Raw genomic sequence first — 57,671 nt, forward strand, 5'->3', positions numbered from 1 at the left:
ACGCGGCCCAGCCTGTCGCAGTAGATTTCATCGGCGCCGGCTGCACCGGTGCTGCCATCGGCGCCGACCACGATCGCGCTCTGGCTGCCGTGGGCGGTCGGTTTTGGATGGTGGCGCAAGCCGCGGTCGTCGTTGGCCGGGCGCCATGGCGTGGCTGCTGCAATCGCCTCGAAATGGTTGGCGTGGCCGCTGTCGCTGGCCTTGGCGATCACCGCGTCAAACTGCTCCGGTCGATCGGGCATGGTTTCGTCGAGCAGTTCCGGAATCGGGCCGAACAGCTCGGCCAGGCCTTGCTGCGCGGGCCTGGGCAGGTTGTTGACGCCGACGCTGACCACGCGCAGCACCACGTAGTGCGGGTCTTCGCCGGTCGCCAGCGGTCCCTGGGTCAAGGTGAGCCGGGTGCCGGCGCGCAGCGTGCGCACGGTCGAGCGGCCGGACCAGAGGGCGCGGCGCGCTTCCTGCGCTTCCATCTGCAGCAGTGCGTAGCGCTGGGCTTGCGCGCTGTCGGCAAAAAAATACTGGCCGGGCGTGTCGTAGCTTTCAATCCGTGGCGCGCGTTCGCCGCCGACTGCGCCCCGGGTCGGCACGCTGGCAGCGACCGCCTTCTTGGCCTTGTAGTCGTAACTGAGCACGGTGCTCAGGCCCGCGCGCAGGCTGCGGTGGGCGCGCAGCGCGGTGATGGTGTCGGACGCCTCGGCGGCGCGGGCGCCGTGGAAGCGGATGCCGGCGCCGGCGGCGCTGCTGGCGTCCTCGATCGTGGCGCTGTTGTCGGTGCTGTCGGCAAACAGCACCAGGCACTGGCCGCCTTCCGCTTCTTCAAAGCGCCAGGCCAGACCCTCTTCGGTCAGCAGGCGGGTGACGAAGTCGAGGTCCGATTCGCGGTACTGGCAGCAGTAGCTGCGGGTGCCGGCGTCGGCCATGAAGGACGCGGTCTCATCGCTCCAGCGCCACTGCGCCAGCGGTGCGTGGCCCTGAAATACCGACTCGACAATCTCGATCACGGTCTTGTCTTGCCACACGCGGCTATTGCGGACCTGGCCCAGCCGCCACAACCATGGTTGCAGGCGCAGCCGGTAGCGCGCCAGGCCACCGAAGCTGCCCAGCATGGCCGCCTGCGTGACCAGGCCGCTGAAGCGGGTGCGGCTGCCATCGGCCAGGGTCGCTTCGAGCGCAGCCTGTTTGCCGAGCAATTGCGCGAGATTGAGGGAGGCGTCGGTCGAGAGCAGAATCAGGTCGCGCTGGCCGAGTGCCTGCACGCCGTCGTCGGCCGCGAACGCCTCGACCAGCAATGCTGCGTCGGCGTCGTCGAGCCGGAGTGCATAGAGTCTGGTGTCGCTGGCAAATGGCGCCAGTGCGGCCCTCACCTGTTCGACTAACCGTGCTGCCATGTCGTTGCCCCAATCTTGTCTATTCCCAAGAGTTTATTATAAAGCAACTTTACGTCAAGTACGAATTGTCAGGTGCATCGGTTGCTGCTCATGCCCTGACCCAGCCCTCCATCAGAATGCGCGCGCTGCGGCTCATCACTGCCTTGACCACGCGCCACTGTCCATCGTGCTGCGCCGCCTCGGCGCCGACACGCAGCGTGCCCGACGGGTGGCCGAAGCGCACTGCCTCCCGTGCACCACCGCCTGCCGCCTGATTGACCAGGGTCCCCGGAATTGCAGCGGCTGCGCCGATGGCCACGGCGGCGGTACCCATCATGGCGTGGTGCAGCTTGCCCATCGACAGGGCACGCACCAGCAGGTCGATGTCGTTCGTTGCGACCTGTTTGCCGCTCGATGCCGTGTACGACGCCGGCGGCGCCACGAACGCCACCTTGGGCGTGTGCTGGCGCTGCGCCGCCTGGCCGATGTCGGACACCAGTCCCATCCGCACGGCACCGTGGACGCGGATGGTCTCGAACATGGCCAGCGCGCGCGCATCGTTGTTGATCGCGTCCTGCAATTCGGCACCGGTGTAGCCGACCGCCTGCGCTTCGATGAAGATGGTGGGGATGCCGGCATTGATCATGGTGGCGCGCAGTGTGCCCACGCCAGGCACGTCGAGCTCGTCGACCACGCGGCCGGTGGGAAACATGGCGCTGCCAGCCTGGCCGGCGCCGCTGCCCTCTTCTTCCGCTGCCGGGTCCATGAACTCGAGCACCACTTCGGCCGCCGGGAAGGTCACGCCATCGAGCTCGAAGTCGCCCAGTTCCTGCACCTGGCCGGCTGCGACCGGAATGTGGGCGACGATGGTCCTGCCGATATTGGCTTGCCAGATCCGCACCACGGCCACGCCGTCGCGCGGGATGCGCGCCTGGTCCACCAGCCCGGCGTGGATGGCGAACGCGCCCACTGCCGCCGACAGGTTGCCGCAGTTGCCGCTCCAGTCGACGAAGGGACGGTCGATGGCGACCTGGCCGAACAGGTAGTCGACATCGTGGTCCGGCTGCGTGGCCGCCGCCACGATCACGGCCTTGCTGGTGCTCGACGTACCGTTGCCCATGCCGTCGATCTGCTTGCCGTAGGGGTCGGGGCTGCCGATCACGCGCAACAGCAGCGCGTCACGGGCGGCGCCCGGACTTTGCGCGGCAGGCGGCAGGTCCTGCAGGCGGAAAAACACCCCCTTGCTGGTGCCGCCGCGCATATAGGTGGCAGGGATTCTGGTTTGCGTGTTCATCATGCGGCCTTGTACTGTTGCAGGAAATCCTGGGCAAAGCGTTGCAGCACCCCGCCCGCTTCGTAGATCGACACTTCTTCCTGGGTGTCGAGCCGGCAGATCACTGGCACTTCCACCCGCTCGCCGCTGCGGCGATGGATCACCAGCGTCAGCGTGGCGCGCGGCGTGCGTGCGCCGACCACGTCGTACGTCTCGGTGCCGTCGAGCGCCAGCGTCAGGCGGTTGACGCCAGGCGGGAATTCCAGCGGCAGCACGCCCATGCCCACCAGGTTGGTACGGTGGATGCGCTCGAAGCCTTCGGCCGCAATCGCTTCCACGCCTGCCAGGCGCACGCCCTTGGCCGCCCAGTCGCGCGACGAGCCTTGCCCGTAGTCGGCACCCGCGATCACGATCAGCGGCTGCTTGCGCGTCATATAGGTTTCAATTGCTTCCCACATGCGCGTGACCGTGCCCTCCGGTTCCACGCGCGCCAGCGAGCCGGCCACCACCTTGCCGGCAGCGTCGCGCACCATCTCGTTTTTCAGCGTGGGATTGGCAAACGTGGCGCGCTGCGCGGTCAGGTGGTCGCCGCGGTGGGTGGCGTAGGAGTTGAAGTCCTCTTCCGGCAAGCCCATTTTGGCCAGGTACTCGCCGGCCGCGCTGTCGGCCAGGATGGCGTTCGATGGCGACAGGTGGTCGGTGGTGATGTTATCGCCAAGCAGCGCCAGCGGCCGCATGCCGGTCAGCGCGCGGGCGCCGGCCAGCGCGCCTTCCCAGTATGGCGGGCGGCGAATATAGGTGGTCTGCGGGCGCCAGTCGTACAGCGGGCTGACGGTGGCGCCATCGTCGGCCGCGCGCGCAAACATCGGGATGTAGACCTGGCGGAACTGCTCGGGCTTGACGCTGGCGGCAACCACGGCGTCGATCTCGGCGTCGGATGGCCAGATGTCGGCCAGCCGGACCGGCTGGCCGCCGGCATCCACACCTAGCACGTCTTTTTCGATATCGAAGCGGATGGTGCCGGCAATCGCATACGCCACCACCAGCGGCGGCGAGGCCAGGAAGGCCTGCTTCGCATACGGGTGGATGCGGCCGTCGAAATTGCGGTTGCCCGACAGGACGGCCGTGGCATACAGGTCGCGTTCGACCACCTCCTGCTGGATCGCCGGATCGAGCGCACCGGACATGCCGTTGCACGAGGTGCACGCATACGCCACCACGCCGAAGCCGAGTTTCTCCAGCTCAGGCATCAGCCCTGCCGCCTCCAGGTACAGGGTAACGGTCTTGGAGCCGGGCGCCAGCGACGACTTGACCCAGGGCTTGCGCGCCAGGCCGCGTGCGTTGGCGTTACGGGACAGCAGGCCGGCTGCGATCATGTTGCGCGGGTTGTTGGTGTTGGTGCAGCTGGTAATGGCGGCGATGATGCAGGCGCCATCGGGCATCAGGCCCGGCTGGTTTTCCACGACGCCGCTGATGCCGCGCGCAGCCAGCTCCGACGTCGGCACCCGGCTGTGCGGATTCGACGGTCCGGCGATGTTGCGCACCACCGACGCCAGGTCGAAGGTCAGCACCCGCTCGTACTGCGCGCCGGTCAGCGCCTCGGCCCACAGGCCGGCCTGTCTGGCATAGGTTTCCACCAGCCTGACCGTGTCTTCGTCGCGCCCCGTCAGGCGCAGGTAGCGGATGGTCTGCTCGTCGATGTAGAACATGGCGGCCGTGGAGCCGTATTCGGGCGCCATGTTGGAAATCGTCGCGCGGTCGCCCAGCGTCAGGTGGGCCGCACCCTCGCCGTAAAATTCCAGGTACGACGACACCACCTTCTGCTGGCGCAAAAATTCGGTCAGCGCCAGCACGGTATCGGTGGCGGTGATGCCGGGCCCCGGCCTGCCGGTCAGCTCCACGCCGATGATGTCGGGCAGGCGCATCCACGAGGCGCGGCCCAGCATCACGCTTTCCGCTTCCAGGCCGCCGACGCCGATCGCGATCACTCCGAGCGCATCGACCATCGGCGTGTGCGAATCGGTGCCGACCAGGGTGTCGGGAAACGCCACGCCGTCCTGTACCTGGATCACCGGCGACATGCGCTCGAGATTGATCTGGTGCAGGATGCCGTTACCGGGCGGGATCACATCGACATTCTTGAACGCCTTCTTGGTCCAGTCGATGAAGTCGAAGCGGTCTTCGTTGCGGCGGTCTTCGATGGCGCGGTTCCTGGCAAATGCGTCGGGGTCGAAACCGCCGCATTCCACCGCCAGCGAATGGTCCACCACCAGTTGCGTGGGCACCACCGGATTGACCAGCGCCGGATCGCCCCCCTGCTGGGCGATGGCGTCGCGCAGGCCGGCCAGGTCCACCAGCGCGGTCTGGCCCAGGATATCGTGGCAGACCACGCGCGCCGGGAACCACGGAAAGTCGAGGTCGCGCCGGCGCTCGATCAGCTGCGACAGCGAGGCGTTCAGCGTGGCCGGCGCGCAGCGGCGCACCAGGTTCTCGGCCAGCACGCGCGAGGTGTAGGGCAGTTTTGCCCAGGCGCCCGCCTCGATCGCATCGACGGCAGCGCGCGCATCGAAGTAATCGAGCGCGGTGCCGGGCAGCGGCTTGCGGAACTGCGTGTTCATCGGACCGGTCATGATGCACGGTCCTTGAGCGGCACGAACTGCAGGTCTTCCGGTCCCACGTAGTTGGCGCTGGGGCGGATGATCTTGTTGTCGATGCGCTGCTCGATCACGTGCGCGGCCCAGCCGGACGTGCGCGAAATGACGAACAGCGGCGTGAACATCGCGGTCGGCACGCCCATCATGTGGTACGACACGGCCGAGAACCAGTCGAGATTGGGGAACATCTTCTTCACATCCCACATCACAGTTTCGAGCCGCTCGGCGATGTCGAACATCTTCATCGAGCCGCCTTCCCGCGACAGCTGGCGCGCCACTTCCTTGATCACCACGTTGCGCGGATCGGAAATCGTGTACACGGGGTGACCGAAGCCGATCACCACTTCCTTGTTGGCCACGCGGTTGCGGATATCGGCTTCCGCCTCGTCGGCATTGTCATAGCGCTTCTGGATCTCGAACGCGAACTCGTTGGCGCCGCCGTGCTTGGGACCGCGCAGCGCACCGATGGCGCCGGTGATGGCCGAGTGCATGTCGGAGCCTGTACCGGCGATCACGCGGCCGGTGAAGGTGGAGGCATTGAACTCGTGTTCGGCGTACAGGATCAGCGAGGTATGCATGGCGCGCACCCAGTGCTCGGGCGGTGTGAAGCCGTGCAGCAGGTGCAGGAAGTGGCCGCCGATCGACTCGTCGTCGGTTTCCACCTCGATGCGTTTGCCGTTATGGCTGTAGTGGTACCAGTACAGCAGCATCGAACCGAACGACGCCATCAGGCGGTCGGCGATGTCGCGCGCACCAGGCACGTTGTGGTCGTCCTTTTCCGGCAGCACGCAGCCGAGCACCGAGGCGCCGGTGCGCATCACGTCCATCGGATGGGCGGCCGCCGGCAGCGCTTCGAGCGCGGACTTGACCGCGTGCGGCAGGCCGCGCAGCGACCGCAGCTTGGCCTTGTAGCCGCGCAGTTCCCCGTCGTTGGGCAGCTTGCCATGCACGAGCAGGTAGGCGACTTCTTCGAACTCGCTGGTGGTGGCCAGGTCCAGGATGTCGTAGCCGCGGTAGTGCAGATCGTTGCCGGTCTTGCCGACCGAGCACAGCGCAGTATTGCCGGCAGCGACGCCGGACAGGGCCACCGATTTTTTCGGTTTGAAGGTGGCGCCGGCGGCGGCGCTGCTGGTGCTGGTGGTGTTGGTGGTGTCGGTCATGCTGGTCTCCTTATTTTTTCTGCGCCGCGTTTTGGGCAGCGTTTTGGGCAGCGTTTTGGGCAGCAAAGAGGGCGTCGAGCTTTTGCTCGAAGCTGTGGTAATCGATGCGCTCGTACAGTTCGGCGCGCGTCTGCATGGTGTCGAGCACGTGCTGCTGGGTGCCGTCGCGGCGGATCGCGCCGTAGACATTTTCAGCAGCCTTGTTCATGGCGCGGAAGGCCGACAGCGGATACAGCACGAGGCCCACGTCGGCGGCGCGCAGCTCGTCCACCGTAAACAGCGGGGTGGCGCCGAATTCGGTGATATTGGCCAGCACCGGCACCTTGACGGCGGCGGCGAACTGCTTGTACATGTCGAGGCTGATCATCGCTTCGGGGAAGATCATGTCGGCGCCGGCCTCCACGCAGGCCACGGCGCGGGCGATGGCCGCGTCCAGACCTTCGACTGCCAGCGCATCGGTGCGGGCCATGATCACGAACTGGTCGTCGGTGCGCGCATCGACGGCAGCGCGCACGCGGTCCACCATTTCCTGCTGCGAGACGATCTCCTTGCCGGGCCGGTGGCCGCAGCGCTTGGCGCCGACCTGGTCTTCGATATGCATGGCGGCGGCGCCGGCCTTGATCATCGACTTGACCGTGCGCGCGACATTGAAGGCCGAAGCACCGAAACCGGTATCGGCATCGACCAGCAGCGGCAGGTCGCAGACGTCGGTGATGCGGCGTATGTCGGTCAGCACGTCGTCCAGGCTGGAAATGCCGAGGTCGGGCAAGCCGAGCGAGCCGGCCGCAACGCCGCCGCCGGACAGGTAAATTGCGCGAAAACCGGCGCGCCTGGCCAGGAGCGCGTGGTTGGCATTGATGGCGCCGACGACCTGCAGCGGCGATTCTTCGTGCACGGCGCGCCGGAATGCGGCGCCTGCTGAATGGTTCATGGGGTTCCTTTCCATAGTGCGGTGAGCTTGTTTGTTCTATCGCAAACACTGTGCCAGCATGCAGAACGTGCAGAATCAAGGACTTATCGAACGATCATGGTTTCACACTTGTTTCATTTTGAAACATCGAAACGCTTGCACTACAATTGCAACATGCGCCCCGCCACTGCCACGCCTTTCGACCCCGACGACAAGCCCGTCATCTGGACGGTTTCCGTCTCGCGTCTGTCCGACGTCTTCCGCCGCATCACGCTCGAGTACGACAACCGCGCCAACATCGAGCAGATCCATCTCGGCTTTGACGACGCCGTGCGCCATATCCGCGAACGGCTGACAACCGAGCGCTGCGACGCCGTGATCGCGGCCGGCTCCAATGCTGCCTACCTGCGCAGCCGGCTGTCGGTGCCGGTGGTGACGGCGCGCTTCAGCGGCTTTGACGTGTTGCAGGCGCTGGCGCGCGCGCGGCGCGTGTCGCCGCACATCGGCATCGTCACCTACAAGGAGCGCCTGCAGGAGCTGGCCGAGTTCACCGCCACGTTTGGCATTGCCGTGGCCCAGCGCACCTATGTCACCGAAGAAGATGCGCGCGCCCAGGTCAACGACCTGAAGGCGGCCGGCGTCGAGGCCATCGTCGGCGCCGGCCGCATCACCGACCTGGCCGAGGAGGCGGGATTGACGGGGGTGTTCGTCTACTCGGCCGCTTCCGTGCGTCATGCCTTTGACGACGCGCTGGAGCTGGCGCGCCTGACCCGGCTCGAAGCAGGACCGGGACCGGGTTGGGGCCGCGGCCCGGCGGACACCGGTGCTGCAGCCAACACGCTGCGCGCGCGGCACGGCATCACCGACCTGCGCGGCGAATCGGGCGCCATGGAAGCGGTACGCCAGTCGGTGGTGCTGTACGCCAAATCGCCGGCCACGGTATTGATCGTCGGCGAGACCGGCAGCGGCAAGGAACTGGCAGCACAGGCCATCCATAACGAGGCGCCGGGCAACCGGGCGCCGGGCAACCGGGCGCCGGGCAGTCGGGGGACGGCGCGGCCGTTCGTGGCGGTCAATTGCGGCGCCATCGCCGAGTCGCTGCTCGAATCCGAACTGTTCGGCCATGAAGACGGCGCGTTCACGGGTGCCCGCCGCGGCGGCCACGCCGGCCTGTTCGAGGCGGCCCACCACGGCACCCTGTTCCTCGACGAAATCGGCGAAATGCCGCTGGCGCTGCAAACCCGTTTGCTGCGGGTGCTGGAAGAGCGGCAGGTGGTACGGGTGGGCGGCACGCGACCGATCGCCGTCGATGTGCGCATCATCAGCGCCACCCACTGCGATCTGGAACAGCGCGTGCGCGACGGCCGCTTCCGCGCAGACCTGTTCTACCGGCTGGCCGTGCTGCGCCTGGCGCTGCCGCCGCTGCGCGCGCGGTCCGGCGACGTGGCAGCGCTGGCCGAGTGGTCGCTCAAGCAGGCGCTGGCCGCGCTGGGCGCCCGCCCCCATCCCGACTTGCGCGCCGAGCTGGCCGCCTGCGCACCGCTGCTGCAAGCCTACGCGTGGCCGGGCAATGTGCGCGAGCTGCGCAACCTGGCCGAGCGCCTGGCGCTGTTCCTGGCGGCCGAGCCGCTGCAGGCGCTGACACCGGCCTTTATCGTCAGCGTCGCGCCGGAACTGGCCGGCCATGACGGAACGCCGGCAAGGGTCGCTGTAGCCAACGCCGGCCGCGCACGTCGCGCAACGGAAAGCGCTACTGAGGTGCTGGCCCGCTTCGACGGCCGGCGCGATGCCGCCGCCGATTACCTGGGCATCAGCCGCACCACGCTGTGGCGCCGGTTGCGCGCCGAACACGACGCATAGACGGTCACGCTGCAGACCTGCGGCAGTGCGCCATCACGCTGCGCACCGCCGCCGCATCGCCAACCGCCTGCTGCGCAGCCGTTACCTTGCGCCGCGTGCCGCACCCCCGCGCAGTCGTTGCCTTGCGCCGCCGGCCGCACCCTGCGCAGCCGTTACCTTGTGCCAAGTGCCGCACCCCCGCGCAGCCGCTGCCTTGCGCTGCCGGCCGCCCCCCTGCGCAGCGTTGCCTTGCGCCGCCGGCCGCACCCTGCGCAGCCGTTACCTTGCTCCGGCGGCCACACCACTGCATAGCGGTTACCTTGCGCCGCTGGCGACACCCCTGCGCAGCCGTTGCCTTGCGCTGCCGGCCGCACCCCTGCGCCAGGAGCCGCGCGCTACCGCTCGTCATGCGCTAACCACCGCTCATCCGCCAGCAGCTGCGGCGCGCCGGCCGCATCGATAACATGGCCTGACTCACTGCTACCCCATCACGCCACCACGGAGAATCGCCATGTCCTTCCCCCGCCTCGCTGCTGTCATCGCCGCCACCGCCGGCTTGCTGTTCGCGTCATCTACCCTCGCCGCTACTACTGACGCTGCTGCCGCCTTCAAGGTCGACGTCACCGGCAACCCTGCCGGCGCGCCGATGATCCTGATTCCCGGCCTGGCATCGTCGGGCGCCGTGTGGGACGGCACGGTCAAGCGCTATTGCGGCGCGCGCCGCTGTCACGTGCTGACCCTGGCCGGCTTTGCCGGCGTGCCGGCCATCGATACGCCGCTGGTGGCCACGGCCGAACAGCAGCTGAGCGACTACATCGCTGCCAACAAGCTGCAGCAGCCGGTCATCGTCGGCCACAGCCTGGGCGGCTTCCTGGCGCTGAAACTGGCGGCTGACCATCCGGACCAGGTCGGCCGCCTGGTGATCGTGGACAGCCTTCCGGCGCTTGCCGCCACCCAGATGCCCAGCATTACCGCAGCGCAGATGAAGGAAATGGCAGACAGTATCCGCACCCGCATGCTGGGGATGGACACGGCCAGCTACCAGGCCGGCCAGCTGCAAACGCTGCACACCATGATCAGCGGCGAGGACGATGTGCAGCGCGCGCTGGCGTGGGGCCGGCAGTCCGACCGCACCACGGTGGCCAATGCGATGGCCGAACTGATGGGGCAAGACCTGCGCCAGGACGTCGCCCGTATCAAGGCGCCGACGCTGGTGCTGGGCAGCTGGATCGCCTACCGGCAGTACGGCAAGAAGGAGGATTTCCAGCAGAACTACCAGGCCCAGTACCGCCAGCTGGCCGGCGTCAGAATCGAACTGGCCGACAACGCCCGCCATTTCATCATGCTCGACGACCCGGACTGGATGTATGATCGCATCGACCAATTCCTGAAATGATGCCCGAGCTTCCCGTGACCGAACGCCGCCCCCTGCCTGCCCGCCTGCACTGGTACTGGATCTTCCAGCTGGCAGGCTGGAACTTCCTGCCGCTGCTGCTCGAAGCGATGACGCCGGCCAAAGAGCGCACGCTGGCGACGCTGGCGATCGCTTACTGGGGCGTGGCGGCGGGACTGCTGATTTCCCACTGGTGGCGCGGCTTTCTCAAACGCCGGATCCAGCGGCGCCTGCGCGTGTCATGGAAAACCGTCGCCATCGCGCTGCCGCTGCTCAGCGCCGTGCACACGGCGGTGCAGTTCTCGGGCTATGTCGTCATCCAGCCATTCGGCATGGTGCATGGCGCTGCCTGGCTGCCCGGTGCGTTGCTGTTCTGGTGGGGCGTGTACTTGGTCTGGACCACCTTCTATCTGCTGGTGGCCTACCTGCGCCGCAATGCGCGGCTCGAGGCGGAAGCGCTGCAACTGCAGCTGAGCAGCCGGGAAGCCGAGCTGCGCGCCCTGCAGGCGCAGGTCAACCCGCACTTTTTCTTCAACAGCATGAACAGCGTGCGGGCGCTGGTGTACCAGGACCAGGATGCAGCAGCGCAGATGATCGATCAGCTGGCCAGCGTGATGCGCTATGCGCTGCAGTCGGGCCACCACGACACGGTGCCGCTGGCTGCAGAAATCGAGGCGGTGCAAGCCTACCTGGCCATCGAAAAAATCCGCTTCGAGGAACGGCTGCGCATCGTCATCGATATCGGTCCCGGCATGGAAGCGGTGCGCATTCCGCCGATGACGCTGCAAACGCTGGTGGAAAACGCCGTCAAATATGGGGTCGAGACCAGCGCCACCGGCAGCGATATCTGCATCCATGCGCGGCGTGACGGCCAGCTGGTCCGGATCGAAATCGCCAACCATGGCACGATTGCGCCGTTTTCCGACTCCACGCGCGTCGGCCTGACCAACACACGCCAGCGGCTGGCGTTGACGCTGGGCGCCGGCGCCCGGCTCGACCTGGCCCAGGATGGCGGCTGGGTGCGCGCGACCATGACCGTACCGGAGATGACATGATGCGGGTGCTGCTGATCGACGACGAGCGCCTGGCGCGCGCAGAACTGCGGCGCCTGCTGGCCGCCCATCCCCAGGTGGACATCGTCGGCGAGGCCGCCAACGCCGCCGAGGGCTTGCAGCAGATCGCTGCGCTGCAACCGGACCTGGTGCTGCTCGACGTGCAGATGCCCGGTGGCAGCGGCTTCGACATGCTCGCTGCGCTGGACCTCGGCGCCACGCTGCCCGACGTGATTTTCACCACCGCCTTCGACCGCTATGCCTTGCAGGCCTTCGAAGTCAATGCGCTCGACTACCTGCAAAAGCCGATCCAGCCCGCGCGCATGGCGGCAGCGCTGCAGCGTTGCGCGGCGCGCCGGTCGGCGCAGGCACTGCCCGACGCTGCCGCGCCCTCCCCCACGGCGCCGCAAAAGCTGTTCGTCAAGGATGGCGAACGGTGCTGGTTCGTCGCCCTGGACGAGATCCGCCTGTTCGAGTCCGAAGGCAATTACACGCGCCTGTATTTCGACAATGGAACCGGCGCCCAGCGGCCGCTGATGCTGCGCTCATTGAGCCAGCTCGAGGAGCGGCTCGATCCGCAGCGCTTCTTCCGCGCCAGCCGTCGCCACATCGTCAACCTCGCCTTCGTGGCACGGGCGGCGCCCAACGAGGCGGGCGGTCTCGATCTGACGCTGCGCGGCGGCGACACCGCCAGCGTGCAGGTCGAAGTATCGCGCCGCCGCGCCGCCCAGTTCCGCAGCCTGACCAACGCCTGACGCCAGGCGGCGCCCGGTGACCGTCGCGCGCGGCATGCTGCCGCATGCTTGTCCCATTACTGCCACATCATTGCCGCATCGCTGCGCCGTCGCAGCCGTCACTTCAGCGCCGGTATCGCCTGCGGCAGGTAAGGATGCACCGGCTGCGCCTTGAGTTTCTGCGCCAGCAGGCCCAGCGCCACTTCCAGCTGGCGGTCCTGGCCGGTGAAGGTGGCGTGCGGCAGGTTGTCCACTTCCACGTCCGGCGTCACGCCCACGCCCTCGATCAGCCAGTGGCCATCGGTGGTGTCGAACTGGCCGTTCTGCGCCACCCGCGCCATGCCATCGTCGCTGAGGCGGTTGTCATCGTTGAGCCAGACCCCGGCGCCGGCGGTGCGCATGCCCACCAGCGGCGCCAGGCCCAGCGCCTTGACGCCGGCGGCAAAGGTTTCGCCGTCCGAATAGGTCAGCTGGTCGATCAGCACCACCAGGTGACCGCGGAACGTGGTCTGCATATTGGGCGCCGGCTGGCTGCCTGGCGACGACCAGAAAGCCCAGGCCTTGCGCAGCAGCTTTTCGATGATCCAGCTGTCGATATTGCCGCCGTTGTTGCGGCGCACGTCGATGATCAGGCCTTCGCGGTTGACGTTGGCGTAGAAGTCGCGTGCAAACGAGGCGATGTCGCGCGCGCCCATGGCGCGCAGGTGCAGGTAGCCGATACGCCCGCCGGACGCCGCCTCCACCTGCCGTGCGCGGCTCTGTTCCCAGTCGCTGTAGCGCAGCGCCGCCTGCCGGCTCATATCGACTGGCAGCACGATCACGGGCCGGCTGCGCTTGTCCTTGCCCTGGACCTGTAACAGCACCTGCTTGCCGGCCTGATTGAGCAGCAGGTCGGCGATGTCGCGCGCCGCGCTGGCCGGTTTGCCGTTGACGGCAGTGATGGTCTCCCCTTCGGCGATGTCGACGCCGGCCTGCGCCAGCGGTCCCCGCTCGGACGGCAGTTCCGGTTCGCTGCGGTAGATGTGATCGACCCGGTAGCCGTCGGCGGTCCGGGTGAGCAGCGCGCCCAGGCCGGCCGGCGTGCCTTCGGGCGCCGAGCGGCGCAGGTCGCCGGGGCGAATCTGCGAATGCAGCGCCCCCACTTCGCTCACCATCATGCCGAGGACGTCGTTCAGTTCCGCGCGGTCGGTCACGCGTTCGACCAGCGGCGCGTATTTTTCGCGTACGGCGACCCAGTCCACGCCGCGCATCTTGGCGTCGTAGAGAAAATCGCGGTGCATGCGCCAGGCGTCGTTGAACATCTGCTTCCACTCCAGGCGCGGATTGGACGTGAAGCTCCAGTCGTCCACCTTGACCTTGGCCTTGGCGATATCGGCCGGCGCCTTGGCGCCTGCATCGACGATGACCATCTCGCCCGGGCCGCTGGCAAACGTGCGGTAGTACACGTGCTTCCTGTCCTGCGCCAGGTCGAACTCGCGCACGCCGCTGGCAAAGGTTTCCGGTTGCGGGCCGTTGGCGGCGATGGCCAGCGTTTTCAGGGTGGCTTTGCCGTCGGCAGCGTCGCTGTCGAGGAAGTACAGGCGCTTGTCGTCGATCGCCAGCGCGCGGTAGTTTCCGGGCGCCAGCGGCACTTCATAGAGCCGGTCGTGCAGGCCGGCGAACACGATGGCCGGCAACGCCTTGCCCGTATCGGGCCTGGTCCTGGCTGCCGCCTTGTCTGCCGTCTTGTCTGCCGTCTTTGTTGCCGCGCTTGCCGCCACCTTGGCTGCCACCTTTTCGGCCGCTTTTTCGGCGGCCTGCTCGACCGCCTTGTCCTCGGCGCCGGCCGCGCTCTTCTCGCCGGGCTGGCTCAGTTCATCGTCGGGCTTGAACGGGAAGCGGTTCCCCGGCTGCAGCGCCAGCGCATAGATGCCGGTGCGCTTGTCGAACACCGGCCCCATATTGCGGTCGCCCCACGGCGAACCGTTGGCCAGCGTGAAATGGCGGGCCGACAGGAAGTACAGCCATTTGCCGTCCGCTGAAAACACCGGCGCGTTCGACGTAAAGCGGTCGCTGGTAACGAAGGCGAGCTGCTTGCTGGCCAGGTTGTACAGGCCGATCTGATCGCGCTGCTCGGTGCTGGCGGCACGCACGATCGCCAGGTTCTTGCTGTCCGGCGACCAGACGATCTGTTCGTGCTTGTCCACGCCAGCCTTGCCGGCGTCGTCGATCACGACGTTGGTCCTGGTGACCAGGTCCAGCAGCCAGCAGCGGCCCTGCTTGTCGGTGTGGCCCAGCCAGCGGCCATCGGGCGACGGGTAGAGCTGCCAGCGGTGGCTGATGCCGTCGCGGGTCAGCCGTTCGCCCGGTCCCGAACCGTCGGCCGGATACTTCCAGATTTCGTTTTCGCCGCTGGTATCGACAATCGCGTACACCGAGCGCTCGTCGTGGCTGAACACGGCCTCGCGCGCCCGCGCGCCTTGCGGAATGGCGATCTCCACGCGGCGCTGGGCGCCGGTGCCGGCCAGGCTGACGCGCCCGCGCGCGGTCAGCACCAGCCGCTCGCGCGTGGCTGCCAGCTGGACATTGGTCAGCTGCTCCAGCGGCGAGCGGATCTGGCGTGCACGCTGCTGGTCGAAATCCGACACGAGGTCGATCGGCAGCGGCCGGTCGCCTGCCGTGGCCAGGTCCAGCACGTGCAGGTCGGCGCCGAGCTGGTAGACGATGCGCCCGTCCCCCAGCGCAGCGTTGCGCACGTCCCACTCCCTGTGCTGCGTGTGCTGGCGCAGGTCGGCGCCGTCGGCCGTCATCGACCAGATATTGTCGGCGCCGTCGCGGTCGCTGATGAAGTACACGCGCCCCTGCCACCACATGGGCCGTTTGCTGTTGCCCTGGTCGGACACCAGCAGCGGCGTCGCCTCCGCCTTGCCATCGACATCGTAGCGCCACAACTGGGCGCGGGCGCCGCCGCGGTAACGCTTGACGTTGTCGTTGGTGAGCGCCAGGCCGTAGCGCGTGAAGTACAAGGTCTTGCCGGCGTCGTCGAGCACGGCGTCGTTGGCGTCGGCCACCGCGAACACGCGGCGCGCCAGCGTGGCCGGCACGACGGCGGCGACGATGCGGTGCGCCGATGGCCCCTTGCTGTCCTGGGTGCTGACCAGCACCTCGCCCTGCGCCGTCCAGCCCAGCACCGTCACCGCGCCGTTCTCGAACGTGATGCGGCGCGGCAGGCCGCCGGCCAGCGGCATCACGTAGGCTTCCTGCCCGCCTTCGTACGCCCCGGTGAACGCCACCCAGCGGCCGTCGTGCGAGATGACAGCGTTGGTTTCGGCGGCCGGATGGGTGGTCAGGCGCTGGGCCGGGCCGCCGCCGATACCGGTCTTCCACAAATCGCCTTCGGCGGTGAACACCACGGCGTTGTTGCGGATGGCAGGGAAGCGATAGTAGGCCGGATCGGCATGGGCGACGGTGTGGATGGCCAGCAGGCCGGCGGACAACAGCAGGTGCGACAGGTGGGACAGTTTCATGGAGACCAGAATGAGTTGTCGGATTGAACGACGATTCTGGCACATCCTGCGTGCTTGCAGGCAAAAAATCAGGGCGAAAAAAAACCCGCGCCACGTGCGTGGGCGGGCTTTTGGAGGGGTATCGCGGTTTAGTCGACTTCCACCGTCTCTGGCGGCAGGGTGGGCGCGGCGTCCGGCGGTTCCGGGAACTCGAGCTTGACCACGTCCTTGTCGTCCAGGTCCACGGTGACCTTGCCGCCAGCCACCAGGCGACCGAACAGCAGCTCGTCGGCCAGCGCCTTGCGGATCATGTCCTGGATCAGGCGCGACATCGGACGTGCGCCCATCAGCGGATCGAAGCCTTTCTTGCCGAGGAACTTGCGCAGCTTTTCGGTGAAGATGGCCTCGACCTTCTTCTCGTGCAGCTGCTCTTCGAGCTGCATCAGGAATTTGTCGACCACGCGCAGGATGATGTCTTCGTCCAGTGCACGGAAGCTGATGATGGCGTCGATACGGTTGCGGAACTCCGGCGTAAACATGCGCTTGATGTCGCCCATCTCGTCGCCGGCCTGCTTCGAGTTGGTGAAGCCGATGGTGGCCTTCTGCAAACTCTCGGCGCCCGCGTTGGTGGTCATGATGATGATCACGTTGCGGAAGTCCGCCTTGCGGCCATTGTTGTCGGTCAGCGTGCCATGGTCCATCACCTGCAGCAGGATGTTGAAAATGTCCGGGTGGGCTTTTTCGATTTCATCGAGCAGCAGCACCGCGTGCGGCTTCTTGGTGATCGCTTCGGTCAGCAGACCGCCCTGGTCGAAACCGACGTAACCGGGCGGCGCGCCGATCATGCGCGACACCGCATGACGCTCCATGTACTCGGACATGTCGAAGCGGATCAGGTCGATGCCGAGGATGAAGGCCAGTTGCTTGGCCACCTCGGTCTTGCCGACGCCGGTCGGACCGGAGAACAGGAACGAGCCGATCGGCTTGTCGGTCTTGCCCAGGCCCGCGCGCGCCATCTTGATGGCCGAGGCCAGCGCCTCGATCGCCGGATCCTGGCCGAACACCACGTTGCGCAGGTCGCGGTCGATGGTCTGCAGCTTGCTGCGGTCGTCCTGGTTGACCGTTTGCGGCGGGATGCGCGCAATCTTGGCAATGATGTCCTCGATCTCGGTCTTGCCGATGGTTTTCTTCTGCTTCGATTTCGGCAGGATGCGCTGCGCTGCACCGGCTTCGTCGATCACGTCGATCGCCTTGTCGGGCAGATGGCGGTCGTTGATGAAGCGCGCGGCCAGTTCGGCGGCCGTCGACAGCGCCGACGACGTGTATTTCACGCCGTGATGCTCTTCGAAGCGCGACTTCAGGCCGCGCAGGATTTGCACGGTCTGCTCGACGGTCGGCTCGTTGACGTCCACTTTCTGGAACCGGCGCGACAGGGCGTGGTCTTTCTCGAACACGCCGCGGAACTCGGTGTAGGTGGTCGCACCGATGCACTTGAGCTGTCCGTTGGCCAGCGCCGGCTTGAGCAGGTTCGACGCGTCCAGCGTGCCACCCGACGCCGAACCGGCGCCGATGATGGTGTGGATCTCGTCGATGAACAGGATGCCGGCCGCATTCTCCTTGAGCTGCTTGAGCACGGCCTTGAGGCGCTGTTCGAAATCACCGCGATACTTGGTGCCGGCCAGCAGCGCGCCCATGTCGAGCGAGTAGACCACCGCGTTCTGCAGTACCTCTGGTACGTCGCCCTGGGTGATGCGGTAGGCCAGGCCCTCGGCAATCGCGGTCTTGCCGACGCCGGCTTCGCCGACCAGCAGCGGATTGTTCTTGCGGCGGCGGCACAGGATCTGGATCACGCGATCGACTTCCTCGTCGCGGCCGATCAGCGGATCGATCTTGCCTTCGGCAGCGAACTTGTTGAGGTTTTGCGTGAACTGGTCGAGCGGACTTTCCTTCGGCTGGCCTTCGGCGCCGGGGGCGCCCTCTTCCACGCCTTCGGAAGCCTTGGCGGCATCGGATTGCTGGTCCTTGCGCACGCCGTGCGAAATGAAATTGACCACGTCCAGGCGCGTCACACCCTGCTGGTGCAGGTAATAGACTGCGTGCGAGTCCTTCTCGCCGAAGATGGCCACCAGCACGTTGGCGCCGGTGACTTCCTTCTTGCCGTTCGAGGCGGACTGCACGTGCATGATCGCACGCTGGATGACGCGCTGGAAACCGAGCGTGGGCTGGGTATCGACTTCGCCGGTGCCGGGCACCGTCGGCGTGTTATCGCCGATGAAGTTGGTCAAGGTCTTGCGCAGATCCTCGATGTTGACAGCACAGGCCCGCAACACTTCGGCAGCCGAAGGGTTGTCCAGCAGCGCCAGCAACAGGTGCTCGACCGTGATGAATTCGTGCCGTGCCTGCCGTGCTTCGACAAACGCCATGTGCAAACTTACTTCCAATTCCTGCGCAATCATACTTCCTCCATCACGCATTGCAGGGGATGCCCTGCCTTGCGTGCGTGCGTTAAAACGAACTCCACTTTGGTACAGGCTATATCTTTTGAGAACACGCCGCATACTCCTTTGCCGTAGCGATGAACACTGAGCATTATTTGCGTGGCTGTCTCACGGTCTTTGTTGAAATACTCCTGGATGATGGCGACGACAAACTCCATCGGGGTGTAGTCGTCATTGAGCAGCGCCACCTGGTACAACGGTGGAGGCTTCAGCGCTTGCCGCTCCAGTAGGGTTTCGTTGTCATGCTTGGTTGCCATACGCTTATATTCTAATGCTTTCGGGGTTGATGCAATGTGCATTTCACCATGCACAACTAATTGTTTTCCATCTTACGCGTTTTCCTGACTTGCCGCAGATGGCGTCCGGTTTGTCAAATGCAAGAGTTGCTTTTGCACCAATTCGTTTAAAAGTAGTAAAACGCCCACAAATGTGCTTGACTTTAGAAATTGGTACGCTAACAATGTGTCATCGGCGGCGTGCAGAGATGTACATGTTGATAAGTTGTTAGGCGTAAGGAGAGGCAAGAAGCTTCTTGCTTTTATGGCTCGTGTGATCAGTTTTAATTTTGAAAGTTCTTTTTATGGCAACAGGTACTGTTAAGTGGTTCAATGATTCCAAAGGTTTTGGCTTCATCACTCCAGATGACGGCGGCGAAGATTTGTTCGCACACTTCTCCGCAATCAACATGAACGGTTTTAAGACCCTCAAAGAAGGTCAAAAAGTTCAATTCGAAGTCACGCAAGGCCCTAAAGGCAAGCAAGCTTCCAACATCCAGTCCTCGTAATATCGTGGCCAAGGTGTAAAAAAACCCCGTCTGCGGGGTTTTTTTTCGTCCGTACACCCCGGCTGTCTACGCCATGTTTTCCACCATCACCTCGCCAAAGCCCGAGCACGAGACCTGGGTCGCGCCATCCATCAGGCGGGCGAAATCGTAGGTGACCTTTTTCGACATGATCGAGCGCTCCATCGACTTGATCAGCAGGTCGGCCGCTTCGGTCCAGCCCATGTGGCGCAACATCATTTCCGCCGACAGAATCAGCGACCCGGGATTCACGTAGTCTTTGCCCGCATACTTGGGCGCGGTGCCGTGCGTGGCCTCGAACAGGGCGACCGAGTCCGACAGGTTGGCGCCCGGCGCGATGCCGATGCCGCCCACCTGCGCAGCGAGCGCATCGGAAATATAGTCGCCGTTCAGGTTCAACGTGGCAATCACGCTGTACTCGGCCGGGCGCAGCAGAATTTGTTGCAGGAATGCATCAGCGATCGAATCCTTGACCACGATGTCGCGCCCCGTCTTCGGATTCTTGAACTTGCACCACGGGCCGCCGTCGATCAGTTCGGCGCCGAATTCCGCGACCGCCAGCTGGTAAGCCCAGTCACGGAAGCCGCCTTCGGTGTACTTCATGATGTTGCCCTTGTGGACGATGGTGACCGAAGGCTTGTCGTGGTCGATCGCGTACTGCAGGGCCTTGCGCACCAGGCGCTGCGTGCCTTCGATCGACACCGGCTTGACGCCGATGCCCGAGGTGTCCGGGAAGCGCAGCTTCTTGATGCCCATCTCGTTGACCAGGAAGTCGATCAGCTTTTTCGCGCCTGCCGAACCCTGTTCGTACTCGATGCCGGCGTAGATGTCTTCCGAGTTTTCACGGAAGATCACCATCTGCGTCTTTTCCGGCTCCCTGACCGGCGACGGCACGCCGGGGAAATAGCGCACCGGGCGCAGGCAGACGTACAGGTCCAGCTGCTGGCGCAGCGCGACGTTGAGCGAACGGATGCCGCCACCGACCGGTGTGGTCAGCGGCCCCTTGATAGCCACCACGTAATCGGTCAGCGCAGACAGCGTTTCTTCGGGCAGCCAGACGTCCGGGCCATACACGCGCGTCGATTTTTCGCCGGCGTAGATTTCCATCCAGTGGATCTTGCGGGCGTTGTCGTAAGCCTTGGCCACCGCAGCGTCGACCACCCGCATCATCACCGGCGTGACATCGATGCCGGTGCCGTCGCCCTCGATGAAGGGAATGATCGGGTTCTCTGGTACATTCAGGGAAAAATCGGCGTTGACGGTGATTTTCCGGCCGTCGGCGGGGACATTGATATGTTGGTACATCGCATACTCCTAAATGGACACCAGGCAAACAGCTACAATGCTGCACCAGAACCAGACGCTGGGCGAGCCTTCTTGGCTTCTTAGTCTTCTATAAGACATAAGACAATGTTTTGCATTATGCACGACTATCATGCGAGGCGCCAGCGTACACCAATCTTACCAATACAGCATGGCTCTCATCCTTTTCAATAAACCGTTCCAGGTCCTGTGCCAGTTTTCGCCGCAGGATGGCAAGGCCACGCTGGCCGACCACCTGTCCATCCCCGGCATCTATCCTGCCGGCCGCCTCGACTACGACAGCGAAGGCCTGATGCTGCTGACCGATGACGGCAAGCTGCAGCACACGATCGCCCACCCCGACCACAAGGAAGCCAAGGTGTACCTGGTGCAGGTCGATGGCGTGCCCGATGCCGACAGCCTGGCCAGGCTGCAGGCGCCGATCGACCTCGGCGACTTCACCACCCTGCCGTGCAAGGCGGTGCGCATCGCCGAACCCGAATGGCTCTGGCCGCGCCACCCGCCGATCCGCCAGCGCGCAGACCAGCCGACCAGCTGGCTGGCGATCACGTTACAGGAGGGGAAAAACCGCCAGGTGCGGCGGATGACGGCAGCCGTCGGCTTGCCGACGCTGCGCCTGATCCGCACCGCGATCGGCGCGCTGTCGCTGGCGTCGCACCCGCTGATGCCGGGCGAGTGGATGGCCGTGTCCGCGCAAGATCTGAGGGGCTAGCCGGGCAGCGCCGGCTGCGGCCGGCGCTGCGGCACCGTGGCATGGCGGGAGCCCCATGCGAAAAAACCCGCGCTGGCCGAAGCCAGGCGGGTTTTTTGCTGCAATGCCCGAAGCGGGAATTAAGCGGCGGTAGCCAGTGCCTTGACAGCAGCAGCCAGACGGCTCTTGTGGCGAGCGGCCTTGTTCTTGTGGATGATCTTCTTGTCGGCGATGCTGTCGATGGTCGACACCGATTTCTGGAAGATTTCAGCAGCAGCGGCTTTGTCGCCAGCCTGGATCGCTTTACGAACTGCTTTGATTGCGGTGCGCAGGGTCGAACGCTGCGCCGAGTTGTGCGCGTTTTGTTTAACTGCTTGACGAGCACGTTTGCGCGCTTGTGCGGTATTTGCCATGGAATTTCCTAAAATAAAGGTAGTTTGCAAACATTATCGTTTGCCAAACAGGTCGTTCGTGAGCCGAACCAAGTGAGTCAAACTGCTGCCTGCCAAACAATTATTGTCTGCATAACAGAATTCTGTACAGCCAGCGATTATAGCGATCTTTTCCTGTCGGAGCAACTATAATCATGCCCCATGAACTTGCTCAGAACCCTCGCCGCCATCTCCAGCATGACCATGCTGTCCCGTATCACCGGTTTGTTGCGCGACATCCTGTTCGCCCGCGCCTTCGGCGCCGGCGGCCTGACCGACGCCTACAATATCGCCTTCCGCCTGCCCAACCTGCTGCGCCGGCTGTTTGCCGAAGGCGCGTTCTCGCAAGCCTTCGTGCCGATCCTGTCGGAGTACAAGAATAACAAGACCCCGGAGGAAACGCGCTCGCTGGCGGACCACGTGGGCACTACCCTGGTATGGGCCACGCTGGTGGTGACCGTGATCGGCATCGTCGCCGCGCCGGCGCTGCTGCTGGCGGTGGGCGGCGGCCTGGCGCCGGAGTCGTTCGACGCCGGCGTCTGGATGACGCGCCTGATGTTCCCGTATATCTCGTTCATGGCCTTCGTGGCGCTGGCCGGCGGCATCCTCAATACCTGGAGCCAGTTCAAGATCCCCGCCTTCACGCCGGTCTTGCTCAATATCGCCTCGATCCTGGCTTCGCTGTTTTTGCAGCAGCACCTGGCGCAGCCGATTTACGCGATGGCGATCGCCGTGTTCGTCGGTGGCGTGCTGCAGGTGGCGATCCAGATTCCGGCCCTGATCAAGATCGGCATGCTGCCGCGGCTGTCGTGGAATCCGGCGATCGGCCTGCGCGATCCGGGCGTGCGCCGCGTGCTCAGAAAAATGGGACCGGCCGTGTTCGCGGTGTCGGCCGCCCAGATCAGCCTGCTGATCAACACCGGCATCGCTTCGCGCCTGGCCGAGGGCAGTATCTCGTTTCTCACCTACGCCGACCGCCTGATGGAGTTTCCTACCGCCCTGCTGGGCGTGGCGCTGGGCACAATCTTGCTGCCCAGCCTGTCGAAAGCCAACAGCAGCGGCGACCGCGAGGAATATTCGGCGCTGCTCGACTGGGGCCTGCGCCTGACCTTTTTGCTGGCCATGCCGGCTGCCGTCGGCCTGGCCACGCTGGCCGAGCCGCTGATCGCCACACTGTTCCAAAACGGTAAATTTACCGCTGCTGCCGCGCGCGCATCGTCCGAGCCCCTGATCGCCTACAGCGTGGGCCTGCTCGGCATCATCCTGGTCAAGACCCTGGCGCCGGCGTTCTACGCGCAGCAGGACATCCGCACGCCGGTGCGCATCGCGCTCGGCGTGCTGGTCGCCACCCAGCTGATGAACATGATTTTCGTGCCGCACCTGGCCGTGGCCGGCCTGGCGCTGTCGATCAGCCTGGGCGCCTGCGTGAACGCCAGCTTCCTGTTTGCCGGCCTGCGCAAGCGCGACATCTACCGCCCCCAGCCAGGCTGGCCGCTGTTCTTCGTCAAGCTGGTGGTCGCCTGCGCGCTGATGGGCGTCACCGCCTGGTACGGCGCCAGCCACATCGACTGGCTGGCCATGCGCCACCAGACCCTGCTGCGCATCGGCGCGCTGTTCCTGGTGATCGGCGTGTGCTGCGTTGTGTACTTCGGCGCGCTGCTGGCCATGGGCTTCCGGCCGCGCGACTTCAAGCGCATGGCGCGCTGATTTTCCATTGCGCGCACGACGCTTGCGGAGCCGTAGCACCAGCAAGCGGGAACTGCCGTTTAGGTAAAAAGATCGGCTGACATCCACGCTCATGGCTGACGTCGCGGTGACGCTTGCCGTTGCGGCCACGCGTGCGGCTGCGGTGTGGACTGCCATGACGCTCGCTGTTGCGGCCACGCGCTCGGCTGCGGTGTTGAAGCGGTGACGCTCGCTGTTGAGGCTACGCGTGCCGCTGCGGTGTGGATGCGCTGACGCTTGCGGTGGGGCGATGGTTGCAGTTGCGTCGCGCGCGGGGCGCGGATGCGGTGACGCTCGCGGCTGGACTATGTTTGCGCTTGCTTCGCGCTCGTGCCCTCGCGGATGCGGTCACCTCGAGATTGCGGCCGAGGTGCAGGTGGCTGCGCTATGGATGCGGTACCGCATGGCGCTGCGGCCGAGGCGCAGGTGGCTGCGGTGGTGCTGCGTTCATGCTTGCGGCTGCGGTGTGGGTGGCGTCACCCTTGCGGTGCGGGTTTCGCTTCCGGCGCCGGGTCGGGTGGCGGCTCCGGCTCCGGCGCCGGCTCCTGCGGTGTCGAAGTCTCCGGTTCGGCTGGCGGCGGCTGGGCTGGCGGCGTCCCGGCCGGCGGCACTGCCTGGCCTGGCGCAACGTTCGGTGGCGGCGCATCGGGTGCGGCGCCCGTGTTCGGGCCCGCGCCGACGGCTGCACCGGGACCGGCCGCCACGAACCGCCAGTCCGAAATCTTCTGCTTGCCCGCCAGGCTCTGGAACCGCGCCGGGAAATTGCCGATCTTGACCGGGCGCGCGTCCGACAGGCTGTACACGGCCAGCACGCCAGACTGCCCGCCGACATAGACGATGCCCCATTCCGCCTTGCCCGTCATCGGATCGACAAAGATCTTGCGCAGGTGGCGGCGCGGCGTGGGAAAGCGCGGGTCCCGCAATAAATCCTTGAGCGATGGCGGCTGCGGCGGCTGGCCCGCCGGCGTCGCGTCGGCATAGCTTTGCAGGGCGTCGCTGAAGGCGGCGCCGATCACCAGCAGCTGCTGCTCGGCGCGGCTGCGCTGGACCGTGGCGCCGAGTTTAAGCGCGGCAGCGGCCACCAGCGCGATGATCGCCACCACGATAATCACGCTCAGGTAGGTGAAGCCGCCGGCGCGGCGCGCAGCATGGCGGCGCATTACCACTCGGCGTAAGGCTTGCCGTTGCGGTCGTTGCCCGGCGCCCCGCTCCTGACGTCGTACACATTGCCCTTCAAACCATCCTCGGGCGGCACGATGATCCAGGTAGTGTCGCTGTCGGTGACCGGGTCGCGCGGCAGCGCGCGCAGGTATTTTTTTTCCACCAGCTGGTCGAGCGAATCGGGATAGCGGCCGGTGTCGCCGTAGTACTGGTCGATCAGGCCGCGCAGATTGCGCAGGTTATCGGCCAGCACCACTTCCTTCGATTTGTCCACGCTGGGGAAGTAGCGCGGTACGGCCAGCGTCAGCATCAGTGCAACGATGCCCAGCACCACCAGCAGTTCGATCAGCGTGAAGCCCCGGCTTATTTTTTTCATGGTCACCACTTTTTGTAGGGCACGCCGTTCAGCCCCACCTTCTCGCTGTAGCTGTACACATCATAGACATCTTCGCCCTCCTTGGGATCGTCGGCCTCGCTGGCGTAGCTGCGCTTGCCCCAGCTTTGCGCCTCGGTCAGCGACGTATCGGCATTGAACGGGTCGCGCGGCACCCGGCGCAGAAAATAGATCTTGGCCTGCTTGGGATTCTGGATATCGGGCACGCCGTCGACCAGTACCTCGAGGTTGCGCGGGTATCCGGTGGAGGTCACGCTGCGCGTCACGCGCCCCTGGTCGTAGGCCAGCTTGTAGGCGTCGATGGCGCTGCGGATCTGGTGCAGCGCCTCGCGCAAGTCCTGCTCCTGGCGCCGCTGCACCACCACCTGCGCGGTCGGGATCACCAGTGCGCCGAGCAGGCCGACGATGGCCAGCGTCACCAGCAACTCGATCAGCGTGAAACCGCGCGCGCGCATGGCGGTCAACTGCCGTTCACTGCAAAGGACGCGGCTGGCCCGACGCCGGCGGCAGCGGCGCGGGCTGGCCGCGCGACAGCGGCACGTCCTGCACCGGCGGCGGCACCGATGGAATCGGCGACTCGTCCGCTGCGGCTGGCGCGGCAGGGGCAGGGGCAGGTGCGGGTGCCGATCCGGTTGGCGCTGGCGCTGCCTGCGGTACGGGTTCCGCCGCCGGCTGCTCTGCCGGTTGCGCTGGCTGGCGCTGATTCTGCTGCATCTGCTGCTGTTGCTGCTGCATCTGCAGCTGCTTCGGCGACGGCCCCGAGGGTTGCGACGGCGACAAGGTCACCGGCGCCGTTTGCGCGGGCGGCGACAGCTCGATCACCGCATTGGCGCCAGCGCGTGGCTGGGCGCCCGGCAGGGCCGGCATCTGCACGGCCGGACGCGCAGTGAGGTCGGGACGGCGGCGGAAACTCGCTTCGGTACCGGCCGAGAATTCAGAGATCGTGGCCTCGGGGCGCTGCACGTTGCGGATCAGGCGCGGCGTAATCGACAGCACGATCTCGGTCTTCTGGTTGTCGTCGCGCTGGGTGCCGAACAGCCGGCCCAGGATCGGCAGATCGCCGGCCCCCGGTATCTTGTTGCCGGTGCCGCGCTGCTCGTTGTTGATCAGGCCTGCCAGCACCTGGGTCTCGCCGTCCTTCAACTGCAGCGTGGTGCCGGCCTGGCGCGTGCCGAGCTGGTAGGCGGTGCTGCCATTCTTGGTGGTCAGCGTGCTGACCAGGTTGCTCACTTCGAGTTCCACCTTGATGGCGATTTCGTCGTTCAGGTAGATGGTCGGCTCCACCGCCAGCTTCAGGCCGACGTCGACGTAGGTGACGGTTTCGCTGGCAAAACCGCCCACGCCGCCGGACACGGTCGGCGTAACCACCGGCAGCTTGTCGCCGATGACGACATTGGCCTTCTGCTTGTTGCGCACGCGGATGCGCGGGTTGGCCAGCAGGTTGGAATCGGTGTCGGTCTTGTTGATGTTGATGGCGCCGTTGATCCCGGACAGCAGGATGCGATCCGAGTTCAGGTTGCGCAGTTCGTTGATGGTGGCGCCATCGGCCAACTGCGTCAGCGGCGTGATGCCGATACTGGTCGGCCACTGCACGCCGAGGTTGAGCAGCGTGCTGCGCTTGACCTCGAGGATTTCCACCTCGAGCATCACTTCCGCCTCCGGCATGTCCTGGGTGGCGATCACGCGCTCGGCCAGCCGTATCGCTTCCGGGTTGTCGCGCACGATCAGCAGGTTGAGCTTTTCATCGACCACCACGTCGCGCGTCTTGAGGATGGTCTTGAGGGTGTTGGCCACCATCTTGGCGTCGGCATTGGCCAGGTAGAAGGTCTTGACCGTCATCTCCTGGTATTCCTTCTGCTTGGCCGCCGTGTTCGGGTAGATCAGTACGGTGTTGGCGTCCATCACCTGCTGTTCGAGCTGATTGGTCAGCAGCAGGAAGTAGATCGCCGCTTCCACCGTGCTGTTGCGCAGCAGGACCGTGGTGCGCTGGTCGGTCTTGACGTCCTTGTCGAACACGAAGTTCAGGTTGGAGCGGCGCGAGATCACCTCGAACACCTGCTTGAGCGGGGCATCGCGGAACTCGATCGTGATCGGCTGCTTGTACGCTTTCGCCAGGCCGGTTTCGGCCACGGTCGGTGCGGTCTTCTCCGTCACTTCGCGCAGCAGCTGGCGTGCCGGCTCGTTCGACGGCGTTTCGGCCAGCAGCGCATTGAGACGCTGTTTGGCCTGGTCGTATTCCCCCCTGGTCACGTGCTCGCGCGCGACTGCCAGCAGCTTGGCCTGACGCTGGTTGCGTTCGAGCGCGCGCAGCCCGGCGCGGGCGCGTTCATTGGCCGGGTCCAGCGCCAGCGCGCGGCGCCAGCCCTGCTCGGCCAGTTCCGGCTGACCATTTTCCAGCTGGCGGTCGGCGTCGCGGATGAAGCGCTGGGTAGCGCGGTCGCGCGCCTGCACGTAGGCGGCGCGGTATTCGGCATTGGTCGGTTCGGCCTTGAGCGCTTCCTGGTACTTGAGCAAGCCCGCCTCCACCTGGTCTTGCGCGATCAGGGTATTGCCATCGCGGTAAGCCATCTGGCCGGCGCAACCGCTCAGGGCCAGCACGAGCGCCAGCAGCGGTGGCAGGGAGGGCAGCGCCAGGCGACGCCGGTTCGAGTTTCCCATCAGTCGATTGCTCCAATATTTATCTGTTGCACCTGATTCAACGGCAGGTAGGTGAGCGTGAGCAGCGGCGGCGCGATGCGGTCCACGCGCCAGGCGCCGTCGATCACGCTCTGGCTGCGGGCGACATAGGTCTTGTCGCCGCGCGCCAGGTACACTTCCCAGGCGCCATCCTGCACGGCCTTGCCGAAGTACGTGTAGGGCACCGGCGGCGCCATGGGCGGTGGCGGCGGCGCATTGGCGGCAGCCCGTTCGGCGGCGGTCGGCTGGGGCGGCGGCGGATTCCAGTTCTGGCCCAGAAAAATTCCCTCGCCCGCGCCGAAGCCGGGATCGCCGGCTGCGCCGACCAGCTGCGCGCGCGGCACCAGGCGCGCGATGGCGACATCGGCCCTGGCGCCGGCGTTCACGCCCCGGCCACCAGGTTCGCCGGCGCGCGTGCCACCGGCGGCTGCAGCGGCACTGCCGCCCCGTCCCCGTGCAGCGCCAGCGTTGCCGTCGGCACCGGCCGTGTCGCTGCCATGGTTCCTCGCGCCAGCGGCAGAAGCCTCTGCGGCGGCGCCCCGGTGCGCCACCGGTTCGACGATTGCGCCGGACGGCGTGCGGTCGCCGAACAGCAGCAGCGCCGCCGCGCCAATCAGCGCCAGTCCCATCACGACCTGGTATGGCTTCATGGCCCGTCCTTCAGATACAGCGTGAAGCGCAGGCGCGCCTCCACCGCCGGCTCGGCGATGGTCTCGCGGCGGAAGCTCACTTCGTCGAGCGCGGCGAACGGCATGTCGCGCAAGCCCTGCATGGCAAACTGCCAGAGCGGCTGGTAGCCGCCCTTGACCGGCAGCGTGATCTGGTAGGTGCTGACCCGGCTGGCCCTGTCGTAGGCCGACTTGTACTCGCCCTGGTTCAGCACCAGCCCCGATTTGGCGGCCAGGTCGAACAGCAGGCGCACCTGCTGCTCGGCATGACGCTTCTCGCCCAGCGTCGCGTAGAAATCGGCGAGGTTCTGGTTGGCCGACGGCGGCTGCAGCGCCGGCTGCTGCGCCAGCAGCGACGCCGGCGTGGGCAGCGGCTGCGCCATCAGCCGCGCCTGCGCCGCCCGCTGCGGCAGCAGCCAGGCCCACGCCAGCGCACCGGCCAGGCACAGCACCAGCGCCACGCAGGCCGGCGCACCGAGGCGCGCCAGCGCCAGCCGCACCCGCAACACCAGTGCCTGCAGACGGGCGGCGTCAAGCGCGCTGCCAGCGCCATTGCCTGCACCGGGACTCAGCGGCTTACCCATTTGGCCTCCAGTTGAAAACGCAGCGGCCGGTTGGGATCGGTCTCCTGCACATCGTGCCGCGTCAGCGCCACCGCGCTGAAGGTATCCTGCTGCTTGAGCTGCGAGACATAATCGACCATGTCGTCGCTCGATTTCGCTTCGGCCGTGATCTTGAGCACCTGCTTGCGTGCATCGGGCTCGAGCGCCACCAATGCGATGGTCGGCGGCGTGGCCGACGCCACCGCATCCTGCAGCGCGCGCCACGGCAGATTCAGTTGCGCGATGGCGCCGTTGACGAAGGCCGCCTGGGCCTCGGGAATCGCCACCGCAGCCACCTGCACCGGCCGCGCCGACATCGCCGCCGCGCGCTCCTGTACTTGCTGCAGCTGCCGGGCGCGCTCGGCGCGGTCGTCGGCCAGTGCGGTGGCGGACCATACCGCGCCAGCGCACAGCAGCACGCCAGCCGCGCCCAGCGCCAGCAACGCCGGGCGGGTATGGAACAGCGCGCGGCGCAGGCTGCGCGGCGCGAAATCGATGCGCATCGCGCGCGCACGGCGGGCAGTCATGGCGCCCCTCCCCAGGCCAGTTGCGCCACCACGGAGTGGCTGTCGATCCGGTGCGCGTGGTCGAGCGCGGCGCAGCCCGGGGCCGATGCCGTGCCGGCCCGCAGCCACGGCGCCGGCACGGCGCCGCAGGCCTGCAACAGCGCCGGCGGCGGCAGGTCGAGCAGCAATGCTTCGCGCTGCAAGGTGGCGGCAAGCCAGGCCTGGTCGGCGCCGGGCGGCACCGGCAGCACGCGCAGCGACCGCACGCCATCGTCGGCCAGCGGCGCCAGCGTCATCAGGCCGTCGTGCACCAGCGCGAACCAGGCGCCGGGCGCCAGCGCACCATGCCAGCGGTTCCAGACGCTGACGAACTGCGGCTCGATGCCCACCACGGCCAGCCGGCATTCGTCGGCCAGCGCCAGCAGGGCAGCGGTCAACACGCGCGGCACGGCGGCGGCAAAGAACGGCTGCGTGGCGTGCCAGTCGGCGCCGATCTGCCAGGCCGACGGCGGCTCGCCATACAGCGCCTGGAAGCGCAGGCCGGCTGCGGCCTGCAGATCGTCGAGCCGGGTGGCGCCCTGCGGCGGCGTCACGCGCCACATGCGCGCCAGGTCGTCGGCCAGCACGAACGCCGCCGGCCAGCCTGCCACATCGTGTTCCTGCAACAGCGCGCGCAAGGCGTTGGCGATGGCGATCGGATCGGCCGCGGACGGCGCCGGCGCAGGCGGGGCAAAGCGATGCTCGGCCAGCACCGTCACCGGCGCCCCGCGCCAGCGGCGCACGCGCAGCAGGCTGACGCCATGCGCCGACACGCCGATGCGCAGCGATTGCCCCCAGTGCGGCGGTAGTCCGAAAGCTTTACGCATGCAGGGTCACCCGTTTGATTTCAGTGAGCGTGGTGCCGCCGCGCCTGACCAGCTCCAGCGCGGCCAGGCGCAGGCTGCGGGTGCCGTTGGCGTGCGCCGCCTGCTTGATCTGGCGGATCGGTCGCTTGTCGACGATCAGTTCGCGGATCTCGTCGTTGAGCGTGAGGATCTCGGCGATCGAGCGGCGGCCCTTGTAACCGGTGCCGCGACAGTCGCCGCAGCCCTTGCCCTGCATGAACAGGTAATCCTGCGCTTCGGCGCGGCGCAGGCCCACGCTGGCCAGCTCGGCGTCGTCCGGCGTGTAGGGCGCGGCGCAGTGCGGACAGTTGATGCGCACCAGGCGCTGGGCCCAGATGCCGTTCAGCGCCGAGACGAAGGCGTACGGATCGATGCCCATGTGGGTAAAGCGGCCGAACACGTCGAACACGTTATTGGCGTGCACGGTGGTCAGCACCAGGTGGCCCGTCAGCGCCGACTGCACGGCGATTTCGGCCGTCTCGCGGTCGCGGATCTCCCCCACCATGATCTTGTCCGGGTCGTGGCGCAGGATAGAGCGCAGGCCCTTGGCAAAGGTCAGGCCCTTTTTTTCGTTGACCGGGATTTGCAGGATGCCGGGCAGCTGGTATTCGACCGGGTCTTCGATGGTGATGATCTTCTCGCGGCCGTTGTGGATCTCGGTGAGCGCCGCGTACAGCGTGGTGGTCTTGCCCGAACCGGTCGGCCCGGTCACCAGCAGCATGCCGTAGGCCTCCTGCGCCAGCACGCGCAGGGTAGCCAGCGACGGCGCATCGAAACCGAGCGCCTCCAGCGTGAGCGAACCATACGCTTCGATCATGGCGCGCTTGTCGAGAATCCGGATCACCGCATCCTCGCCGTGGATGCTGGGCATGATCGACACGCGCAGGTCGATCTCGCGGCCGTTGGCCTCCACCCGGAAGCTGCCGTCCTGCGGCACGCGGCGCTCGGCGATATCGAGTTCGGCCAGCACCTTCAGGCGCGAGATGATCTGCTCGGCCACTTCGATGCCGTTGACGGCGGTGGCGTGATCGAGCACCCCGTCGACGCGGTACTTGACGGCCAGCCCGCCGGCCGTGCTTTCGAGGTGGATGTCGGAGGCGCCGGCCTTGAGCGCATCGTACAACGTGGAATTGACCAGCCGCACGGCGGGACTGGCCGCTTCCGACACCGAGGCGAACGACAGCACGGCAGCGGTCTTGCCGTCGCGCCGCCCTTCGCTGGCGCCGGGCAGCAGGGTGTCGGTGGCGCGCGCCGATTCCTCCTGCTTGGACAGATAGGCCTGGATGTCGGCCTGCAAGGCCAGCCGTATTGTCAGCGGCGCATGCGGCGTGGCGCGCGCCTGGGTGGACAGCCAGGTTTGCAGATCGAGGTCGAACGGATCGGCGATCACGGCCAGCAGCTGGTCGGCAGGCGCCGCGGCCTGCGCCGGCAGCGTGCGCAGCAGCACGCAGTGGCGCGCCATCGCCTGCGACAGCGGCAGCAGGTCGAACGCCGGTGCGCAGGCCAGCATGTCGGCCGTCTCCAGCACCTGCAGGGCGAACGGCTGCGCCAGCGCCCGCACCAGCTCGCGCGGTTCGGCGCCGGTCAGGTCTTCGAGTTCCTCGACCAGCGTGCGCTTCGATTGCGCGCGCAGGTGGCGCGCACGCGCCAGCAGGGCGGCGTCCAGCACCGGCACCGGCGCCGGCGCTGGCACCATCAGCAGATCGGCGCTCATGACATGTCTCCCGCCAGATCGAAGATCGGCATGTACAGCAGCACCACGATGGCGCCGACCACCAGGCCGATGCCGGCCATCAGCAGCGGCTCGAAGGTGCGCGTAAACCGTTCGATCCAGCGCGAGATTTCGCCGTCGTAGAAGGCGGCCGACTGGGTCAGCATCGGCCCCATGTCGCCGGTACGCTCGCCCACGCGCAGCATGCGCAGCGAGATCGGCGTGGTCAGCTGGTGCGCTTCGAAAGCGGTGGACAGCGGCTGGCCCGATTCGATGTCGGCGCGCGCCGCCTGCAGATGCTGGCGCAAGCCGGCCGAGACCATGCCCTGCACCGTGTTGATGGCGTGGATGATGGTGATGCCGCCTTCGCTGAGCATGCCCAGCGTCAGGTACAGACGCGAGAGTTCGTAGATGCGCACCCGCTCGCCGATGCCGGGCAGGCGGCCCAGCAGCCGTACCACGCCGCCGTTGCGCGCCAGCCGCCGCACGCCCAGCACCAACAACGCCAGCACGCAGGCCATGATGGCCAGCAGCAGCGCGGTGTGGGCGCTGGCGAACTGGCCCCAGTTCAGCATCTGCTGCGACAGCCACGGCAGGTTGCGCCCGGCGCCCTGGTACACCTCGGCAAAGCGCGGCACCACGTAACCGATCAAAAACATGCTGACGCCACCGCCGACCAGCAGCAGGATGCACGGGTAAATCGCGGCCGACACCAGCTTGCCGCGCACCAGGTCGATGCGCTGCTGGTAGTCGATGTAGCGCGCGAGCGAACGCGGCAGGTCCGACGTGCCTTCGGCCGCCTTGACGATGCCGATGTACAGCGGCGGGAACAGGTCGGGCTGCTCGGCCAGCACGGCGGAAAAGCGCTGCCCTTCGCGCAACCCGGCCAGCAGACGCTCGAGCACGCCGCGGGTGGCGGGATTGGCTTCTTTTTCCAGCAGCGCTTCCAGTCCTTCGACAATGCCGAGGCCGGCCGTGAGCAGCGCCAGCAACTCCTGGCTGAACAGCACCAGCGACAGCGCGCTGCGCTTGCCGCCGGCGCGCAAGCCCTTGCCGGCAGGCGTGATGGCGCTGACGAACAGGCCGCGCGCCTCGACCTGGCGGCGCGCATCGGCCTCGTCGCGGCCGTCGATCACGAGATGGGAAATGACCATCTCGGCCGACAGGGTGCGTACGTCGAACTGCATGATGATCTCGGCTTTCGGGATGGACCGGTCTGACGGCGCCGGGCTTATTGCGAGACGATGTCGGCGTCCTCGCCGCTGCCGCCGGGCTGGCCGTCACGGCCGAGCGAGGTGATCTCGAAATCAGCCTTGGCGCCGGGCGCCTTGTACTGGTAAGCGCGGCCCCATGGATCAGACGGCACCTTGGGCAGGTAGGGCCCGTTCCAGCGTGCGCCAGCCGTGGGCGGGGCCACCAGTAAGGCGTTCAGCCCCTCTTCCGTGTTCGGATAGCGGCCGACATCGAGACGGAAAGTATCGAGCGCTTTTTCGAAGGAATTGATTTGCGCCTTGGCCATCGTCACTTCGGACTTGCCCAGTTGCGAAAAATACTTGGGGCCCACGTAGGCCGCTAGCAAACCGATGATCACGATGACTACCAGCAGTTCCAGCAAGGTGAAACCGGCCGAATCGTTGCCGCCCGCTACAGTCTGCGCGCGCCTGTTTACTACATCCATCCAGCCACTCCCTTAGTCTTGGTTCCGGTGTTACCTGTTGCCCGCGACATCGTACGGCAACCACCCGGTTAGGCTACCACGCGGTTTGCTTGGAAGACAATCTTTTTCATCGGCCCCGGCCGCAGATTGTGGCGCACCGGGGCGGCAAGTGTGTTGCTTTGGTCACGCTGCGCGCGCCAGCGGCACGGCTGCACGGTCGAACAGCCGCAGGGCGGCCCCGCGCGCGATCGCATGGGTGCGGTTAGACACCCCCAGCAGGCGGTACAGCCGCTGCAAGTGGTTCTTGACCGTCAGGCCGCTGATGCCGAGGATCAGGCCGATCTCGACATTGCTTTTGCCTTCGCGCACCCAGTGCAGGATCTCGGTTTCGCGCGCGCTGACCGGACGCGCCAGCGCCGCGCCGCGCGCACCGTCGTGCGGGTCCATGGCGCCCTGCGCCGGCTCGCGCCTGCCCGCGCCGCGCTGCCCCGGTTGGCCCTGCCCCAGCTCGCACTGCGTCAGCTGGCACTGCGCCAGCTCACGCTGCGTCAGCTGTTGCATCATCATGTGCAACTGCGGCAGCAGCAGGGCCAGGAACCGGGCGTGGCGCGCATGCGGCCGCTGGGGCAGGCCCAGCAGCACGAACACGCTGGCGCCGGCCGCCAGGCGCCCGGTACTGTGCAAGACCAGGTTATCGACACCGAGCGCGCGCAGCGGCGTCAGGAACGGCGCGGTGGCAGCAGCTGCAGTGCTGCTGACGCCGCTGTCCGCATCAAGCAGCAGCGAGCGGGTATCGTGCCGCAGGCAATGGCGCGCCAGCGCCACGGCCACCCCGTCTTCGGCGGCCAGGCAGTGGCGCAGCTCCACGTCCAGCACCGTGCTGTGCTGGCATTCGACATGCAGCAGGCGCTCGCCGGCATCGAAGTGCAGCGCCACCATCACCTGGTGCGGCAGCAGCGCTTGCAACGGCCCCTGGGTCCACAGGAAAAACTGGCGGGTGTCGGTCACCGGCAGCGCTGCCTCCAGCGCCAGCAGCAGGTATTCCTGCTCGCGCAGGCTGAGCATGACCGGGGCGCCCTGCCCGCTCATGCGGCAGCGCCCACGAAGCGGTAGCCGCTGCCGCGCACGGTCTCGATGCGGCGCTGCCAGCCGGCCGGCTGCAGGGCGCTGCGCAGACGGCCGACGTGGGTATCGACGGTGCGCTCTTCGATGCACACGGCGTTGCCCCAGACCTGGTCGAGCAGCTGGGCTCGGCTGTGGATGCGGCCCGGATGGCGCATCAGCACGTCGAGCAGCTTGAATTCCACCCGCCCCAGCGCCAGCTCGCGCGCGCCGGCGGTCACGCGCAGCGTGTGCGGATCGAGCCGCAGGCTGCCGCCCCGCTCCCCTGTCCCGTCACCATAGTCGTGCGCAGGACGGGCAGCGCCGCACTGCGCACGACGCAACAAGGCGTGGATGCGCGCCACCATTTCGCGCGGACCGAAGGGCTTGGTCAGGTAATCGTCGGCGCCGCTCTCGAGCGCGATGACCTTGTCCGCTTCGCCGGCGCGTGCGCTCACCATCATCACCGGCAACGCCACGGTGCGCGGCTGCGCGCGCAGGCAACGCAGCAGCGCCAGACCGGACATCTTGGGCACGGATTCAGGCAGGGACCAGTCGATCACGACCAGGTCGGGGCAGTCGCCGGCAAACAGCGGCAGCGCGCATGCGGCGTCGTCCGCACAGCGCACGCGATAGCCTGCCATGCCGAGATTGAAGGCGAGCAGCTGCTGGGTCGCGCGGTCGCTGTCGATGACCAGGATGTGGGCGGCTGGCATGGCATATCCGTGTAAAAATAACACTATGCAACATCCAGCAGCGGCCTGACTAATATCTTTTCCTTACATCATTTATAGCGCCGGCAAATAAATCGCGCCCCGAGGCTCTGCTCTGCGGGGCGCGTTGGCGTCGCTGGCGCTCAGCCCTGCTGACGGCGGCGGCGCGCGATAGCGCCCAGCAGCGCCAGGCCGGCGCCCAGCATCAGCCAGCCCTGCGGCTCCGGCACGGCGCTCACGGCATTGACCGTGGTGCCGATCTGGTTTGCCAGCGGGACGGAAGTTGCGCTGCCGAGCGAGGTCCAGGTCAGCAGCACCAGCGCGTCGCTGGCGGCGCCGGCGCCGAGCGCGACGGTGCCGCTGCGGTCGAACAGCGACACGCCGAAGGTGGAACCGAACGCCGACAGCGACGGATCGAGCTCGCCGCTGAAGGTGACCGTGAAACCGACCTTGCTGCCGAAATTGACGGCATGGAACAGGTCGTTGTAGCCGCCGGCGTCGTTATTGCCGATCACGTAAGCGCCGGCCAGCGAACCGCTGACATTGCCGGCGGTGACGGCGGTCGATGGATCGCCGAACCCGGAAAAATGGCTCAGCTGCGCCTGGGCATACGGCGTGCCGCTGTTGCCGGGGTTGAACTGCAGGTCGATCCAGCCGCTGTTGCCGTGGGTAGCCGCCAGCGCAGCGGTGTCGAGTTCGATATGGAAAGCCGAGGCGGCCGAAGCCAGGCCGGCGCAGGCGCTCAGCGCCAGCACCAGGGCCGCACGGCGCAGCGAAGTAAGCGTAGGGTTGAACATGCTGATTCCTTAGAAAGTACCGCTGTAGACGGTGGTGGTGTAGGTAATGGCGGCGCTGCCGGTACGGGTGAAGCTGACCGGGACGGTCACCGTGGCGCCCGGGGCCAGCGTGTCCACCGGGGCCGTGATGTACGGCGTGCTGCCGGCGGCGCCCGCTTGTGTGCCGCTGGCGTTGGACAGCGTTACCCCGGCCGGCAAGCCTTTCAGGGCGATCTGCAGCGGTCCGGTCAGCGCGGTGGCGGCCGTGTTGGTGATGCTCACCGTGCCGCTCCATTTGTTGCTGGCGCGGGAAAATACCAGGCCGGAGTTGGCCGTGCGCACGCTGGCCGAGATATCGGCCGGCGGGCCCGCCAGATTCAGGCGCAGCAGCACCGGATCGTGGTCCGAGGCGCGGTACGGTGCGCTGGTGTACTTGTCCTGCGGCTTGCCGTCGAGGTTGTAATCGACCGCGACCGGCTCGTCCGCGTTGTTGTGCCATTCGGCAGCGTCGGCCACCTGCGCGCTGAGGGCGGCGCTGGCCAGTGCGTGGTCGAGATAGCCCGCCTCGCCGTTGAACACGAACGAATACGGCATGACACCGGCGCCGCGCACGAAGCGCTCGAGCTGGTTCACGAAGCCCTGGCTGGTAATCGCCTGGATCGGATCTTCATGGCCATAGGCATTGAAGTCGCCGATCAGCAGCACCTTGGGATCGCCGGCGGCCGCGACCACCTGCGGCACGAACGTGCCGACCAGGCGCTGTGCCTGCTTGACGCGGGTGGCGGTCCAGCAGCTCTGGCCGTCGCCCTTGTCGCCGTCGGCGCTCGACGCGGACGGGCAGCTACCCTTGGACTTCAGGTGATTGACCACGACCGTGAACCTGGCGCCGTTGGGCGCAACAAAGGTTTGCGCCATCGGCGGACGGTTGTTGATGGCATCGCTGTCGGTCAGGGCCTGGCCTTGCAGCGTCAGCGCAGCGGGCTTGTAGATCATCGCTACACGGATGGCGTCGGTGCCGGTGGTCACCGGCTTGGGCACGACCGCATAGGTCCTGGTGCCCGGCGCGATGGCCGCGTTGAGCGCCTCGACCAGTTGCGACACCGTGTAGTCGCCGTCGTTCTGGATTTCCATCAGCCCCACCACGTCGGCATCGAGCGCCTTCAGTTCGCCGACGATCTTGGCGGTCTGGCGCTGGAATTCGAGCAGGTTGTCGGCGCCGCGGCAGTTCGACCGCGATGGCGCACCGCCGCCGATGCTGCAACCCTGCCCGGTCTGTCCGAGGGCGTTGCCACCGTTGGTGAAGGTGGTGAAGTAATTGAGCACGTTGGCGCTGGCGACCTTGACGTTGCCGCTGGCAAGCGCCGGCGGCGCCGTGCGCGGATTATCCTGCGAGAACACGGGGGCGACCGTGGGCTGCAGCTTGAAGCCCGCACCGCCACCACCCTTGGCGCCGAAGTCCACCACGCCGGTCAGGCCGGACACGGTGTCGCCGGCGCGCAGCGAACCGTCGGCGCCGAGGTACGGGATCACGGTCGGCGTGGTGAAGATGCCGTCATCGAGAATGATCTGGTTGCGCGCGTTGGCCGCTGCCAGCGCCACCGCTTCCGGCGTGCCGGGACGATAGCGGTTGGTGGGCGCTTCCAGCCGTCCGCTCGAGAGCGTCACTTCGCCGCGGTCGGCCAGGTATTGCAGCTGCGACACCGTCAGCGCATTGTTGAAGCGCACCAGCATGCCTTCGACCTGCGTCAGGTCGGCGTACGGCAGCTCGATATTGGTCGGCGCGATGACGATATTCTTGGCCAGGCCGACGATCGCGGTGACGTTGGTCAGCTCGGTGTAGGGTTGGCCGCCCGCTGCCGGCGCGTAGTCGGTGACGGTGCCGGTGATGCGGATGCGGTCGCCGACCTGCACGGTGCCGGTGTTGGCGGCCGTGGTGTAGACGAACAGGCCGTCCGAGGTTTGCGGATCGCCGTCGCCGACCTCGTCCTGGATGAAGAAGCCCGATCCGACCTTGGCCGTGACCACGCCTTCGGTGGTCTGGACTGTGCCGGCCACCGGGCTGGCCGCGCCGCTGCCCTGGATTTGCGGAATGGTGCGCGTGACCCCGGCCGCCGCTGCAATCTGCACATTGACCGTGCAGACCGCCTGCTGTGACTGGTCGTTATCGAAGCGGATGGTGACCGGGTAATTGCCGGCCGCCAGGCTGGCCGCCACGGTCAGATTGACGGTTGCCGTGCCGCCCGTAGCAGGGGCCGCCTGGAAGTCGGTCAGCGCGATGCCGCCGGCCGCGCCGGCGGTAATGGTGGCTGCATTGACGACGCCGTCGGCATCGCTGGCCGACAGGCCGGCGGTCCCGCCCAGGCCCACGGCCAGCGCCAAGTTGGCCGGGCAGGCTGGCACGATCGGTGGCTGCGCGGGCACGCCGCACTGCTGGCGGGGGCTGGCGGTCGTGCGCGGGTTCGGCGCGCCGGTGGTGAAATCGCTGGCATTGTTGTCGGTGTCGGTGCAGCCGCCGTTGGCGCGCAGCGCAGCGGTGGTATTGGACAGGCCGGGACCGGCGGCGCCTTCGAAACCGCTGGCGTTATAGCCGAACAGGTCCACCAGCGCCCCACTGCTCGGGCTGGCGCCGGAGAGCGCGGTGCCGTTCGACACCAGCGCCACCTTGCCGGCGCTGCCGCTCATGGCCAGCGTACCGCTGACGTACGGCGTCGGCAGCTCGGTCGAGCCGCCGCTGCCGGCAGCCTGCTGGAACAGGAAATACTGGCCCGGCTCCAGCACGGCCGTGTTGGCGGGCACCCGCGTCACGCTCCAGCTGCTGCCGGCGGCGCTGGCATACTGCACGCTCCAGCCGCTGATATCGACCGCAGCACTGCTGCGGTTGAAAATTTCGATGAAATCGTTTTTATACGTGGCGCCGCTGTTGCCACCGCCGCCGTACACCTGGCTGATGACGACGGGCGCATCGGCCCGCGCCTGGGCGGACAAGGCCGCCAGCAGGGCGGCGGCAATCAGGGTGCGGGAGCCCGGCTGGGCTGGGGCGGTGCTGAAAGGGTTCATATGCGATCCGGTTAACAAAATGTTTTGAATATTGCATTTTGTATATTATTGGATCTGCATGACGACATCATGACAAGCGCTTGGTCCGAATGGATCAATCGCCTGCAGCGCCAGCCGACTTCAGCGCGCGTACGGCGCGGCCAGCGGATCGCCGATGAACAGGCCCTGCGCCGGCCACGCCACGCTGTGCCAGTAGGCCTCGATCGCGCTGTCGCCGCTCAGGTAGCGCTTGAGCAATACTGCTGGTTGCGGAAATTTCTGCCAGTAGTTGCACGGCTCGGACACGGTGCCGTAACTGGCGGTGGCGCCCGCCTCCAGCCAGCGCAGGCTGCTCATCTGGTTAGTCCCCAGCAGGTCGCCGCCGGTCGAGGTCAGGTGGTCGGCCAGCGCGCCGGGCAGGAATTTCAGCGTCTCGAGCTTGTCCACCCGCACCATGCCGGTCTGGTACACCATGATGTCGCTGGCGCCTTCGAGCACGTCGGCATGCATGTTCCGGATGGTCAGCTCGTGCGACTTGATCCTGCCGGACGGCGGAAACAGCCGCGCACGCGCGCTGCGCGCAGTGTCGGACGTGGTCAGATAATAGGCGCTGGCCTGCGGCAGACGGAAGTTGCGCGCAGTGCCGCGCGCGATCAGGTCCTTGCCGAGGTCGAGCGAGGTGGTGGGCAGCAGCATGCTGATGCGCATGGCCGCTGCGGCGGGCAGCGCCGCGCCGGTGTCGCCATAATAGGCGCTGGCCTTGCCGGGGCCGCAGGGCGCGCTGCACTGGTCGGCGTCGTAGCCGAGCGTGAGCGCCGCAGTGATGGCGTTGCAGCCGACCGCGTAGGGGACGGTCCACACCATCAGCACAGCACGGATACCGGGCGCCAGCTGGCCCAGGATCTGCTCGCGGACCGGGGCGAATTCTTCCGGGCTGAGCTTGCGCGCGCGCGGGTCGAGCCGCACGTGGATCAGGTTTTTTTCCGGCACCTGGTGCGCCTCGCGGTACAGCGCAGCCAGGGCGACACTGTTCGGTTCGTTGTCGTTGACGACCAGCGCCAGCTGGGACGGTCCCAGCGCGGCCTGGGCGCCGGCCGCCATCATGCTGCCCAACCATCCCAGCGCTAACCACTTTGCACCACGCATCGCCCTGCCCTCATGCTCCCCGGTCGGCACGACCGGGCTGACGTCATTATAGAGGGTGGACCGGCGCGCCATAAAAAAATCCCCCGGGCTTGCGCGCGGGGGATCGTGGTCGGCAGGCGGCGTTGCCGCCCTGCCCGCTTGCCTGACAGATCAGGCAGCGTTCTTGGCTTTGCGACGACGGGCCATGAAGCCCAGCAGCGCCAGGCCGCCAACCATCATGCCATAGGTTTCTGGTTCCGGTACGGCGGTCACGGTGATGTCGGCGCTGTAGGTGGCGCCGGCTTTCGCGGTGCCGAACAGGTTCAGCACGAATGGGGTCTTGTCGGTCGAAGCCAGGAAGCCGAATTGACCCTTGCCCAGCGGACCGAAGGTACCCAGCGAACCGTTCAGGTTGGACTTGGTGGCGTCGAAGTTGATGTTCTGGCTGCTGATGCTGACGGCAACGTTGTACACGCCTGGGGCCAGACCGTACATCGTGATCACATCGAGACCGCCGGACAGCAGGCCGTCGTTACCGATTTTCAGGCCGTTGAAGTGGTTGTCGTTCGAGGTCGGTGGCGTGACGTAAATCTGAACGCGCTGGTCCGCAGCAGCAGCACTGAACGAGGCAACGGCCAGCAGACTGGCGACGAGCATTTTGAATTTCATTTGGAAATATCCTTGAGGTTAATCGGCAGCCCTCGGCGCCAGATGTATTTTGACTACAGTGTTTTTACTGCAACTGCATTCATCATAACACAGCACTTCAGTTTTCCTGTTGTAATTTACTTACCTTAAATAATTTTATTGAAAGAATTTTACATTGCGGGATAAATATTTCCGCGAGGAATAGACGCGTTTCACAGTATGAAAATACCATTATGAAAGCCACATGACATTGCTTCTGCAGCAAAAGATTTCCTAGAAAAATCAAAGGCTTGCGTCAGGTGATGCAAAAAAGCCGCACTTTTGAAAAAGAAGTGATTAATCAGTGAAAAAAAGCTGGGGCGGGCGCCCTGAGAAGGGCCAGGCAAGCATGCCTGGCCGGAATCACAGACAATCAGGCGCGCTGGTACACGTCTTCGAAACGGACGATGTCGTCTTCGCCGAGATAGCTGCCCGACTGCACCTCGATCAGGTGCAGCGGCAATTTGCCGGGGTTTTCCAGGCGGTGATTCATTCCGATCGGAATGTAGGTCGATTGATTTTCGGACAACAAGGTCACCGTATCGCCGCAGGTGACGCGCGCCGTGCCGCTGACCACGATCCAGTGTTCGGCCCTGTGATGGTGCATTTGCAGCGACAGTTTGCCGCCGGGGTTGACGACAATGCGTTTGACCTGAAAACGGTCGCCAACGTCGATGCCCTCGTAAGACCCCCACGGCCGGTACACGCGGCGATGATGCAGATGCTCAGTGCGGTGATCGGCGTGGAGCCGCTCGACCACTTTCTTGACGCGCTGTACGCGATCGCGGTGGGTGACCAGCACGGCATCGGCAGTCTCCACGACAACCAGGTCGCGGACACCGATCACGGCCACGATACGGCTTTCCGCCCGCACCAGGCTGTTCGTTACGCCATCGAGATAGACATCGCCGCGCGTGGTGTTGCCTTCGACATCGCGCTGCTGCACTTCCCACAACGCCGACCAGGAACCGACATCGTTCCAGCCGATGTCGGCAGCCACCACCACTGCGCGCCGGGTATGCTCCATGACCGCGTAATCGATCGACTCCGACGGCGAGGCAGCAAAAGCGGCTTCGTCGAGGCGGCAGAAGTCGAGGTCGCGGTATGCGAGGCGGACGGCCTCGGCGGCAGACGCCTCCATGGCCGGCTGCAAGGCGCGCAATTCGTCGACATAGGTCCGGGCCTGGAACACGAACATGCCGCTGTTCCAGTAATAGCCGCCGTCGGCAAGAAAACCCTGCGCGGTGGCCAGGTCCGGCTTTTCCACAAAACGCTCGACACGGTAACTGCCCGATTCGGCGGCGACAGGCGTGCCACGTCGGATGTAGCCATAGCCGGTTTCAGGCGAAGTCGGCAGGATGCCGAACGTCGCCAGCGCACCGTTCTCGGCCAGCTCTGCCGCGCGGGCTATCGCACCATGGAAGCCGGCGCGGTCTTCGATGACATGGTCAGCCGGCAGCACCAGCATGACGGCGTCGGGATCCTGCGCCAGCAGGAAATGGGCGGCAGCGGCCACAGCGGGGGCCGTGTTACGCCCTGTACTTTCAAGCAAAATGCCGAGCGAAGCGATACCGATCTCTCGCATCTGCTCGGCCACCATGAAGCGGTGGTCGCTGCCACACACGATGAGGGGCGCCGCCATCGTCTCCCCTTCTGGCAGGCGCATCACCGTCTCCTGCAACATCGAGCGCTGCGATACCAGCGGCAGCAGCTGCTTGGGCATCATTGCGCGCGACAGCGGCCACAGGCGGGTGCCCGCACCGCCGGACAGGATGACGGGATAAATTTTCAAGCGATTTTCTCTTTCTCCGCTACGTCTTCCACCTCGTCACGCGGCTTGGCGCGACGGTCGCGGGCGTTGGTCCACTCGCTGGCGGTGTACTCGGACACGTGCTTCATTTCGCCAGCGCGGTTGACGCTGTATTCTTTGAAGACGATCATTTCTTCCAGGCTCACATCCTGGAACACGCGCGTGTATTCGAACAGCACGCTGCGCACAATCTTTGCGCCAGCGCAAATGTGGCTACCATGGCCGATCCAGGTTGGGCCAATAATAGTACTGCCAGCCTCGATCTTGCAACCTGAGCCAATGTAGACCGGGCCTTCGATGGTCGTGCCTTCCCAGTTGATGCTGGTGTTCAGGCCGACCCAGATGCCGTCCGAGAGCTGGATGCCCGGCACGTCCATGTGCGCGACCTCGCCCATCATGACGCTCTGCGACACTTCCCAGTAATCCTTGACGCTGCCGATGTCGATCCAGTTGAAGGTGCGGTTCTGGGCAAAGAACGGGATATTTTTCTCGACCAGCAGCGGGAACAGCTCGGAACCGATGTCGAACACGGTGTCGGCCGGAATCAGGTCGAGGATTTCAGGTTCGAAGATATAAATGCCGGTGCTGACGAAGTTCGACAGCGCTTCTTCCTGACTGGGCTTTTCCTGAAACTGCTGGATACGGCCGTCCTTGTCGCTGACCACCACGCCGTAGCTGGAAACCTTGTCGTAAGGCACTTCTCGGCAGATCACGGACGCCTTGGCGCCCTTGCGGCGGTGTTCAAACAGAGCCGATTTCAGGTCGAGGTTGATCACGGCATCGCCGCACAACACGATCGTGGTGTCGTCGAAGAAACCGCCGAACTGCTGGATCTTTTTCATGCCGCCGGCCGAACCGAGCGCTTCGGCGATCACTTCGCCTTCGTTATTGGTGTAGCCCTCGAACGAGTAGCCAATCTGGACGCCATACTGGTGGCCCTCGCCGAAGTAATCCTCGATCTTCTCGTGCAGGTAGCTGACATTGACCATGATCTCGTTCACGCCGTACTTGGCCAGGTGTTCGATCAGGTACGCCATCACCGGCTTGCCCAGCACAGGTATCATCGGCTTGGGCAAATCGAACGTCAGCGGGCGCACCCGGGTACCTTTGCCTGCAGCTAAGATCATAGCTTTCATCGTGAAATCCTCTATATAGTTAAAAATGTGTAGAACAGGCGAGCGGCGCGCGTACGTCGTGGCGCACCGGCGGCCGCTGCAAACCGTGTTGTCTGTCCTGTCGCACCGGATCATGACATACCGTCAACTTCTTGACCAGTGCAAAATGCTGCATGTGCACATGAGGTTGAAAGGGCGCGAAGCATGCGCTGGTGTCCCGCAGCGCAATATAGCAGAGCCGGTCGTCCACGCTCATTCCCTCAAAGCAACAGTGTGCGCCCTCTGGCAGCAGCGAAAAAGTAAGTAGCATTTGAATATCGGTGATGGCAATAATCTATATTCAGAAAGTTATTTCTATAAAACAATTAAATCTTATAATTGGAGGACATTCAAAGATAATAGTAATTGGCTTTATTAACTTGCATGAATTAATTATCTGGCATGTGCTTTGCTTTTTGGTTAAACCCAAGCGTGCCGATCGGTCGCAAAGCCTGCAACCGCGCGGCAATCGCCCTTTTCCTGTGGTCTATCAAGACACGCTGAAAACTGTTGCACGAGGGCCGCACGATTAAACAAAAAAATTCCACACGGCAAGGGTTTGTGTATAATAAATTTCAGATTGCGTTACCGCACAATCATTTGAAATCAAATTCCAGGAGTTACACATGTTTCTCGATAAACCGTTGTCCGAGTCCGCACGCCAGTTCACCAAAGTGATCGGCTGGTCGGTGTTGAGCGCGTGCGCCCTGAGCTTGAATGTGCAGGCGCAGACCACCGGCACCACCCCCGCCCCCAGCATGAGTGTCGCGCCGACGTTCTCGACTTATGTTGCACCGTTCACTGCGCAATCGCTGTGGAATGTGCGCCCGGTAAACCCGGTGCTTGACACCTCGTACACGATTCCCACGTCCAGTTACTACCCCGATATCACGGCAGGCGCCTACTCGACCGGCCTGTTCCTGGCAAAGGACACCGACCAGCCGATGAAAATTTACGGCACTAACGGTGTCAACCTGGTCAACAACCCCGATGCGGGCGCGTCCACCGAGGTGACCCTGCCGCGCTGGCCTGCCAACACCATGCCTGCCACCGGCAGCGACGGCCACGCCGACATCTATGATCCGGTGACCAACATCATCCACTCGTTCTGGAAGCTGAAAAACGTCAACGGCAAATGGCAAGCCGGTTTGTACGCCTGGTCGCCAGCCAGCGGCACCGGCTGGGGCGACCCGGCCCACTTCTACCTGGGCGCCCGCGCCACCGGCGTGCCTGCTTCGGCCGGTCTGATCCGCGCGCATGAAATCAACGATGGCTTGCCCGTGTATCGCCACGCCCTGGCCATGTCGCTGACCTACAATGCGCTGTCGGCCACCGAGCCTTATGTCTACCCTGCCACCTCGTCCGACAGCGATGCGGCCAAGACCAACACCGGCAAGATTCCGCAAGGTTCGCTGATGATGCTGCCTGCCGATTACGACACGTCGAAGATCGCCAATGCCGCACTGCGCAAGGTCGCCGAGACGCTCAAGACCTACGGCGCCTACGTGGTGGACCGCAACGTCGGCACGCCGTTCGTGATTTACGTGGAAACCGGCAGCTCGCTCGGCCTGCACGCCAATGGCTGGAACAACGCCGTTGCCGCCGAACTGGACCGCATGCGCCAGAACCTGCGCCGCGTGGTCGGCGCGCAAAGCTGGCAGGACGGCACCGGCAAGGCCTTCGATGCCACCACCCCGAACATGAATGCGCTGTCGATGCGTGGTCCATGGACCAAGAACTCGGGCACCGTGGCCGGCACGTACGACACCTGGTCGCAATCGATCGTGTTCCCTGCTTCGTCGGTCAAGACCGTCATGCAAAACGGTAATTCGACCGGCCTAAGCAAGATCAAATGGGGCGCGCCGGTCGTCGGCAGCACCCAGCAGTTCAAGGTCATCAGTACCGGCGGCGCCACCCTGCGCATGATGTTGTACTCGGGCGGCACGGTAGTGTTCGACACCGGCACCCAGACCAATGGCTACACCAAGCGTTTCGTCTGGCCAACCGGCGCCTGGTTCGTGCTCTACGCGTCGAACGGCCTGAACCAGGCATCGAGCGTCCGCGGCGAGCTGGTGACCGTGGAACTGGCGCCCTCGACGGTGGCAGCCAACGCCGCCAAGGCTGCCAACCTCAAGACCCTGCTGCAGTCGTCGCCGACCTACACCGGTTCGCGTACCGGCGTGAAGTAAAAGCAAGTCTTGCGGGGCGGCAGCAGTCGCCTCCGCGCCAGAACCGAGTCAGTGGCCGACCTTGTGTCGGCCACTGCCATTTTGCAGTGCATCAAAAAAGCCAACTGTGCGCCAAGCAAGTGAATTAAAATACATCGCTTGATGATCAGATAGCATGCGCCGCTGCGGCGCTGCCGCGCTCCATGACCCGTTCCATGCTCAGTTCGCTGGCCCTGCTCTGCCTGGCCGGCACCTCACTGGCAGCCCCGCCGGCCGCCACCCCGGCCAGGCCGCCGGCATTCGGCACCGCAGAACACCCGTTCGCTGCCGATTCCCCCTGGAATGCACGCCCCGTCTCGCCCGTATTCGGCACCGCGGAGATTCCCACGTCCAGCTATTTCCCCGCCATCGGCGGCGGCGCCTTCTCGACCATCAGCTTCCTGGGCGGCAAGGAGTCGCCTTCGCAGCAGGTGGTGGGCGCCAAGGGCAAGCCCGACGTCTGGGATTACAACCAGGGCGTGCAGCGCGCCATCACCATCACCCACTGGCCGGCCGGCCTGACGCCGGCCAGCGGCAGCGACGGCCACGCCGACATCGCCGAGCCGGAAACGGGCATGCTGCACTCGTTCTGGCAACTGCGCCAGCGCGGCGACCACTGGTCGGCGGTCGGCTATGCCTGGAGCCGCCTCAAGGGCCGCGGCTGGGGCGATCCAGCCGACTTTTACCAGGGCACGCGCGCGGTCGGCATTCCGTCCACGGCCGGCCTCATACGCCGGCACGAAATCGATGATGGCCTGCCCGTCTACCGCCACGCGCTGGCCATGTCGCTCACGTTCAACGGCTTGTCGAAGTCGCCCGCGTACATCTTCCCCGCCACTGCCGCCGATATCGACGCCTCGCGCAATACCGGCAATATTCCGGAAGGCGCGCTGATGATGCTGCCGCCGGACTACGACACCGGCAAGATCGCCAACGCGCGCCTGCGCAAGGTGGCCGAGACGCTGAAAACCTACGGCGCTTACGTGGTCGACCGCAACGAGGGCACGCCGTTCTACATCTACGTGGAAAACGGCAGCGACTTCAGCCTGCATGGCAAGGGCTGGAACCAGGACGTGGCGCGCGAACTGCAGCGCATCCGCGCCGGGCTGCGCCAGGTGGTGTCGGCCGGCGGCTGGCTCGATGGCAACGGCAAACCGATGAAGATGGAAAAGCCGACCAACCTGCTGTCGCTGCGCGGCCCGTGGCGCGGCAACGGCGGCGACTACGACGCCATCGACGACCGCCTCAAGCTGGAGGCAGGCGGCAAGGCGCGCAGCTCGGTGCTGCGCGACATCGGCCGTGTCAGCTGGGCCGCGCCGCGCGACGGCGCGCAATGCCGCTTCAGCGTGCAGGCCACCGGGGGCGCCACGCTGGCGCTGCAGGTACGCAGCGCCGACATGACGCAGCAGCTGTTCGACAGCGGTCCGCTGGCCGATGGCGCCAGCGCCACCCTGCCCTGCCCGTCGGGCAAGGCGCGTTACGACCTGATCGCTGCCGGCGGCAAGACCGACGCCACCGTGCGCGCCACGCTGGCCGTGCAAGATTAATCCTTACAATAAGAAAGACCTGACACCATGGCTGAAGATGCAGACTGGGCGGCCGACCTGGACCGTTATGGCATGCGCCGCCCCTTCCTCAAGGAACAATCGATCTGGGCCGTGTGGCTCTACCGCCGTGGCCGCCGGCTCGACCGCCGCGCGCCCGGGCTCGGACGCAAGCTGGGCCTGGCGATCTACTGGGGCCTGTTCCGCGTGATCGAAACCGTGACCGGCGTCAGCCTGCCCAAGAGCGCGACCATCGGCCCCGGCCTGCGCGTCTGGCACTTCGGTAATATCTTCGTCCACCCGGACACCGTAATCGGCGCGCGCTGCACCTTGCGCCAGGGCGTGACCATCGGCAACCGCCATGCCGGCGGTCCGACACCGGTGATCGGCGACGATGTCGAATTCGGCGCCTATGCGCAGGTGATCGGCGGCGTGAGGATCGGTAACAACGCCCGCATCGGCGCCATGTCGGTGGTGCTGTGTGACGTACCGGACGGCGCCACCGCCGTCGGCGCCCCGGCCCGCATCATTGCCGCACGGGAGGCAGCATGATCACCACGCTGAGCATCATTCTATGCGTCGTGCTGGCGCTGCTGGCCATTCCCGTGCTGGTGCTGCTGGTGCAGTCGCTGCTGGCGGTCAAACCGGCCGGCGCCGGCCCGGCCATGACCGGCCGCCGCCCGCGGGTGGCGGTACTGGTGCCGGCGCATAATGAACAGGACGGCATCGGCGCCACGCTGGCCACGCTGCTGCCGCAGATGCTGGACGGCGACCGCGTGCTGGTGGTGGCCGACAACTGCTCGGACAACACCGCTGGCGCGGCCCGCGCGGCCGGCGCCGACGTGCGCGAACGCCAGCACGCGGAACAGCGCGGCAAGGGCTATGCGCTCGACTTCGGCGTGCGCTGCCTGGCCGAAGACCCGCCCGAGGTGATGCTGATCGTCGATGCCGACTGCCTGGTCGAGCCGGGCGCCATCGACCGCCTGGCGCGCACCGCGCTGGCCAGCGGCCGTCCGGTACAGGCGCTGTACCTGATGCGCTCGCCGGCCGGCAGCGGCCCGATGAAGAAGATCGCCGAATTCGCCTGGACCGTAAAAAACCTGGTGCGCCCGCTCGGCTTCCTGCGCCTGGGCATTCCCTGCCCGCTGATGGGCAGCGGCATGGCCTTCCCGTGGTCGGTCATCAGTACCGCGTCGCTGGCCAATGGCCATATCGTCGAAGACATGAAGCTGGGCATGGACCTGACCCGCGCCGGCACGCCGCCGCTGTTCTGCCCCTACGTGCTGGTATCGAGCACCTTCCCCAGCAGCGACGCCGGCACCCAGAGCCAGCGCCGCCGCTGGGAACACGGCCACCTGAGCATGATCGTCTCGGCAGCGCCGCGCTTCCTGCTCGAAGGCCTGGCACGCGGGCGCTTGGCCATGGTCGGCATGGCGCTCGACCTGATCGTGCCGCCGCTGGCGCTGCTGTCGCTGGCCGTGATCGCCGCGTTCGGCGCCAGCGCCGTATTCGCACTCGTCACGGGCACCACGGCGCCGCTGCTACTGGCGCTGGCGATCGCGGTGGCGATGGGCGTGGCGGTGCTGCTGGCCTGGTGGCGCTACGGCCGCCAGACCCTGAGCGCGGCCAACCTGGCCATGGCCGTGCTGTATATTTTCTGGAAGGTACCCGTGTATATCGGCTTCCTGGTCAACCGCCAGGTCGAATGGGTGCGCTCAAAGCGCGATAGCGAATAAATTTTTTTTACTGAGGAATTCTTATGAAGGTTCTGATTACCGGCGGCGCCGGCTACATCGGCTCCCACACCTGCGTCGAACTGCTGCAGGCCGGTCACGACATCGTGATCGTCGACGATCTCTCCAACAGCTCGGCCGATGTGGTCGAGCGCGTGGCCACGCTGGCTGGGCGGGCGCCGGTCTTCGTCGAGGCCGACATCCGCGACCGCGCGGCCATGGAACAGGTGTTCGCTGCCAACAACATCGATGCGGTGATCCACTTCGCCGGCCTGAAGGCGGTCGGCGAATCGGTGGCGCAGCCACTGCGCTACTACGACGTCAATGTCTACGGCAGCATCGTGCTGCTCGAAACCATGGCCCGCCACGGCGTCAAGAAAATCATCTTCAGTTCGTCGGCCACCGTCTACGGCGACCCGGACACGGTGCCGATCCGCGAAGACTTCCCGCTGCGCACCACCAACCCCTACGGCGGCTCCAAGCTGATGGTGGAAAACATCCTGCGCGACCACGCCAGGGCGGCGCCCGACTGGGGCATCACGCTGCTGCGCTACTTCAACCCGGTGGGCGCCCACGAAAGCGGTTTGATCGGCGAAGATCCGCGCGGCATCCCGAACAACCTGATGCCGTTCATCGCCCAGGTCGCCGAGGGCCGGCGCGAGCGCCTGTCCGTGTTCGGCAACGACTACCCCACCACCGACGGCACCGGCATGCGCGACTACATCCACGTGGTGGACCTGGCCATCGGCCACGTCAAGGCGCTGAACAAGCTCGCGGAGGCGCAAGGCGTGCTGACCTACAACCTCGGCACCGGCGCCGCCAGCAGCGTATTCGACATGCTGCGCGCATTCGAGCGCGCCTGCGGCAAGACCATCCCGTACAAGATCGAACCGCGCCGCGCCGGCGACATCGCGGTCTGCTACGCCGCCACCGATCTGGCCGAACGCGAACTGGGCTGGAAGGCGCAGCGCAATATCGAGCAGATGTGCGCCGACACCTGGCGCTACCAGAGCCGCCTGGTCCGCTGACCGGCGCACGGCATAAAAAAAGCCGCTCGACAGCTCGAGCGGCTTTTTTTACGGCGGTACCTGCCGTCAGGCCGCAGCCTGACCCTGGCCGCGCCTGATCAACCCGGCCAGCTTGGCCGCCTCGGTATCGATCGAATGGCGTTCGACCGCGCGCAGGTGGGCGCGCTCGCCCATCTCGGCAATCTGCGCCAGCGGCGTGGCCAGCACGCGCTCGAAACCGGCCGCGATGGCGTCGACATCGCCGGCCGGGATCAGCCAGCCATTCTCGCCGTCATGCACGAGCTCCGGGATGCCGGCCACGTAGGTGGTCAGCACCGGGCGGCGCAGCGCCATCGATTCCATCACCACCACCGGCAAACCTTCGGCAAAGCTGGGCAAGGCCAGCGCGCGCGCGGCCAGGATTTCCTCGCGCACCTGGTCGCTGCTGATCCATCCCGTGATGCGCACCACGTTTTGCAGCTGGTGGCGCGCGATCAGGGTTTCGATCTCGCCGCGCATCTCGCCGTCGCCGGCCAGCACCAGTTCGACCGGCACGCCGCGCGCGACCAGCTGCGCCACGGCGCGCACCAGCAGCAGCTGGCCCTTCTGTTCGCACAGACGACCGACGCACACCAGGCGCGGCGCGGCCGGCGGCGGCACGGCCGCACCGGCATGAAACGCCGGCTCCAGGCCGCAATGGACGATTTCCACTTTCGGCCAGTCGGTGTACGGAATCCAGCGGAACAGCTGGCTGCGGCCAAAGCTGCTGATCGCCACCACGAAGGCCGACCGGGCGATCTTTTCCTTGATGTGCAAGAACTCGGGCTTGTCGAATTCCTCGGGTCCGTGCACCGTGAAACTGTAGGCCGGGCCGCCCAGTTCGCGCGCCAGCATGGCCACTTCGGCCGGGTTGGTGCCGAAATGCGCATGCAGGTGACGCACGCCCGATGCGCGCATCCAGCCCACCATGCGGCAGGCTTCGGCCAGGTAGATCAGGTGCAGCGGCAGCGGCCGGTCGGCGCGGCGCGCCATGCGCACGGCCAGGCGGGCGGCGCTGAAAAAATGGCCCGGTGCGCGCACCAGCTCACCGAGCAGGGACTTGGCCAGGGCCGGCGCGCCATCGCGCAGCAGGTAGCGGGTTTTTTCGCGCTCGCGCAAGTCTTCGGCATCGACCAGCTGGTCGGCCCAGCCGCGCAGCGCAAAGCGCTGGACATCGAAACCCTGGCGTTCGAGCGCCAGGATTTCACGGCGGATGAAACTATGGCTGACTTTGGGGTACTGATTGACGAGGTAAGCTATTTTCATTAAGTGTTCAGTTCGACTTTAGGGGACAGCAAGATGCTTGTTGGTTCGCGCTGGCCGATGTAGGCGGCGCCGGCGCCGGGTTCCTTTTCGGCGCTGGCGTCCGCCTCGAGTTCGGCTTCGACATCGACACTGACCGGCTCGAGCTGCACCTCATCCGGTGCGGCCTCGGCCACCACGTCGGCGGTGATGGCAACACTCAGCACGGGCGCGGGGCGCGGCGTGAACCAGCCATTGACGGTGTCGGCCCAGCGCTTGCCGCGCTTCATGAACCAGCTCTCGTAATAGCGGGTCGAGCCGTAGGCGAGCACGAACAGCACGGCAAAGAACAGCGGCCGCTTCAGGTACTTGACGATCACGTCGCCACTGCCCAGCCAGGTAAAGGTGAGCATCGGATGGATCACGTAGAGCGCGTACGAAATGCCGGCCACAAACACCAGGGCCCGGTTGTGCAGGCCCAGCACCATGGTCGCCGTGGGCTGCATCAGCGTGCCGCCCACCAGCAGCAAGGCCAGGTAGGGCCGCAGATAATTGAGCCATTCGCCCTGCGGCATGCAGGAAAACACCAGCAGCAGGGCAATCGGCCACAGCGGAATCAGGCGCAGGCACTCGCGCGCCCGTTCGCCGAACTTGCCGTGGAAAATCAGGGCCAGCGTACAACCGGCCAGGATTTCATCGATGCGGTAGTAGCTGACGCTGGACGCGATCACGCTGTCGTGCCAGCGCAAGGCGGTAAACGCCAGGCCGAGGAACGGCAGCAGCAGCAAGCCGCGCCCGCGCAGCACCGCCACCAGCAGCGCCACACCGACGTAGAACTGCAGTTCCATGCACAAGCTCCACAGGTGCTCGGTCATCGGCACCAGGTCGTTCGGCATGGCATTTTCGAGCGGCAGGTTGGCGTAGAACAGCAGGTGGCTGGCCCAGCGCGACAGCGGCGCCAGCGACAGCAGCAGCGCGATCACCATGTACAGCCAAGCCAGCGGCAGCACGCGACAGAAGCGCTTGACCAGGAAACCGCCGATGCGCTGGTCGCGCACCAGGAAGGACGTGATCAGGAAACCGGACAGGATGAAGAAGATCACCATGCCGAACACGCCGGCGCTGTGATTGAACAGGAAATGATGCGGCCCCAGCGGCAGCAGGTGCGCCGCCAGCACCATCAGAATGCTGAGCCCGCGCCAGCCATCGAGCACGGACAGGTGAGCGCCGTGACCGGCGGCAACGGGATGCTCGGACGACGATGGGGATGCAGTGTGCATGGCAGGCTCGGGTCTCAGGGTCAATGTTCAGTACCGGGGGGCACGGCTGCCTTTTTCGGCTGCGCCAGCACGACGCTGCGCCCCAGTGCGCAACCGGCGCCGATCACGAACCACAGATACCAGTTGTAGGACAGATAATAAAACATATTGTCACTGACTGAACAGATGAGGAAGTTGGCAATGATGACAATCAGCGAAAAAGCCGCCAGCTTGTCGATCCTGACCAACGCCCACAACTGCTTCACCAGGCTCAACGACTGCCACAGGAAGGCCAGCAGGCCGATGGCGCCCAGCTCGAACAGCAGCTGCACGTACACGCTGTGCGCGCCCCACTTGATGTTGCCGGCCAGCGGGAAGAAGTTGATCGAATTTTCGTAGAAGGTCTGCAGGCCCTGGCCCCACAGGTAATTCATCGGCGACATCCAGGACAGGCCGGACTCCCACAGGTACACGCGCCAGGCAAAGGAATTGAGGGTGGCGTAGGTGGCCACCTCGTTGCCCTGCCCCAGGTCCAGGATGCGGTCGCCGACGCCCGGGATGAACAGCGCGATCACGCCCATCACCAGCATATAGGCCAGGAAGCGGCGGTCGAACAGCAGCGCGTACACGGCAAAGCCGGTCGCGGTCGCGCCCCAGGCGCTGCGGGTCTTGGTCAGCAACAGCATCAGCAGCATCAGCAGCAGGTAGCCGACCAGCACGGTACGGGTGCCGAGCGTGTTCTTGGTCGGCATGGTCTTGAGCAGGTAGAACGCCACCGTGATGATCACGGTGAGGTAAAACGCCATGATGTTCGGGTGGGCAAAGGTACTGCGCAGGCGGAACTCGCCGTTGAAATGCAGGGCGATGTCGACAAACGCGTACAGCACCGGAATCAGCGACGACCACACCATCAGCTTCAGGCAGAAGCGGAAATCGACCTGGTCGCGCACGCAGTAATAGCCGCCGATGAACAGGGAAAAATACGACAGCTGCTGCAGGAACAGCCGCACCGATTCGCCGACGAACGGCGAATGCACGACGCCGACGGCCGTGATCAGCAGGAACGGCACCCAGGCCATGTAGGCCGGACGCGGCATCACCTTCGGACGTTCGAAGATCAGCAGAATGGCCAGCAGGATCACGATGGCGTTGATCACGCCGCCGATCCCGACCATGTAGCCGCCCAGCGAAAAGCGCGTGAGTTCGAGCACATTGTCGGCGCCGGCGCGCAGCGCCACGATCAGGAGCAGGGTCAGCTTGCGGTCATAGATCAGCAACAGCCCGAACAGCATGGCGGCCGGCAGCGCCATCACCTTGGCGATGCTGCCGTTCATCAGGTCGACCAGCACGGGCGTGGCGGCGCCCAGCACCAGGGCCACGCACAAGGCCAGCGCCACCATGACATAGGCCAGGCGGAACGGGTGCCGGACCACGTCCGGCATTTTCAAGGACTGCAACGCGGGCTTTTTCAGCAACGCAACCATATGACACCTATATCCAGTTATTCGTGAACGCGTCTGCTGACCGCGAGATTCAAACAAAAAGCCATCACTTTACGCCGGCTGGGCCGCGACCCGCATGCGGCGCTTGCCCGGCAGCGCCCGCACCAGCCACGACCGCACGGCATTCCACTCCCCCGTTTCGGCGGCGTGGACACGGCTGAAACGGTAGTAGCGCCACACCAGGGCCAGCGGATTACGGCTGGCCAGTACACGCCGGTAATCGAGCTCGCGCACGAGCCCCGGCGAGCCCCCCATGCCGCGCTGCAGCACGGCCGCCATCCGGTCAAAAGCGGCGTCCAGATTGCCCTGTCCCTCGACCTCGAGCAGCAGGCCGCCGTGGTTGACGAAGGGCGCAGGATCGAACGCCGGCAGCTGGTGGCGGGCACAGAACGAGCGCGCCAGGAAGCGCGAAATGGCCAGCGACAACGCGGTCTGATCCATGAATTTGACGGCGCTGACGTTGTTGCCGTGCCAGCGATAGCGCAGCAGCTGCTGCGGCACATTGTTGCATTTGCCCAGAACGGCCAGCTGGCCAAACAGGAAATAATCTTCCGCCAGGTGGCTCACTTCCATGCTCTGCGCCTGCGGCAGGGCTTGCAGGAAATCGTTGCCGTAGCGGGCCCCGAGCGCACGCAGCGCGCCCAGGCGCAGCATGGCGGTCGGATGGGCTACCGGGTTGCGGAACAGGCTGGCAGCGGTGACGCGGGCGCGCCCCACGGGCACCGACATCACGCCGATCTTGTTGCCGGCGCCGTCCATCACTTCGGCCTGGCCGCCGATCGCCACGCAGTCAGGATCGGCTTCGAAGGCCGCCAGCGTAACGGCCATGCGGTCCGGCAGGCAGATGTCATCGGCGTCGTGGCGCATGACGAACTCGGCATTGGCTGCATCGAGGCCGCAATTGAGCAGCCCGGACAGCCCTTTCGCCTCGGGGAACGGATGGACTTCGATACGCGGGTCGCGCGCCGCATACGCGGCAGCCATCTCCAGGCTGCCATCGGTGGAACCGTGATCGAGCACGAGCAAGCGCCAATCCCGGAAGGTCTGCGCCTGCACGCTGTCGAGGGATTCCGCGAGGAATTCCACGCCATTTTTCACAGGCAACAAGACATCGATCTTTGCCAACTTAACACTCCTGCACACACGTTAATAGATACTACTAAACACTACTTTACAGCAACATGCAGATAACCCGAGCACGGCTGACCGCCCGGCATTCTAGCATGCAATAATGGCAAGGAGCTGTAACGGAACGGCAAGATTGGCAGCCATCGCGCACCGGTCGCACGCTACGATTCAAAATAAACCGATACAAACGACGATAGCGTGTAAAATTCCCAACAAATGCTGCAGCGTAGCATAGCATGAGATGGCATCAGACGATAACGAAACGATATTGCGCCGTGCACTTTCCGGCGGCGCGCAAACAGTAAAAACAACAAGGAACGCGAATGAAAATTACGGTGATTGGTTCGGGCTATGTGGGCCTGGTAACGGGCGCCTGCCTGGCTGAATTGGGTAACTCGGTGTTTTGCCTGGACGTCGATCCACGCAAGATCGACATCCTCAACAACGGCGGTGTGCCGATCTACGAACCGGGCCTGAAAGAAATCATCGAGCGCAACCGCGCTGCCGGTCGCCTGACCTTCTCCACCGACGTGGCCGCCAGCGTGGCGCACGGCGACATCCAGTTCATCGCGGTCGGCACTCCGCCCGACGAAGACGGCTCGGCCGACCTGCAGTACGTGGTCGCTGCCGCCCGCAACATCGGCCGCCACATGACCGACTTCAAGGTCGTGGTCGACAAGTCGACGGTGCCGGTCGGCACCGGCGAAAAAGTACGGGCCGCCATCGCCGAAGAACTCGCTGCGCGCGGCGTCGACGTCGGCGTCACCGTGGTCTCGAACCCCGAGTTCCTCAAGGAAGGCGCGGCAGTCGACGATTTCATGCGTCCGGACCGCATCGTGATCGGCGCCGACGCCGACGCTGCCGGCCAGCAGGCGCGCGACAAGATGCGCGAACTGTATGCCCCGCTGAACCGCAACCACGAACGGATCCTGTACATGGACGTGCGCTCGGCCGAGTTCACCAAGTACGCCGCCAACGCCATGCTGGCCACCCGTATCTCGTTCATGAACGAACTGGCCAACCTGGCCGACAAGCTCGGCGTCGATATCGAACACGTCCGCAAAGGCATCGGTTCCGACCCGCGCATCGGCTTCTCCTTCCTGTACGCCGGCACCGGCTACGGCGGTTCGTGCTTCCCGAAAGACGTGCAGGCGCTGGTGCGCAGCGCCGGCGAGTTCGGCCAGCACCTGGAAATCCTGCACGCGGTCGAGTCGGTCAACGACAAGCAGAAGCAGGTTCTGCTGAGCAAAATCACCGGCCGCCTGGGCGAAGACCTGAGCGGCAAGACCTTTGCCATGTGGGGCCTGGCCTTCAAGCCGAACACCGACGACATGCGCGCAGCCCCGAGCCGCGTGATGGTCAAGGAACTGCTCAAGCGCGGCGCCAAGGTTGTCGCCTTCGATCCGGTCTCGATGGACGAGGCGCGCCACGCCTTCGAACTCGACCTGGCCGACCTGCCGGCCGAGCAGCGCGGCCTGTCGTATAGCGACGCGCCGATGAACGCCGTCACCGGCGCCGATGCGCTGATCATCATGACCGAGTGGAAAGCCTTCAAGAGCCCGGACTTCGGCGCCCTGAAAGCCGCGCTGTCGGAACCGCTGATCTTCGACGGCCGCAACCTGTTCGAGCCTGCCACGATGCGCAAGGAAGGCGTCGAATACCACGCAATCGGACGCGCCGGCAAGCAAGTCGCCTGAGGACCGGCATCGATGACTAGCTGGTTGAAGCACAAGACGCGGCGCCTGCGCGAGCGCGCCGCGAACCTGCGCCGCTTCGTCGTGCTCGAGCGCGACTGGCTGGCGTACGGGCGCCATTACGGCGCCCGCCGCCAGGCCGGCGGCAGCGCTGGCGCCGTTGCCGACGCCGGCATCGTGGTATCGCTGACCTCGTATCCACCGCGCTTTGCCACCCTGCACCTGACGCTCAAGTCGCTGCTGTCGCAGTCGCTGGCGCCGGCGCGGGTGGTGCTGTGGATTGCCCGCGCCGACATGGACAAGCTGCCGCCCGCCGTC

The 57,671-nt window shown here is 65.6% G+C and carries 47 protein-coding genes (1 of these 47 running past the window's edge); 14 read left to right on the forward strand and 33 right to left on the reverse strand.

Annotation, left to right across the window (positions count from 1 at the left end; translation table 11 throughout):
• From ASF61_RS03625 to prpB, 5 genes are all read right to left on the reverse strand, one after another.
• Positions 1–1,388, reverse strand: a 1,388-nt coding sequence (locus ASF61_RS03625; protein WP_156369441.1) for a type VI secretion system Vgr family protein, incomplete at its 3' end; no start/stop codon positions are given.
• Positions 1,389–1,476: 88 nt separating this feature from the next.
• Entirely contained in the window at positions 1,477–2,664 is a 1,188-nt protein-coding gene (prpF, locus tag ASF61_RS03630; protein ID WP_056151279.1) for a 2-methylaconitate cis-trans isomerase PrpF, read from the reverse strand.
• Positions 2,661–5,258, reverse strand: a complete 2,598-nt coding sequence (acnD, locus tag ASF61_RS03635; RefSeq protein ID WP_056151507.1) for a Fe/S-dependent 2-methylisocitrate dehydratase AcnD — start codon at positions 5,256–5,258, stop codon at positions 2,661–2,663. Before acnD ends, prpF begins: the two co-directional genes overlap by 4 nt.
• Before the next feature lie 8 nt (positions 5,259–5,266).
• The gene (gene prpC / locus ASF61_RS03640) at positions 5,267–6,454 is read right to left on the reverse strand and encodes a 2-methylcitrate synthase (protein WP_056151281.1); all 1,188 of its coding nucleotides are present in this window, start codon (positions 6,452–6,454) and stop codon (positions 5,267–5,269) included.
• Positions 6,455–6,464: 10 nt separating this feature from the next.
• Positions 6,465–7,385, reverse strand: coding sequence for a methylisocitrate lyase (gene prpB, locus ASF61_RS03645; RefSeq protein WP_056151283.1), 921 nt, complete (start codon positions 7,383–7,385; stop codon positions 6,465–6,467).
• Positions 7,386–7,538: 153 nt separating this feature from the next.
• On the opposite strand from prpB, the gene prpR reads away from it, so the two are divergent.
• The 4 genes from prpR (at position 7,539) to ASF61_RS03665 (ending at position 12,403) form a co-directional block, all read left to right on the forward strand.
• Complete coding sequence (gene prpR / locus ASF61_RS03650; protein WP_056151285.1) at positions 7,539–9,224, forward strand: propionate catabolism operon regulatory protein PrpR; 1,686 nt, start codon at positions 7,539–7,541, stop codon at positions 9,222–9,224.
• A 490-nt stretch (positions 9,225–9,714) separates the two neighbouring features.
• Positions 9,715–10,599: an alpha/beta fold hydrolase gene (locus tag ASF61_RS03655; protein ID WP_056151287.1), complete on the forward strand. Its 885-nt coding sequence runs from the start codon at positions 9,715–9,717 to the stop codon at positions 10,597–10,599.
• Positions 10,600–10,613: 14 nt separating this feature from the next.
• Positions 10,614–11,651 (forward strand): sensor histidine kinase, encoded by a 1,038-nt coding sequence (locus tag ASF61_RS03660; RefSeq protein WP_056151509.1) that lies wholly within the window; start codon positions 10,614–10,616, stop codon positions 11,649–11,651.
• Positions 11,648–12,403 (forward strand): LytTR family DNA-binding domain-containing protein, encoded by a 756-nt coding sequence (locus ASF61_RS03665; RefSeq protein ID WP_229205699.1) that lies wholly within the window; start codon positions 11,648–11,650, stop codon positions 12,401–12,403. Before ASF61_RS03660 ends, ASF61_RS03665 begins: the two co-directional genes overlap by 4 nt.
• A gap of 98 nt (positions 12,404–12,501) precedes the next feature.
• Here ASF61_RS03665 and ASF61_RS03670 read toward each other — a convergent pair whose 3' ends face one another.
• From ASF61_RS03670 to clpS, 3 genes are all read right to left on the reverse strand, one after another.
• Positions 12,502–15,888, reverse strand: a complete 3,387-nt coding sequence (locus ASF61_RS03670) for a S41 family peptidase (protein ID WP_056151289.1) — start codon at positions 15,886–15,888, stop codon at positions 12,502–12,504.
• Positions 15,889–16,016: 128 nt separating this feature from the next.
• Positions 16,017–18,323: an ATP-dependent Clp protease ATP-binding subunit ClpA gene (gene clpA, locus ASF61_RS03675; protein WP_056151291.1), complete on the reverse strand. Its 2,307-nt coding sequence runs from the start codon at positions 18,321–18,323 to the stop codon at positions 16,017–16,019.
• Positions 18,320–18,622: an ATP-dependent Clp protease adapter ClpS gene (gene clpS, locus ASF61_RS03680; protein WP_056151294.1), complete on the reverse strand. Its 303-nt coding sequence runs from the start codon at positions 18,620–18,622 to the stop codon at positions 18,320–18,322. The genes clpA and clpS overlap by 4 nt, the downstream gene beginning before the upstream one ends.
• 323 nt (positions 18,623–18,945) lie before the next feature.
• Here clpS and ASF61_RS22545 point away from each other — a divergent pair, with 323 nt between their 5' ends.
• Entirely contained in the window at positions 18,946–19,149 is a 204-nt protein-coding gene (locus ASF61_RS22545) for a cold-shock protein (protein ID WP_055937397.1), read from the forward strand.
• A gap of 66 nt (positions 19,150–19,215) precedes the next feature.
• Here the strand turns inward: ASF61_RS22545 and icd are convergent, their stop codons facing one another.
• Positions 19,216–20,472, reverse strand: coding sequence for an NADP-dependent isocitrate dehydrogenase (icd, locus tag ASF61_RS03685; RefSeq protein WP_056151296.1), 1,257 nt, complete (start codon positions 20,470–20,472; stop codon positions 19,216–19,218).
• A 169-nt stretch (positions 20,473–20,641) separates the two neighbouring features.
• Between icd and ASF61_RS03690 the strand changes: the two genes are divergently transcribed.
• Entirely contained in the window at positions 20,642–21,202 is a 561-nt protein-coding gene (locus ASF61_RS03690) for a pseudouridine synthase (protein ID WP_056151298.1), read from the forward strand.
• A gap of 119 nt (positions 21,203–21,321) precedes the next feature.
• On the opposite strand, the gene rpsT is transcribed toward ASF61_RS03690, so the two are convergent.
• A complete protein-coding gene (gene rpsT, locus ASF61_RS03695; RefSeq protein ID WP_056151300.1) occupies positions 21,322–21,594 on the reverse strand; it encodes a 30S ribosomal protein S20 in 273 nt (90 codons plus the stop codon).
• Positions 21,595–21,774: 180 nt separating this feature from the next.
• Here rpsT and murJ point away from each other — a divergent pair, with 180 nt between their 5' ends.
• The gene (gene murJ / locus ASF61_RS03700) at positions 21,775–23,319 is read left to right on the forward strand and encodes a murein biosynthesis integral membrane protein MurJ (protein WP_056151301.1); all 1,545 of its coding nucleotides are present in this window, start codon (positions 21,775–21,777) and stop codon (positions 23,317–23,319) included.
• 494 nt (positions 23,320–23,813) lie between these two features.
• On the opposite strand, the gene ASF61_RS03705 is transcribed toward murJ, so the two are convergent.
• The 19 genes from ASF61_RS03705 to ASF61_RS03795 all read right to left on the reverse strand — a co-directional run bounded on the left by ASF61_RS03705 (position 23,814) and on the right by ASF61_RS03795 (position 43,980).
• Positions 23,814–24,497: a hypothetical protein gene (locus tag ASF61_RS03705; protein ID WP_056151303.1), complete on the reverse strand. Its 684-nt coding sequence runs from the start codon at positions 24,495–24,497 to the stop codon at positions 23,814–23,816.
• On the reverse strand, positions 24,497–24,874 hold the full coding sequence (locus tag ASF61_RS03710) for a type II secretion system protein (protein ID WP_056151305.1): 378 nt from the start codon (positions 24,872–24,874) through the stop codon (positions 24,497–24,499). The genes ASF61_RS03705 and ASF61_RS03710 overlap by 1 nt, the downstream gene beginning before the upstream one ends.
• Positions 24,875–24,876: 2 nt before the next feature.
• A complete protein-coding gene (locus ASF61_RS03715) occupies positions 24,877–25,347 on the reverse strand; it encodes a type II secretion system protein (RefSeq protein WP_056151515.1) in 471 nt (156 codons plus the stop codon).
• Between the two features lie 16 nt (positions 25,348–25,363).
• Positions 25,364–27,550 carry a secretin N-terminal domain-containing protein gene (locus ASF61_RS03720; RefSeq protein ID WP_056151307.1) on the reverse strand — a complete coding sequence of 729 codons (2,187 nt, stop codon included), beginning with the start codon at positions 27,548–27,550 and terminating at the stop codon, positions 25,364–25,366.
• A complete protein-coding gene (locus ASF61_RS03725) occupies positions 27,550–28,218 on the reverse strand; it encodes a hypothetical protein (protein ID WP_056151309.1) in 669 nt (222 codons plus the stop codon). The genes ASF61_RS03720 and ASF61_RS03725 overlap by 1 nt, the downstream gene beginning before the upstream one ends.
• Complete coding sequence (locus ASF61_RS03730) at positions 28,215–28,820, reverse strand: hypothetical protein (protein ID WP_156369442.1); 606 nt, start codon at positions 28,818–28,820, stop codon at positions 28,215–28,217. The genes ASF61_RS03725 and ASF61_RS03730 overlap by 4 nt, the downstream gene beginning before the upstream one ends.
• Positions 28,805–29,365, reverse strand: a complete 561-nt coding sequence (locus ASF61_RS03735) for a PilN domain-containing protein (RefSeq protein ID WP_229205700.1) — start codon at positions 29,363–29,365, stop codon at positions 28,805–28,807. Before ASF61_RS03735 ends, ASF61_RS03730 begins: the two co-directional genes overlap by 16 nt.
• Positions 29,362–30,210 (reverse strand): hypothetical protein, encoded by an 849-nt coding sequence (locus ASF61_RS03740; protein ID WP_056151311.1) that lies wholly within the window; start codon positions 30,208–30,210, stop codon positions 29,362–29,364. The genes ASF61_RS03735 and ASF61_RS03740 overlap by 4 nt, the downstream gene beginning before the upstream one ends.
• Positions 30,203–31,942: a GspE/PulE family protein gene (locus ASF61_RS03745; protein ID WP_200919794.1), complete on the reverse strand. Its 1,740-nt coding sequence runs from the start codon at positions 31,940–31,942 to the stop codon at positions 30,203–30,205. Before ASF61_RS03745 ends, ASF61_RS03740 begins: the two co-directional genes overlap by 8 nt.
• The gene (locus ASF61_RS03750; protein ID WP_056151313.1) at positions 31,939–33,126 is read right to left on the reverse strand and encodes a type II secretion system F family protein; all 1,188 of its coding nucleotides are present in this window, start codon (positions 33,124–33,126) and stop codon (positions 31,939–31,941) included. The genes ASF61_RS03745 and ASF61_RS03750 overlap by 4 nt, the downstream gene beginning before the upstream one ends.
• A 44-nt stretch (positions 33,127–33,170) precedes the next feature.
• Complete coding sequence (gene gspG, locus ASF61_RS03755) at positions 33,171–33,617, reverse strand: type II secretion system major pseudopilin GspG (RefSeq protein ID WP_056151315.1); 447 nt, start codon at positions 33,615–33,617, stop codon at positions 33,171–33,173.
• Between the two features lie 162 nt (positions 33,618–33,779).
• Entirely contained in the window at positions 33,780–34,685 is a 906-nt protein-coding gene (locus ASF61_RS03760; protein WP_056151317.1) for a LuxR C-terminal-related transcriptional regulator, read from the reverse strand.
• A complete protein-coding gene (locus tag ASF61_RS03765; RefSeq protein ID WP_056151319.1) occupies positions 34,682–35,413 on the reverse strand; it encodes a winged helix-turn-helix domain-containing protein in 732 nt (243 codons plus the stop codon). Before ASF61_RS03765 ends, ASF61_RS03760 begins: the two co-directional genes overlap by 4 nt.
• A 140-nt stretch (positions 35,414–35,553) precedes the next feature.
• Positions 35,554–36,207: an NF038129 family PEP-CTERM protein gene (locus ASF61_RS03770; RefSeq protein ID WP_056151321.1), complete on the reverse strand. Its 654-nt coding sequence runs from the start codon at positions 36,205–36,207 to the stop codon at positions 35,554–35,556.
• Between the two features lie 9 nt (positions 36,208–36,216).
• Positions 36,217–39,243 carry an ExeM/NucH family extracellular endonuclease gene (locus ASF61_RS03775; protein WP_056151323.1) on the reverse strand — a complete coding sequence of 1,009 codons (3,027 nt, stop codon included), beginning with the start codon at positions 39,241–39,243 and terminating at the stop codon, positions 36,217–36,219.
• Positions 39,244–39,363: 120 nt separating this feature from the next.
• Positions 39,364–40,326: a TIGR03790 family protein gene (locus ASF61_RS03780; RefSeq protein WP_200919795.1), complete on the reverse strand. Its 963-nt coding sequence runs from the start codon at positions 40,324–40,326 to the stop codon at positions 39,364–39,366.
• A 192-nt stretch (positions 40,327–40,518) separates the two neighbouring features.
• Entirely contained in the window at positions 40,519–41,016 is a 498-nt protein-coding gene (locus tag ASF61_RS03785) for an FxDxF family PEP-CTERM protein (RefSeq protein ID WP_056151327.1), read from the reverse strand.
• A gap of 391 nt (positions 41,017–41,407) precedes the next feature.
• A complete protein-coding gene (locus ASF61_RS03790) occupies positions 41,408–42,826 on the reverse strand; it encodes a mannose-1-phosphate guanylyltransferase/mannose-6-phosphate isomerase (RefSeq protein WP_056151329.1) in 1,419 nt (472 codons plus the stop codon).
• Positions 42,823–43,980 (reverse strand): sugar phosphate nucleotidyltransferase, encoded by a 1,158-nt coding sequence (locus tag ASF61_RS03795; RefSeq protein WP_056151331.1) that lies wholly within the window; start codon positions 43,978–43,980, stop codon positions 42,823–42,825. Before ASF61_RS03795 ends, ASF61_RS03790 begins: the two co-directional genes overlap by 4 nt.
• 644 nt (positions 43,981–44,624) lie before the next feature.
• On the opposite strand from ASF61_RS03795, the gene ASF61_RS03800 reads away from it, so the two are divergent.
• The 5 genes from ASF61_RS03800 to galE all read left to right on the forward strand — a co-directional run bounded on the left by ASF61_RS03800 (position 44,625) and on the right by galE (position 50,510).
• Positions 44,625–46,187 carry a hypothetical protein gene (locus ASF61_RS03800; RefSeq protein WP_056151333.1) on the forward strand — a complete coding sequence of 521 codons (1,563 nt, stop codon included), beginning with the start codon at positions 44,625–44,627 and terminating at the stop codon, positions 46,185–46,187.
• A gap of 182 nt (positions 46,188–46,369) precedes the next feature.
• Entirely contained in the window at positions 46,370–47,752 is a 1,383-nt protein-coding gene (locus ASF61_RS03805) for an Atrophin-1 multi-domain protein (RefSeq protein ID WP_156369443.1), read from the forward strand.
• A 27-nt stretch (positions 47,753–47,779) separates the two neighbouring features.
• Positions 47,780–48,301: a serine acetyltransferase gene (locus ASF61_RS03810; protein ID WP_056151337.1), complete on the forward strand. Its 522-nt coding sequence runs from the start codon at positions 47,780–47,782 to the stop codon at positions 48,299–48,301.
• Positions 48,298–49,485 carry a glycosyltransferase family 2 protein gene (locus ASF61_RS03815; protein WP_056151340.1) on the forward strand — a complete coding sequence of 396 codons (1,188 nt, stop codon included), beginning with the start codon at positions 48,298–48,300 and terminating at the stop codon, positions 49,483–49,485. Before ASF61_RS03810 ends, ASF61_RS03815 begins: the two co-directional genes overlap by 4 nt.
• A 23-nt stretch (positions 49,486–49,508) precedes the next feature.
• Positions 49,509–50,510, forward strand: coding sequence for a UDP-glucose 4-epimerase GalE (galE, locus tag ASF61_RS03820; RefSeq protein WP_056151342.1), 1,002 nt, complete (start codon positions 49,509–49,511; stop codon positions 50,508–50,510).
• A gap of 66 nt (positions 50,511–50,576) precedes the next feature.
• Here the strand turns inward: galE and ASF61_RS03825 are convergent, their stop codons facing one another.
• From ASF61_RS03825 to ASF61_RS03840, 4 genes are all read right to left on the reverse strand, one after another.
• Positions 50,577–51,794 carry a glycosyltransferase family 4 protein gene (locus ASF61_RS03825; protein ID WP_056151344.1) on the reverse strand — a complete coding sequence of 406 codons (1,218 nt, stop codon included), beginning with the start codon at positions 51,792–51,794 and terminating at the stop codon, positions 50,577–50,579.
• Complete coding sequence (locus ASF61_RS03830) at positions 51,794–53,050, reverse strand: acyltransferase (RefSeq protein ID WP_082491188.1); 1,257 nt, start codon at positions 53,048–53,050, stop codon at positions 51,794–51,796. The genes ASF61_RS03825 and ASF61_RS03830 overlap by 1 nt, the downstream gene beginning before the upstream one ends.
• Before the next feature lie 20 nt (positions 53,051–53,070).
• Positions 53,071–54,486: an O-antigen ligase gene (locus tag ASF61_RS03835; protein WP_229205701.1), complete on the reverse strand. Its 1,416-nt coding sequence runs from the start codon at positions 54,484–54,486 to the stop codon at positions 53,071–53,073.
• Between the two features lie 96 nt (positions 54,487–54,582).
• Positions 54,583–55,656: a glycosyltransferase gene (locus tag ASF61_RS03840; RefSeq protein ID WP_056151348.1), complete on the reverse strand. Its 1,074-nt coding sequence runs from the start codon at positions 55,654–55,656 to the stop codon at positions 54,583–54,585.
• A 326-nt stretch (positions 55,657–55,982) separates the two neighbouring features.
• On the opposite strand from ASF61_RS03840, the gene ASF61_RS03845 reads away from it, so the two are divergent.
• Positions 55,983–57,356, forward strand: coding sequence for a UDP-glucose/GDP-mannose dehydrogenase family protein (locus ASF61_RS03845; RefSeq protein ID WP_056151350.1), 1,374 nt, complete (start codon positions 55,983–55,985; stop codon positions 57,354–57,356).
• Positions 57,357–57,368: 12 nt separating this feature from the next.
• Positions 57,369–57,671, forward strand: partial view of a glycosyltransferase family 2 protein gene (locus tag ASF61_RS03850; RefSeq protein ID WP_156369444.1) — the 5' end (the start) only. Its footprint extends 609 nt past the window's final position; only the first 303 of its 912 coding nucleotides appear in the window; its start codon is at positions 57,369–57,371; the stop codon falls past the right edge of the window.

It is taken from the genome of Duganella sp. Leaf126, assembly GCF_001423125.1.
Lineage (GTDB): Bacteria > Pseudomonadota > Gammaproteobacteria > Burkholderiales > Burkholderiaceae_D > Rugamonas.

Coding starts and splice junctions, on each gene's coding strand:
- ASF61_RS03750 (WP_056151313.1), bottom strand. CDS start 33,126: ATGCAGTTCGACGTACGCACCCTGTCGGCCGAGATGGTCATTTCCCAT.
- ASF61_RS03715 (WP_056151515.1), bottom strand. CDS start 25,347: ATGCGCGCGCGCGGTTTCACGCTGATCGAGTTGCTGGTGACGCTGGCC.
- acnD (WP_056151507.1), bottom strand. CDS start 5,258: ATGAACACGCAGTTCCGCAAGCCGCTGCCCGGCACCGCGCTCGATTAC.
- ASF61_RS03710 (WP_056151305.1), bottom strand. CDS start 24,874: ATGAAAAAAATAAGCCGGGGCTTCACGCTGATCGAACTGCTGGTGGTG.
- ASF61_RS03735 (WP_229205700.1), bottom strand. CDS start 29,365: ATGACTGCCCGCCGTGCGCGCGCGATGCGCATCGATTTCGCGCCGCGC.
- ASF61_RS03805 (WP_156369443.1), top strand. CDS start 46,370: ATGACCCGTTCCATGCTCAGTTCGCTGGCCCTGCTCTGCCTGGCCGGC.
- clpA (WP_056151291.1), bottom strand. CDS start 18,323: ATGATTGCGCAGGAATTGGAAGTAAGTTTGCACATGGCGTTTGTCGAA.
- rpsT (WP_056151300.1), bottom strand. CDS start 21,594: ATGGCAAATACCGCACAAGCGCGCAAACGTGCTCGTCAAGCAGTTAAA.
- gspG (WP_056151315.1), bottom strand. CDS start 33,617: ATGGATGTAGTAAACAGGCGCGCGCAGACTGTAGCGGGCGGCAACGAT.
- ASF61_RS03725 (WP_056151309.1), bottom strand. CDS start 28,218: ATGAAGCCATACCAGGTCGTGATGGGACTGGCGCTGATTGGCGCGGCG.
- ASF61_RS03665 (WP_229205699.1), top strand. CDS start 11,648: ATGATGCGGGTGCTGCTGATCGACGACGAGCGCCTGGCGCGCGCAGAA.
- ASF61_RS03800 (WP_056151333.1), top strand. CDS start 44,625: ATGTTTCTCGATAAACCGTTGTCCGAGTCCGCACGCCAGTTCACCAAA.
- prpC (WP_056151281.1), bottom strand. CDS start 6,454: ATGACCGACACCACCAACACCACCAGCACCAGCAGCGCCGCCGCCGGC.
- ASF61_RS03845 (WP_056151350.1), top strand. CDS start 55,983: ATGAAAATTACGGTGATTGGTTCGGGCTATGTGGGCCTGGTAACGGGC.
- ASF61_RS03815 (WP_056151340.1), top strand. CDS start 48,298: ATGATCACCACGCTGAGCATCATTCTATGCGTCGTGCTGGCGCTGCTG.
- ASF61_RS03690 (WP_056151298.1), top strand. CDS start 20,642: ATGGCTCTCATCCTTTTCAATAAACCGTTCCAGGTCCTGTGCCAGTTT.
- ASF61_RS03670 (WP_056151289.1), bottom strand. CDS start 15,888: ATGAAACTGTCCCACCTGTCGCACCTGCTGTTGTCCGCCGGCCTGCTG.
- prpB (WP_056151283.1), bottom strand. CDS start 7,385: ATGAACCATTCAGCAGGCGCCGCATTCCGGCGCGCCGTGCACGAAGAA.
- prpF (WP_056151279.1), bottom strand. CDS start 2,664: ATGATGAACACGCAAACCAGAATCCCTGCCACCTATATGCGCGGCGGC.
- ASF61_RS03740 (WP_056151311.1), bottom strand. CDS start 30,210: ATGCGTAAAGCTTTCGGACTACCGCCGCACTGGGGGCAATCGCTGCGC.
- ASF61_RS03785 (WP_056151327.1), bottom strand. CDS start 41,016: ATGAAATTCAAAATGCTCGTCGCCAGTCTGCTGGCCGTTGCCTCGTTC.
- ASF61_RS03760 (WP_056151317.1), bottom strand. CDS start 34,685: ATGAGCGGGCAGGGCGCCCCGGTCATGCTCAGCCTGCGCGAGCAGGAA.
- ASF61_RS03705 (WP_056151303.1), bottom strand. CDS start 24,497: ATGCGCCGCCATGCTGCGCGCCGCGCCGGCGGCTTCACCTACCTGAGC.
- murJ (WP_056151301.1), top strand. CDS start 21,775: ATGAACTTGCTCAGAACCCTCGCCGCCATCTCCAGCATGACCATGCTG.
- ASF61_RS03775 (WP_056151323.1), bottom strand. CDS start 39,243: ATGAACCCTTTCAGCACCGCCCCAGCCCAGCCGGGCTCCCGCACCCTG.
- clpS (WP_056151294.1), bottom strand. CDS start 18,622: ATGGCAACCAAGCATGACAACGAAACCCTACTGGAGCGGCAAGCGCTG.
- icd (WP_056151296.1), bottom strand. CDS start 20,472: ATGTACCAACATATCAATGTCCCCGCCGACGGCCGGAAAATCACCGTC.
- ASF61_RS03765 (WP_056151319.1), bottom strand. CDS start 35,413: ATGCCAGCCGCCCACATCCTGGTCATCGACAGCGACCGCGCGACCCAG.
- ASF61_RS03780 (WP_200919795.1), bottom strand. CDS start 40,326: ATGATGGCGGCCGGCGCCCAGGCCGCGCTGGGACCGTCCCAGCTGGCG.
- ASF61_RS03830 (WP_082491188.1), bottom strand. CDS start 53,050: ATGCACACTGCATCCCCATCGTCGTCCGAGCATCCCGTTGCCGCCGGT.
- galE (WP_056151342.1), top strand. CDS start 49,509: ATGAAGGTTCTGATTACCGGCGGCGCCGGCTACATCGGCTCCCACACC.
- prpR (WP_056151285.1), top strand. CDS start 7,539: ATGCGCCCCGCCACTGCCACGCCTTTCGACCCCGACGACAAGCCCGTC.
- ASF61_RS22545 (WP_055937397.1), top strand. CDS start 18,946: ATGGCAACAGGTACTGTTAAGTGGTTCAATGATTCCAAAGGTTTTGGC.
- ASF61_RS03720 (WP_056151307.1), bottom strand. CDS start 27,550: ATGGGAAACTCGAACCGGCGTCGCCTGGCGCTGCCCTCCCTGCCACCG.
- ASF61_RS03795 (WP_056151331.1), bottom strand. CDS start 43,980: ATGAAAGCTATGATCTTAGCTGCAGGCAAAGGTACCCGGGTGCGCCCG.
- ASF61_RS03810 (WP_056151337.1), top strand. CDS start 47,780: ATGGCTGAAGATGCAGACTGGGCGGCCGACCTGGACCGTTATGGCATG.
- ASF61_RS03655 (WP_056151287.1), top strand. CDS start 9,715: ATGTCCTTCCCCCGCCTCGCTGCTGTCATCGCCGCCACCGCCGGCTTG.
- ASF61_RS03770 (WP_056151321.1), bottom strand. CDS start 36,207: ATGTTCAACCCTACGCTTACTTCGCTGCGCCGTGCGGCCCTGGTGCTG.
- ASF61_RS03745 (WP_200919794.1), bottom strand. CDS start 31,942: ATGAGCGCCGATCTGCTGATGGTGCCAGCGCCGGCGCCGGTGCCGGTG.
- ASF61_RS03730 (WP_156369442.1), bottom strand. CDS start 28,820: ATGGGTAAGCCGCTGAGTCCCGGTGCAGGCAATGGCGCTGGCAGCGCG.
- ASF61_RS03825 (WP_056151344.1), bottom strand. CDS start 51,794: ATGAAAATAGCTTACCTCGTCAATCAGTACCCCAAAGTCAGCCATAGT.